This window comes from Lacrimispora sp. (assembly GCF_047605665.1).
Taxonomy (GTDB): Bacteria; Bacillota; Clostridia; order Lachnospirales; family Lachnospiraceae; genus Lacrimispora.
On the sequence record NZ_JASGFH010000004.1, the window covers coordinates 57672 to 115342 of the forward strand.

Here is a 57671-nt window from a genome sequence, read left to right on the forward strand (position 1 = left end):
TTTTACACCCTGCCATTTGCAAAGTTAGGTCTCATCCTTTTGGCAGTCACGATGATCGCTTTTTATGCTACCACCTTTGATGCGCTGGCTCTGGTAGCTGCAGCCTATTCCTACAAAGAGCTTCCGGATGATGAGGAACCCCACAAGCATGTAAAGCTGTTCTGGTCCCTGCTGCTGATGCTTTTCCCCATAGCCCTGATTTTTTCCGAAAATTCCATGACGAACCTGCAGACCGTTTCCATCATTGCAGCCTTTCCAATAGGAATTATCATCCTTCTTATCGTCTTCAGCTTCTTTAAAGATGCAAAGGAATATTTGGATAACAAATAGAAAAAAGCCTGACAGAAAGGTTAATCAAAACCTTGCTGTCAGGCTTTTTTATGAGCATTTAAGGATAAATCTTGATCTTTGTACTGGAATGAGTTGGAACCCGTTTTTCCTTGGGCGGCAGCTCTTTATAATCCCCGTAAATCCAGGTGAGAACCTCATGCCAGCCCTTAGGGGCCATCAGCTTGGTGTCTTCAAACTCCAAATCCACCGTCTCCTCGCACCATTCTTTTTTTAGCGTCACGTAGAGGTAATCCGGCTGATAATTGCTGTAGTAGCGGAGGCCGCTTTTCCCTCTCCGGTCCTTGAGAGCTGCCATATGCTGTAACTTTCTCAGCACCTTCATGGGAATTAATTTACCTGCAAAGGCCAGGATTCCCACGGCGATCTTATTGGCCAGACTGTACTTTTTAAAGTCCAGCTTATAGCGGTGTCCCATGGCTAAGCCGTAAATTACCGTATGGAGCAGCAGGGTAATTGTCGATGCCGCTTTATTTTCCGGAAGCTCATCAATGGTAAATAAGTCCACCCATAAATGATTTAATTTTCCTTCATAAAAATCCATTTCCGGAGAATCTTCATGGGTCCGGCTTTTTTTATAAATGATTCTGGCGGTGAAGTCATAAAAGGCCTTTCCGCCCCTGAAGTCTCCCGGCTCCAAAAGCTCCATTTCCGAAGGCAGCTCCCGGCGCACCACCTTTAAAAAGGCGTCATAATTAGCGCGGGTAAATGCCAAATCCGCATCGTCATCCCAGGGAATAAATCCCTTGTGTCTTACGGCTCCCAATAGGGTTCCCGCATCCAGAAGATATTTGATCTTGTATTTCCGGCAGATCCGGTCTATTTCCTTTAAAATGGTCAGATTTGCCTGATGAACCTCTCTTAAATCGTATCCTTCCATATTTCCTCTTTTCCGTCCATGCTCTTTGGACATAAAGGTATACCCGCAGGGTGCTTCCTCTTTTCCGTCCGTGCTCTTTGGACATAAAGGTATACCCGCAGGGTGCTTCCTCTTTTCTGTCCGTACTCTTTGGACATAAAGGTATGCCCGCAGAGTATTCCTCCCGTCAAATCATAATCACTGGGCGTTCAATGCATCCTTTATGGTCTTCGCCATATGGTCAATCATTTCATCGGTCATTCCCGGATAGACTCCCACCCAGAAAGTATCTTCCATGATACGGTTGGTATTGGTCAGCTCTCCTGCAATCCGGTAACCTTCGCCTGCTGCTCTCATCTGATCAAAGCAGGGATGCTTGGTCAAATTGCCTGCAAAAAGCATTCTGGTCTGAACGCCCTTTGATTCCACATATTGAACCACTTGATTCCGGTCCACACCTTCCTTGCAGGTGATCAAAAAGCCGAACCAGCTTGGTCTGGCCCCTGGACATGGCTCCGGTAAAATCAGCTTGTCCGAAACCTCTTTCAGCCCCTGATAAAGGCGGTCAAAATTATGGCGTCTCCGTTCCACAAAAGATGGAAACTTTTCAATCTGGGCACATCCAATGGCAGCCTGCATATCCGTTGCCTTTAAATTGTATCCAAAATGGGAGTAAACATATTTATGGTCATAGCCCAAAGGAAGTTCCCCATACTGGCGGTCAAAACGGTGTCCGCACAAATTGTCCACTCCGGAGGGGCAGACACAGTCTCTTCCCCAGTCACGGAAAGAACGGATGATTTTATTTAACAGGGCACTGTCAGTATAGACGGCGCCGCCCTCTCCCATGGTCATGTGGTGAGGCGGATAAAAGCTGGAAGTTCCGATATCTCCGATGGTGCCGGAAAAGCGCTCCTCTCCGTTGATCGTATACTTGGTTCCCAAGGCATCGCAGTTGTCTTCCACCAGCCACAAATTGTATTTCTCACAAAAAGCTTTCACAGCGCCCAGATCAAAAGGATTTCCCAGAGTATGGGCAATCATCACTGCTTTCGTTCTTTCTGAACGGGCGGCCTCCAGGGCATTTACATCAATGTTATACTGGGGAATGGTCACATCCACAAACACAGGCACGGCTCCGTACTGAATCATGGGAGTCACTGTCGTCGGGAATCCGGCAGCAACGGTGATCACTTCATCTCCCCGCTGAATCTGGCGTTCCTTTAACAAAGGAGAAGTCAGAGCCATAAATGCCAGTAAATTGGCGGAGGACCCGGAATTTACAAGGGCACAGTACTTGATGTTCAAATATTCAGCCAGTTTCTTTTCAAATTCATCTGTATAACGCCCGGAAGTCAGCCAGAATTCCAGGGAACTATCCACCAGATTCACCATTTCCTCATGATCATATACACGGGAAGCATAGGGAATCCGGTCACCTTCTTCAAAGGGTTTCTTCTTATTGTGATAGGTATTGCAATACTCTTTTACCAGCCCAAGGATTTCCTCACGGGCTTCTTTTTCTGTCTTATGCTCAAACATTTTTCATTTCCTCTCTTTTGCCCATGCTTTTCGGGCATAAAGGTATGCCCACAGGGCGCTTACTCTCTTCTACTCACGTTCTTGGGGCATAAAGGCATGCCCGCAGGGCGCTTACTCTCTTCTGCCCACGTTCTTTGGGTATAAAGGTATCCGCAGGGCGCTCATTCTCTTCTGCCCACGTTCTTGGGGCATAAAAGCATGCCCGCAGGGCGCCACCTCTCATACTCTTCCATTAAAAAATTCTTCTATCTGGCGGTCCATGACCTGAAGCATATCTTCTCCGTCCAAATAAGCCATGGTCCATTCCACGGTTTTTTCCACCGCTTCCTTTACTCCATATCTGGGAGTCCAGCCAAAGACTTTTTTGATTTTGGAACAATCCAGCTTTAAGAAGTTGGCCTCATGAGGGCCTCCTTCAAACCGGTTCACCCATTTCATGCCCTGGCCCCATGCTTCACAGAATAAGTCAGTCAGGTTCCCGGTGGTGATGCAGTCTTTATCGTCAGGGCCTACGTTATAGTATCCCTGAAAGCTCACATCTTCATACTGTTTCATGGCAATGGTCATGTACACGGAAAGGGGCTCCAGCACATGCTGAAAAGGCCTTGTGGAATGAGGATTTCTCAAAATAATATCCTCATGGGCCGTTGCCGCCCGGATGCAGTCAGGAATGATCCTGTCATTGGCAAAGTCGCCTCCTCCGATCACATTGCCTGCCCGTGAAGTGGAAACCGCTGTCTGCCCTTCTGAAAAAAAGGACTTGGCATAGCTGTGAGTCACCAGCTCGGAACAGGATTTGCTGTTGGAATAGGGATCATAGCCGTCAAGGGGATCGCATTCCCGGTAACCGTACTCCCATTCCTTATTTTCATAAACCTTATCTGTGGTCACATTTAAAAATGAACGGACAGAAGGGGTCAATCGGACGCATTCCAGGATGTTGACCGTTCCCATGACATTGGTTTCATAGGTGTAAACCGGGTCCTTGTAGGAATCCCGGACAATGGGCTGGGCTGCCAGATGAAATACCACTTCCGGCTGGGTCCTTAAAAATACTTCTTTTAAATGCGCAAGGTCCCTGATGTCTCCAATGACGGAATCCATGGTATCAGAAAGCCCTGCAATATAAAAAAGGCTGGGGTCTGTAGGGGGATTTAAGGAATAGCCTGTCACCTGAGCTCCCGCATTTACAAGCATGCGGCTCAGCCAGGAACCCTTAAAACCGGTGTGCCCTGTTACGAGGACCTTTTTTCCTTTATAAAACTCACAAAATTCATTCCATTTCTCGCTTGTCCAACCGGTCATATTATTTCTCCCATATTTTCCAGGGGGCCTGGCCTGACTGCCATAAATCCTCCAGCTTCTTCATCTCTCTCTGGGTGTCCATACACTGCCAGAAACCGGAGTGGTGGAAACTCATAAGCTCTCCTTCTGCTGCCAGCTTCTGCAAGGGCTCCTGTTCCAGCATCGTGGTGTCGTCCTTTAAATAAGAAAAGATTTCCGGATTCAGCACCATAAAGCCTCCATTGATCAGGCTGGCATCGGCTTCATCCTTTTCCCGGAAGGAACGGACCATATTATTCTCATTAATGTCTAAAACCCCTTTTAACTGGGTGATATTTACAGTGGTCATGGTAGCTATTTTTCCATGGCTTTGATGGAATTCTAACAAAGCGTCCAAATCCACATCACAGACTCCGTCGCCGTAGGTCAGCATAAACGGCTCGTCACCTACATAAGGCCTGATACGCTTAATACGGCCTCCTGTCATGGTATTTAACCCCGTATCCACCAGGGTCACCTTCCATGGCTCCGAATAGTTGGTGTGGACCTCCATCTTGTTATTGGCAAGATCATAGGTCACGTCTGAGGTGTGGAGGAAGTAATCCGCAAAAAACTCCTTGACCACGTACTGCTTATATCCAAGACAGATGACAAAATCGTGAAAACCGTACTGGGAGTAATATTTCATGATATGCCATAAAATCGGTTTTTCCCCAATCTCAATCATGGGCTTTGGTTTTAAATGGCTCTGTTCGCTGATTCTTGTACCAAAACCTCCTGCTAACAATACTACTTTCATCGCTTTTTCCTCCAAATGTACTCTCTGTTAAGAAGTGTATTCTTCATATGCCTTCCGGTAAAAGTGCATGATAATTCTCACAACCGGACCGGGCCATATCTTTGAAAACATGTGGGCTTCTTCCCTGGCCCGGCTGTTATCCTTAATACAGGCTTTTGTGGCAGCTCCATCGTGGACTCTGTAATACAGAACCGGTTTTTCCACACAGATAAAACGTCCCGGACGGTCAGCTAACTTAAAAAGCGCGTCCCAGTCCAGCGCAAACCGGTAAGAGGACGCAAAAAGCGGCTCCCCTAACCGTTCCTTATTATAGGCACAGGCCGGACAGCAGATAGAATTTCCAAACATCAAAACGCTTTTTTTGACCCAGGATAAATGACTCAGCCCCCGAAGACGAAGGGGAAGGCGGAGAAACCGTTTGATAAATTCCACCTTTTCAAAGAAAACCGGCTTATTTCCCTTTACAACGGCATAGCCCCCCGTAAACAGGGTCATGTCCGGATATTTCTCATACCATTCCAGAAGTGTTTTCACATAATCCTTCTGATAAATGTCGTCCTGATGGGCGATGGTGACAAAGCGGGCATCAGCCATGTGATAGGCAAAGTTCCAGTCCTCTCCTATGCCGCTGGCTCCATCCCTTACAAATAAGGGGATATCATACGTTTCTGCCAGGGTTTCAATATAAGGGCTGGGAGTTGATGTGCACAGTATGATATCTGACTTTCGGCTCTGCTTTTTTAAAGAGCGGATACATGTCTCCAGATAAGGAGAATCCTTGTATGCGCAGATTGCAAATGCATGTGGTTTCATATTTATTGATATCCTCTGGGATTCTTTCATAGTCTGGCTATGATTATACCATAAAAACCACCGAACATTCCATCATATTTATTATTTTGTTTTTACAAACTTTTAAAGATTGTGTAATATTAAAAAGCGCCGTTACTAAAACAAGCGCCTTTTCAAACAGTCTGTTTTTACCGTACTTCATCCAAAAATGAAAACGAAGTGATCATTTCATCCTTATATTGAAATTTTTCAGAATGGGAATACACGCCGAAATACTTTTGAATATTCCCGTCTGTCATTATTTCATCCGTATTCCCCGTCATATAATCCCCTTCACCCAGCAAAAAACATTGATCCGCAATGCGGAGTGCATGATTGGGATAATGGGTATTAATCATACAGGCTATGTTGTTCTCTGCCACAACGCTTTGAATCAGTTTCAACAGCCGTATCTGATTGCGAAAATCCAGATGGGATTCAGGTTCATCTAAAACAAGCAGCTTAGGAGCGTTCATAAGCGCCCGTGCAATGAATACCAATTGAAGCTGCCCTCCGCTCAGTTCATTGCAGGGCTGCTCCCGTAAATGGTAAATCCCCACCTTTTTCAACATTTCATCAGCAAGCACATAATCCTGCCTGCCCGGTGCCGCAAAACGGGAATTGTGTCCGGTCTTTCCAAATACCACCATATCCCGTACAGAATAAGAAAAGGACACCCGGTGAGCCTGGGGCACATATCCGATTTTCTTTCTCTCCACAGCAGAATATCCGCTGTCCCAACTCAAGATGCCCACAATGCATTTGATCAGGGTCGTCTTTCCGATTCCGTTTCTCCCCATCACGGCCATGATCTGACCGCCTCTGAGAGAAAAAGAAATATCCTTTAAGATAGGCTGTTTCCGGGAATAAGAAAAACAGCCCTCATGTACTTCCAAAATATTTTCCATCGTTTTACCCCTCTTTTTTCCCTTTGTTATAGATAATCGCAAAAAATGGCGCTCCGATCAGGGCGGTTAAAATCCCGATAGGAATCTCGGCTGATGTCAAATTTCTTGCCGCAGTGTCCACCAGTATCATAAAAACAGCGCCCGTCAGACATGAACTGGGAAGCAGATAGCCATGATTTACGCCTGCCAGCTTTCTGCAGATATGGGGAATAACAAGTCCGACCCAGCCAATGACTCCGGAAACCGTCACACAGCCGGCGGTTGTCAGCGTTGCAAACAAGATAACCAGCCAGCGCGTTGTATTGGGATTGATTCCCAGGGTATAACAGTCTTCATCTCCCAGGGAAAGCAGATTAATTTTCCAGCGCAGCAGATATAACCCTGTCATGCCGGATATGACCGGGACAAATGCAATCCAGATATCCTTATAAGATGCATTTGCAAAGCTCCCCATCTGCCAAAAGGTGATGGCAGGAAGGGTTTCAGAGGAATCAGCAGCGTATTTAATCAAGGAAATCAAGGCAGAAAAAATAGAAGAAACAATGATTCCCCCTAAAACGACGGACAGCGTTTCAGCATTGTTTTTAGTTCCTGCCAGAAAAAACACCAGCAGTACCCCGGCCAAACCAAAAGTCAGGGAAAGAACAGGCGTAAACAGGCCCATTCCTCCCGATAATAAAATCCCCAGGGCCGCGCCGAATCCGGCTCCGGAACAAACGCCCAGCAGGTCAGGACTTACCAGCGGATTTTGGAACGTCCCCTGTAAGGCGGAACCGGATATTGACAATCCGGCTCCCACCATGGTAGCTAATATGACTCTCGGAATGCGCACCTGATAAATCACAAATGCGGCAGTTTCAAGGGATTGGTCCAAATCCCCGTAAAATCCCGACAAAATAACAGCGGTAAACTGGGAAAAGCTGATGGCATATTGCCCCATAAGCACAGACCCTAAAGCAGTGGCAGCCAAAAGCATGCTGCTGATAAACATGACTTTGCTGTAATGTTTATTTCTCTCTTTTTTCATGATCCCGATGCCTTCCGATACCCTGAAATTGAATTGACATCATCATCCGTCAGAGTGATATCATAGTTTCTTTGATAATACTCTGAAATTTCTGTTCTCAGTTGAGAATCGCCCATCAAATCAGGATATGCCTTTGAAACCAGCCATAACGGCAGCAAGGGAGAATCCGCACAGGGAGTGATCCATGAATAAGTGGTTCTGGGCACATCGTAAACAGCCTTGTCTTTCCAGGCCTTCAGCAGTGACCAGTCCTGCCCTTCAATGGAATTATCCAGAATCTTCTGGGCAGGAACGTCATGGAACACAATAATCATATCCGGGTTCCACTGATAAATCTGCTCCATACTCACCTCTGCCGTCCCTTCGATATCAGCGGCGGCATTTTGTATTCCTGACATTTCAAAAAAGCTTTGTGCGTAGGCGTCAAAAGAATCCGTACCGCTTACGGTGATGCTGCCTGCCGCATTGGAGAAGATGCAAAGCGCAGTTTTTTCCTGATTTTGGTTCTGAAGCAGTTCAAAGATTTTCCCATTGGTCCGGTCCCACTCTCCCTGCAAGCTGCCTGAAGTATCTAAACCAAAAATTTCTCTTAACTGATTATCCCAGGCAACCGATACTGCTTCCGGACCGTTCAGCCCCTTTGAAAAAAAGTCCACACTGGGAATGTCTATATTTCCAAGCCCCTGCTTTTGAACATTTCCGTAATAGAAAATAATATCAGGATCAAGTGACAGTAAAGATTCTGTATTGACCGCGAAGCTTGCATCGATAAAAGAGGTATTAACGGATTGCCAGTTTGGAAACACCTTGTTTACAATTTCCACATTGGAAGTAGTAAACGCACGGGAATTGATTCCGGTAATCATTTCCGTATCAGGAATTGTTTTAACGGCAAATGACATGACCGGGGGACTGATCACCACAACCCTCTGAATTTCCGGGACAGCAGGTATCTCAACTTTATTTCCTCCCAAGTCGGTGATTGTCCTCTTATCTTTCGATTCAGCAGCAGGCTGATCCACAGCCTTTTGTCCGCATGCAGCCAGTGACAAACATAAACCGGCGGTTAATATGGAAACGATGATTTTATTTTTCATGTATAAATCCTCCTCATTTCATATGATAAAAAAATGCAGCACCGATAAAACAATAACATGTCTTATCAGCACTGCGTCTTGGCGTCTGGCCCTGTAATGATATTAATTTTTTGATTTTTCACTGTGATTAAAGTTTCCTGCCTGCATTTAGGGCAAAACAGGGGAAAGTTTACAAGCATGGTATCCGCTCTGATTTGCACACGGGTTTTGTGCCCGCATAAGGGGCACCCTATCCACTGCCTTTTTTCCATATCATCACCCGGCCTTTCAATCCTATGCATGGTTTTGAATCAGGCCGATGGCATGATCCAGGAATCCCTTTATGGATGCCAATTGATCGCCCGGCGTATCTGCCAGGAAGTCAAAGAGGGCCTTGTCATATTTTGCATGGTATTGTGCATGAAGCTGGTAAGCCTTTTGTCCCTTTTCCGTCAGATAAAGGAGGGACCGCTTTTTATCCTCAGAATCCTCTTTTCTTAAGATCAGTCCCCGCTCACTTAATTTCTGCAGCGTCTTATGGACAACGGGGCGGGTGATGCCGAATTTTCGCGCCAGCTCGGCGCTGTGAAGGCCGGGAAAATCACCGATCATTTTGATCATGTGGATTTCTCCCCGGTAAAAGGTCATATCTTCACTTCCAAAATCCAGAATATTTGTTTTGCTGTTGGCAATCTGCTCCGTCAGTTCAATGAAAGAAAGGATCACATCGCCGGTACATACGGGAAAATCAGCATCGCCTTTGCGGTAGACCAGTCCCTCAAATAAACTGTCCTTCATGGTATCGACTGCGCTCAGTCCGGCTTTTTGTATGGTTGCAGCAACTTCCCTGCCGCTGGGAGGAAGGGGAACTCCTTCTAAAAAGCCTGATAACCAGCCCAGCATATTGGGCGGGATATTGTAGTCCTGGTTGGAAAACTTTCCGATTACCAGAAGATAACCGCCAGTTTTCAAGGCCGCCGCCAGTTTTTGCATGAAGTCTGACAATTCACCTGTGACAAAGTTTAAAATGCCGGAAGCAATAATTAAGTCATAGGGCCCGCCCAGGGAATCTGCATTAAAGTCACCTGCTATTACATCAACACTTGATTCAGCCCCATGCTGGCGGATGATTTCCTTTGTAACGTCAGCAACTTCTAAAGCTTCAAAAACAGTTGCTTTGCTGTTTGGAAAATGGCGGGCGAACTCAATGGACAAAATCCCTGTCCCGCCGCCCAAATCCAGGATATGCAGAGGGCGTTTCCTGTCAGGATATAATTGTTCCATCTCACCGATAAATACCTGCACCCGTCCGGTATACATTTCGGGAATGGACACTTTTGCCAGCTCGGAAAAATCATAGGCTGATTTTGGGGCCGTATCTCCAGCCTTCACCTTTTCTTCCAAATGCTCCAGAGAGGTCATTTTCTCCCGAAACAGCAGGGCATCACCTAAAAACACCTGGCTGTTGCGGGATAAAAAATCCCTGGTTTCTGCTGTATTTACATAAAATGCCCCCTGCCTGCTTATAAGGCCGCAGGAAAGCAGGGACAAAAGCAGTAATTCTATCTGCTTTTCATCACATTTTAACTCATCGGCAATGGTTTTCGCTGTTACCGGCTGATCCAGAAAGGAAAAAACATTCAAACGGATTGCGGAAAAAAGCAGTTGTGTTTCCTGATAGTTATGTATCATCTTGTAATAACGGCCAGGATTGTTTTCCATGTTATACATGCCAAGCCTCCTTGTTCTGTAAAATCAACGACTCATTATGTTAGTTATACCTAACTATTTGTTAGTCTAGCATACATCTTATTCATTTGTCAAGCATACAACCATTCTAATTCACAAATTGATAAAAGGAGTCTGCCACCCCTTTATTGACGAACCGAAGATTTTAGGGTAAGCTTAACCGTAAGAATACGTTACAGAGAAAAGGAGAATTATCTGACATGAGCATCCGATTGATCGCCTCCGACATGGATGGCACACTACTCAATCCTAAGGCCCGCATCTCAGAGGCCAATATAGAAGCAATACGAAAGCTGGAGCAGACAGGCACAGAGTTTCTGATCTGCACCGGACGGGAATATCACGATGCCAAAGCCTTTATGGAAGCGGCAGGCATCACATGCGGCTACATCTGCTTAAGCGGAGCAGCCGTTTATGACAAAACGGGCCAGGCTCACAAGAAAATCCCTCTGACTCCGGAAAATGCCGCAGACGTGGAGCGGATTTTCAATTCCTATTCCATCACCATGGACATCCTCACCTCCCACGGCCGGTATTCCACCTCTTCCAGAGAGCAGAAAGCCAAAAGCGTCAGCTCCTTTCTTTCCAGGCGGACCTCCTCTGCCGCAGAGTTAGAACAGTCCATCAGACAATACCTGGATACCGTCACCTTTATTGAATCCCTGGAAAGCCTGCCTGAACATGTGACCGTGTTTAAAGTATGCGGAAATGACATCCTGTCTGAGACAGTGATGGAGATGAAAGAAGCATTTTCCCATCACCCGGAGCTGGCCGCGGCCTCTTCCTTTCCCACCAACATTGAGCTGACAAATGCAGACGCCCAAAAGGGAATCGCATTAAAGGCCTATGCGGATTTAAGGGGGATTTCCCTGGACGATGTGATGACCCTTGGAGACAGTGACAACGATTCTTCCATGTTCACCCCGGAATTCGGCTGGACTGTTGCCATGGCAAACGCCATGCCATGCATCCGGGATGCGGCCAAATACCACACCAAATCCAACGAAGAGGACGGGGTGGCCTGGGCCATCGAACAGTTCGTATTCGGTCAGAAACCGGAAAAACGCAGTTAAGAAACATTTCAAAAAGGCCGGAAAGGAACGTTTTTACCGCTCCCTTCCGGCCTTTTCAGCACAATCACACTTCTGTAAATCCAAACACCTTCCACGGCTCAATGTAATCCAGCAGCACCAGTTCATAATCCGGTATATGGCCGATCACATTTTTGCGCCCGTCATTGGGCATATCTTCTAACACCACGTGCAGCTCTCCCTTATAGCGGGAATAGCCGTCGTTTAAAATAACAACATCCCCCCGTTTCAAGTCACGGGTATTGTCCGGCAGAATTTCCCGCTCTGCAAAAGCCACTCTGGGCCAGGTGGAACGGATCATGTAGCGGCTTAAATCGCCCCGGATCACATGCTGCCCTTCGTAATAGAGAATGCTGCGCTCCGTCTCCGTCAGCTCTTTTTCCAGGCATAACCCGAACATCAGCTTTCCAGGTGTCACCGCGGCACACGCCTTTAACTCCTCCTCCGACGCATACGCATTGGCAATGATCACATCATCCACCGTGCGGGCGGCGAACAAGTGGCGCACCTGGGCGTCAATGGGCAGTCCCCGGTGCATTTCCAGGGTGCATAAGCCCTCATTGACCGGCCAGGGGCCAAAGGTGTTCTCGTTGTTGCTGGATACAAAAGCCGCAACCTTTAAGCCATGTTTTTTCATCTCCCTGTTGCAGTAATTAAAATGCTCCAGGCTGATGCCCGTATATTTCTGGGGGTAAAAATTGTGGCAGGTGATGATCTTTTCCGGCACCGGATGGTGGTTCATCACATTTGCCACGTAGCTGGGATCAGTGCTGGCGTTCAGCTCTATCTTAAGTCCTTCTTTGTTGTAGCTCATGGCCGCTTCCTTGATTCCGTCAAACCCTTCATCCAGCCGGATTCCGTCCGCTTCCATTTCCTTAAAAGGTGCCAGATTTTCATAGGAGGCCCCCAGCACTTCAAAAACAGAGGGAGCCACATCCAGGATCACCTCCAGCCCATGCTCATGAGCTGTGCGGATCATGTCCCGGAATTCCCTGATGATATCATTTCTTTCTTTATTTCCCACGCTTAACAGGCAGGTGAAAATACGCTTGAATCCGTATTTTCCGGCCAGACGGATATATTCCTTGTCCCGCTCCGGAGTGGAATGCTCCGGATACAGGGAAATGCCCAGTCGTCCCATAGTATCCTCCTCTTTGTTATGTGGTGATCTCTATGATCTTTTCCAGCGGATTGTTGAATTCCCTGATATATACAACAGGGCTTCCGCTCTTGCTCACAATGGTGCTTTCTACCATAATAATGGGAGAATTCAGCTTTATATGAAGCAGATTAATATATTTTACAGGTATTATAATAGGAAGAAACCGCTGCGTAACAGAACCTTCGTCAATGTATCCCTTTAAGTCCAAAAGCTTGTTTAAGTTGTTATAATCGTTGTCACTGATCAGACTTTGGATCAAATAGATTTCCTCAACGCTCATGGGCTTTCCATTTCTCCGGTTCACCCGGACAATCCGGATCATCCAGTCCTCCGGATCGATCTCTAAATGAGAAGCGATCTCTTCGTCGGAAAAACAGGAGCTGAAATAAATCACATTATAATCAAAGGTGTCGTCCGCAGGCTTTCCCAGCGTTTCTGCCGACGTGTTCTTCTTGATCAGCCTCTGGTCTGCCACAAAGGTTCCCTTATTTTTATCCCGGTACAAGACTCCTTCTTCCACCAGCTCATTGACGGCATTGCGCACCGTCATCCGGCTGGCCTTATACCGGACGGCCAACTCCCGTTCTGATGCAATGGGCGTATTGACAGCAGCATCCCTGATTTCTTCCATAAGCTCCTGTTTTATTTTATGATATTTGGGAGCTCCCATTGTATCACCTCTTATCACCCTCTCCTGTGTTCCTTAATAAATCCCTCCATGGATGAAAGCATCCTGGAAATCCGCTTCTTCGCACTTCTGGCATAAAGCCAGGAAACAACTTTATAATTGGTGGAACCGGAACCGTGTTTTCCTTCAAATCCTTCTGTATAGTGTACCACAATATTCCCATCCTGGCTATCTTCAATCCGGTAAAGTATTGCAGTGGTCCCCTGGGAGGAGTGAAATTCCGCTTCGTAGCAGGATGGAGAAACAAACTGTTTGATCACAACCTCCACGCCGCTTTCCTGGCCCAGCTTGTTTTTCATCTTCTTTTTATAACACAAGCCGGAATAAATCTGGCCCGGTTCCACTGTCTTTCCCTGTGCCTGGCTCACATCATAAGCCACAGAAGATGCCAGAGTATCGAAAAATTCCTTTGCCTCTACATTCAGTTTTTGATTCACTTCCATATTCCGTCTCCTGTTTCTCTCTATTCAAAGCCGTTGTGTTTCAGCAGTTCTCCGTACCAATATCCCGATTTCTTAATCGTGCGCTTCTGCGTCTCCAAGTCCAGTTCCACAAGGCCGTAGCGGTTCTTGTAGGCATTGAGCCAGGACCAGCAGTCTATGAAAGTCCAGACGTGGTATCCCACGCACCGGCTTCCTTCCTGGATTCCCTTGTGAAGCCAGGTCAAATGCTCTTTATAGAATTCGATGCGGTAGTCATCCTGTATGATGCCATCTTCTTTAAAACGCCCTTCATTCTCCACTCCCATGCCGTTTTCCGTGACCATCCATTCGATATTGCCGTAATTGTCCCGAAGGTTGATGGCAATGTCATACAGACCCCTGGGATAAATCTCCCAGCCTCTGTAAGGGTTCATCCGTTTGCCCGGCATGTCGTAAATGTCAAAATAATATTCCGGGGTAAAGGGGGCCATGGGATTGGGAACGTGAGCCTTTGCGCAGACGCGGAAGGGGTGATAATAGTTGACTCCCAGAAAATCCACCAGATTCTGCCTGATGATTTCCAAGTCCTCTGTCTCTGCCTGAGGCAGCAGCCCCTGCTCCCGGATCATCTCCACCAGCTCCGGGTCATACGTTCCCTTGACCGCCGGGTCGAGAAAGCTTTTGTTCTGGAACAGTTCTGCAATTCGGGCCGCCTTTTCATCCTCCGGATGAGAGCTTCTCGGATAAGCCGGAGTCAAATTCAGCACGATCCCGATCTTTCCTCCCTGGTTTAAGCTGTGATACTCCCGGACAGCCAGAGCGCTGGCCAGTGCCGTATGGTAAGCCACTAAAACAGCCGCCTTTGGGTCCACCTTACAGGGATAGTGATATCCGGAAAGGTATCCGCACTCCACATGGACAATGGGCTCGTTAAAGGTAAACCAATGGCTCACCAGGTCTCCAAACAGTTCAAAGCAGGTCCTTGCATACTCCTTATAATAATCCACGACCCTTCTGCTCTCCCAGCCCCCAAGCTCCTGCATGGCAACTGGCATATCGAAATGATATAAATTCACAAAAGGTTCAATCCCCTGATCCCTCAGCTCCTGAAACAGGCTGCGGTAAAAATCTGCCGCCTTTTGGTTCATCTCTCCCCTGCCCTGGGGAAATAACCGCGACCAGCTGATGGAGGTGCGGAAAGAGTTATGGCCTGTCTCTTTCATCAGCCTCACATCCTCCCGGTAGTTCTCATAAAAGGAGGAGGTGATTTCCGGACCGATGTTTCCGTGAAATTTAAAGCTCTCCTCTTCATACCACAGATCCCAGATATTTTTTCCTCTTTCATCCCCCTCAGTGCCTCCCTCGCACTGGGTCGCGCTGGTGGCGCTGCCAAAGTAAAATCCTTCCGGAAATACGACCCTCATATAATCTCCCTCCTATTTCTTCTTTCTTAACATGAGCAGCCCGATTGTCACTGCCGCCAGACCCACGATCCTGTAGAGAACAGAGGTTGGAAGCTGAGGCGACACGGCAATCAGCAGAAAGCCTATGGCAATTAAAAATACGGTCCAGCTTTTCATCTGAGTTTCTGCCCTCCCTTCTGAATGGAAAGAAGAGCCGCCAGTCAGCTCTGTCAGGACATCCCTGTGAACTGGTCTGGCAGCTCCCTTTTACAGTTATTTTATTATTCGTTTTTCATTTTATTTGCCATCAGTACGAATGGGGTCCAGATGACAAAGGATAAGAACAGATTCAGCAGTGATACGAGAGCTGCCATGAAGTTTCCGCCTGTTGCAAGGAAGGCGTAGATACCGGCAGGCATTACCCAGGGTACTGCAACGAATACCGGAGGAATCAGGCCGATGGCAGTTGCGCCGTATGCAATGGTGGCGCAGATCGGCGGAACGATGAGCCATGGAATCAAGTATACAGGGTTTAACACAATGGGCATACCGAATGTAATCGGCTCATTGATATTAAACACTCCCATGGGCCAGGACAGCTTGGCAATGGCCCTCTGATCCTCCCTCTTGGAAAACAGGAAAATGGCGATGATCAGTCCCAGTGTGATTCCCGAACCGCCCATCTGGCAGTAAGCGTCAAAGGAGCCGCGGGTCCACAGATAAGGAAGCTCGGAAACTTTCTGTCCGGAAGTAAATGCCTCTATGTTCTGATTCAGTGCGGTTAAGTAGATACCGTCCATAATCGGGGCCAGTACGTTGTGTCCGTGAAGGCCGAAGAACCATAAAAGCTGAACCAGAAATACCATAAGGATTACGCTGAAAAAGCCCTGTGACAGACTGAGAAGAGGTCTTTGAATGTAGCGGAGAACCATCTCATTAATGGTGGAGCCTGTCAGTGAGACACAAACCTGAGTTGCAATTCCTGCAAAATAAATGGCAATCACACCTGGAATAATGGCTGCAAAGGCCTTGCTGACTGCCGGAGGCACGGAATCAGGAAGTTTGATGGTGACTTTTTTCTGCATCAGCTTTATGTAGATCATCGTGCAGATAAAGCCCATGATCAAAGCTGTGAAAAGACCGCCGGAACCGGTGTATGCAGAGCCTAAATAACCCCAGCCGCCGACTCCGTTTAAAGCAACTCCCCCTCCTGAAGTGGCTGCAACATCAAGCCCCAGACCCTTTAACTGGTCAACTGCGGAGGCTGCCACGCCCGGAAGCTCATAATTGAAAACTGCGCTTTGTCCCATACAGGTGACCAGACTGGCAAATGCGATTACGCCTCCTGCAATGGCATTGACGTTGTACGTCCTTGAAAGGTTGTAACCCAGGGCAAAAACAAATGCCAGGGCGAGAATTACGATAGAACCGAAATACACGTTACCGTTGACGCTGATGATTGGGCTCATGGCCTGAACAAAACCTGTCATGCCTGCCTGATTGGGAAGATCCCTTAAAAATACGTTGAGTAAAACTGCAATGGAGCCAACCATGGTGATTGGCATAATAGCGATAAATGCATCCCTGATCGCAACCAGGTGTTTCTGAGAACCGATTCTGGCTGCAATCGGCATAAACTTTGCTTCCATAAATGAATTAAATGCTCCCATAAATCTTCTCCCTCCTTTAATATTCTTTCACATACTCATCCGTTCAGTTTGCTAAGTGCCTGCTCCAGCACCTTGGCCCCGTTCATGGTTCCATAGGCCGCCATGTCAATGACCTGCACCGGCTTTTCATTGTTCACTCTCTCGTTCATCTTCTTTTCCAGATAGCGGACCTGAGGCCCTAACAAAACAATATCTGCTTTTTTCACTTCCTCCACAGACTCTGAATCTCCCACTGCCCAGATTTCGGCCTCCACTCCCTTTTCTGACGCTGCATCCTGCATTCTCTTGACAAGCATGCTTGTGGACATTCCTGCGGAGCAAACTAATAAAATATGATACATATCGCACCCCTTTCCGTGGTCTAGACCACTACTCTTGCCACTATATTACTATATCATATGCAAAAATACAAGTATATTCTTTGAAATTAGATTTTTTTTGTCTATTTTTTTACTCTCCCTGCATTTCCATTTTTTTGCCCGGTCTATACCAGAAAAAAACCGCCGTAAAAAAGCAGCTTCTTAAGCCCTCTTTTACAGCGGTCCCATATCCCGGTATTTAGTTTTTAAAAAACTGGGGAAGATATTTTCTATGAGCCTCCAGCAGCTCATCCACCACTGCGACGGCATCGCTGTCGCTGGCGCATAAAGGGTTCATATTCAAGGCAGTCACAGCCAGGTCACGGCTTCCAGTCACGGCGGCTTCACAGACCAGCCTCTCAAAGGCCTTCATGTTCTGTATGATGCCGCTGATCTGAGGTTTTAACTCTCCCACTGCAATGGGCTTTGGCCCGCCGCTTGTGATGATGCAGGCGGCCTCTATGGCGCTGTCCGGCGAAATGCCCAGGATAGTGCCGTTGTTTCGCACATCCACATACTGAATATCCCCGGTATTGTTGTAAAGAGAACAGACCAGGTTGCAGGCGGCATCGCTGTATCTGGCTCCGCCTCTCATCTCCAACTGCTTGGGCTTCACATCCAGGTTTTCATCTTGATACAGCTCAAATAACTCATCTTCCGTCCGTTTCACCACTTCTCCCCGGACCCTTCCTTCCCTGTACTGCTCCAGCTCTTCCTCAAGCTGCTCCCTGGTAAAAAAGTAGTAGTTGTGGTAAGGGCAGGGGATGCAATGAAGCCCCCGGATGAATTCCGGTGAAAACGGAAGTGTGGAAAAATTCTTCATGGATACGGCGTCTTCTGCGCTGATGTGCTGATAGATCTCCAGCATTTCCTCCAGCCTCGACTGCCCATCCACAAAAATATCCGTTGCAAACACATGGTGGTTTAAGCCTGACAGCTCCATGGTCACCCGCTCCGGCTCCACATTCAGCAGTCTGGCAAAGCCATTGACCATGTTGATGGGCACATTGCAAAGGCCCATCACCTTTTTAAAGTCCGTATATCGAAGCACTGCCTCTGTGATCATTCCAGCCGGGTTTGTGAAGTTTATCATCCACGCCTGGGGGCATAACTCCTGCATATCCTTTACAATGTCCAAGATGACAGGTATGGTCCGAAACGCCTTAAACATGCCTGCTGCCCCGTTGGTTTCCTGCCCCATCATGCCGTGGCTTAAGGGAATCCTCTCATCCTTGATTCGGGCTTCCAATAACCCCACCCTCATCTGGGTGGTCACAAAATCAGCCCCTTTTAGAGCCTCCCGCCTGTCATAGGAGAGAATTACCTTCATGGGAACTCCCGCTTTTTTCACCATGCGCTGGGCCAGGGCCCCCACGATTTCAAGCTTTGTCCTTCCCTCTTCAATGTCCACCAGCCACAGCTCTTTCACAGGCAGCCTGTCATAACGCTTAATAAATCCTTCCACCAGCTCCGGCGTATAGGAAGAGCCGCCGCCGATGGTGACAATTTTAATCCCGTTCATGGTGCCTCCCTCTTCCTACCCCTCGATCTTGTCCTTCAGCTCCTTGATCATCCGGTAAAGATTCAAGACCTCGGCTGCCTGGTCCTTTGCCATCATAGCCATGGTGAGATGATCCTGGGCATGTACCAGAATGATGTTCACTGCCACCGGATTTCCCTGAGCTTCCTGCTGGATCATGTCAATCTGGGACTGATGGGCAGCCCGCATCTCCCCTTCTGCCTCCTTTAAGTGTTTTTCTGCCTCTTCAAAATTGAATTCTCTGGCAGCTTCCATTGCCATCATGGAAAATGACTTGGAATTTCCTGCGTTCATAATGAGCTGAAATGCAACTGTATAATTCTCATCCATGATATTCCCTCCCCTTTATTAAATTTTGCCTATATACTAGCACAGGCATTTTTCTTTTGCAATAGCCAGAATCTTTAAAATGCTGTATACTCTTAACCATGAGGAGGCAATATGCTTCCGCAAGAGCTCATATTTTTTTACAAAAACAGATGGAGGAAAGCGATATGCTGGCTGATTATCATATCCACACCTATTTCAGCGATGATTCGGAATGCGTCATGGAGGACGTGATTTTACAGGCCCTTTCTCTGGGGCTTGATGAAATCGCATTTACGGAGCACGTGGATTATGGGGTGAAAACGGATTTAAACTGCGATTACAAAGCGTATTTTAAAGAAGTGAGAACCATGCAGGAAAAATACAGGGGAAAGCTGACCATAAAGGCGGGAATGGAATTTGGAGTCCAGGCCCACACCATCCCCTTCTTTCAGAAGGATTTTGAGGAGTACCCCTTTGACTTTATTATTTTAAGCAACCATCAGGTCGACAACAGGGAATTCTGGAATTATGAGTTTCAGGAGGGAAGGAGTCAGGAGGAGTTTCAGAAAGCCTACTATGAGGCCATTTATGATGTGGTTCAGAAGTACAAAAACTATTCGGTTCTGGGCCATTTAGACATGATCAAGCGGTACGACACCTATGGCGATTATCCCGACGAAAAGATCATGGATACTGTAGAAAAAATACTTCGTCAGGTCATTGCCGACAAAAAGGGGATTGAAATCAATACCTCCTGTTTCCGGTACGGTTTAAAGGACTTGACCCCTTCCAGGGAAATTTTAAAAAAATACCTTGAATTGGGCGGGCGCATCATCACAATCGGTTCCGATTCCCATAAGCTGGACCATTTGGGAAACCGCATCGGGGAAGTGAAAGCCATATTAAAGGACATGGGCTTTCAGCAGTTTTGCACCTTTGAAAATATGGTGCCCCATTATCACGACTTATAAAAAAGAGAGCCGCTGCGGCGATTCTGTGCAGCGGCTCTCCATAACAAATTACACTTCGAAAATCAAATCTCCGTAGCTTGGCATCGGCCATAAATCCTTATCTACAATCATTTCCAGCTTATCCACCGGAGTCCGCAGAGCGTTCATGGCAGGGACTACCTGGTCGCGGCAGGCAATTGCCTGATCCTTGCCGGATTCCATTGCCGCACACCCTTCAGCCGCATCGAGGAGGGCTGCTAAAGCCACCTTGGCATCGGAAAGGTATTCGCTGACCTCCACCAAAAGCTCTTCCTGTACGCTGGTATCGGCTGCGGCACAGGCGCTCTTTACCTTGCTCAAAGAATCAGCCAGCACGGAAACGTACCGGATTACTGCCGGAATGATCTGCTTTCCAGCCATATCGATCATGATTCTGGCCTCGATATTGATAGCCTTGCTGTAAGCCTCATATTCGATCTCAACCCTGGATTCCAGCTCTGCTCTTGTGAATACCTTAAATTCCTCAAACATCTTGATGGAAGCGTCTGTGATAAGGGCCGGGATGGCATCCACCATTGTCTTAAGGTGAGGAAGGCCTCTTCTTTCTGCCTCTTCCACCCATGCTTCGGAGTAGCCGTTGCCGTTGAATATAATTCTTCTGTGTGCGATTAAGTTTTCCTTGATCATATCATGGACTGCTGCGTCAAAATCCTCAGCCTTTTCCAGAATATCAGCAGCTTCCTTAAACGCTTCGGCTGCAATGGTGTTCAAAATAACGTTAGGCGAAGAAATGGAATCAGAAGAGCCTACCATACGGAACTCAAATTTATTTCCTGTAAACGCAAACGGTGAGGTTCTGTTTCTGTCTGTCGCATCCTTGAATAAATCAGGAAGGGTTCTGACACCGGTCTTTAAGGTGCCTCCTGACTTGGAATGGGTAGCCTCTCCTGTGCTGCAAAGCTGATCCACCACATCCTCTAACTGCTCACCGATGAATATGGAGATGATGGCAGGCGGAGCCTCATTGGCACCTAATCTGTGGTCATTCCCCACGTCAGCAGCCGATTCACGAAGCAGATCGGCATGGAGGTCTACTGCCTTTAAGATACAGGAAAGCACCAGCAGGAACTGGATGTTCTCATGAGGAGTCTCGCCTGGGTTTAACAAGTTGATTCCGTCGTCAGAGGTCAGGGACCAGTTGTTGTGCTTTCCGGAACCGTTGACGCCTGCGAAAGGCTTTTCGTGAAGCAGACAGTTCAGTCCGTGACGTCCTGCCACCTTCTTTAGGGTTTCCATAACGAGCTGGTTATGGTCAACCGCGATATTGGCCTGCTCGTAAATGGGAGCCAGCTCATGCTGTGCAGGAGCGACCTCGTTATGCTGGGTCTTTGCAGGAACGCCCAGCTTCCAGAGCTCTTCATTCACTTCCTTCATGTATGCCGCAACCCGTTCACGGATGGCGCCGAAGTAATGATCCTCCATCTCCTGTCCCTTAGGCGGTGCTGCACCGAATAAGGTCCGTCCGGCATAGATCAAATCTTTTCTCTGTAAGTATTTCTCATGGTCTACCAGGAAGTATTCCTGTTCCGGTCCTACGGAAGGGGTCACTCTCTTTGCGGTAGCATTTCCGAATAATCTTAAAATTCGCAGCGCCTGCTCATCCACAGCCTCCATGGACCGTAACAGAGGAGTCTTTTTATCCAGGGCTTCGCCTGTATAAGAACAGAAAGCGGTGGGAATACAAAGAGTCACGCCAATGGCATCCTCTCTTAAGAACGCCGGTGAGGTGCAGTCCCAGGCAGTATAGCCTCTGGCTTCAAAGGTTGCCCGCAGGCCTCCTGATGGAAAAGAAGAAGCGTCAGGCTCTCCCTTTACCAGCTCTTTTCCGGAGAATTCCATGATCACCTTTCCCTCTGAAGTGGGGGAAGAAATAAAGGAATCGTGCTTTTCAGCGGTGATGCCGGTAAGGGGCTGGAACCAGTGGGTATAGTGGGTGGCTCCCCGCTCAATGGCCCACTCCTTCATGGCATGTGCAACCGCATCAGCGATAGAAGGGTCCAGCTCTGCTCCATCTTCAATGGTCTTTTTTAATTTTTTAAAAACAGTCTTTGGCAGGTGCTGTCTCATGACGGTCTCGTTAAATACATTTTTGCCGAATAATTCAGCTACGTTTACAGCTTCGCTCATAAATTTTTCATCCTCTCCTACTGATTTCCTTGTGCTTTCTTCTAGTATCTTCAATATCTGAATATGCGCATAAATCAGAAAAGGCGTCCTCCCCGATAAGGAGAACGCCATCGTTCTTAATTAAAATAAATCATTTTTCCGAAAAAATCAAGTCTTTTTTTCGAAACTTTTATAAGCGGTGCTATTAAGCCTTTCCAACGGAACCAAATAATTCCATCTTCTCACGGACAGTTCCCTTAATTGCCTCGGTTCCCGGAGCTAAAAGCTTACGGGGATCAAAGCCCTTGCCTTCCAAGTCCTTGCCTGCTTCAATGTACTTACGGGTAGCCGCTGCAAAAGTGAGCTGGCACTCTGTGTTTACATTGATCTTTGCAACGCCAAGGCTGATGGCCTTCTTGATCTGGTCCTCAGGAATGCCTGTGCCGCCGTGAAGAACGAGAGGCATGTCGCCTGTCTTGTCCTTGATTGCAGCCAGGGTATCAAAGCTTAAACCAGCCCAGTTTGCCGGATATTTTCCATGGATGTTGCCGATTCCGGCAGCCAGCATGGTCACGCCTAAATCAGCGATCTGCTTGCACTCATCAGGGTCTGCACATTCGCCCATACCCACAACGCCGTCTTCCTCGCCGCCGATGGAACCTACTTCCGCTTCAATGGAAATTCCCTTTTCTGCACAGACTTTTACAAGCTCTGTAGTCTTTTCCACGTTCTCAGTGATAGGATAATGGGAACCGTCAAACATGATGGAAGAAAATCCTGCTTCAATGCACTTGTAGCAGCCGTCATAGGAACCGTGGTCCAAATGAAGAGCTACGGGAACTGTGATGTTCAGCTCCTCAATCATGGCCTCTACCATAGCTGATACGGTCTTATAGCCTGTCATGTATTTGCCTGCGCCTTCGGAAACGCCCAGAATTACCGGGGATTTCAATTCTTCTGCTGTCAGTAAAACTGCTTTCGTCCACTCAAGGTTGTTGATGTTGAACTGTCCAACTGCGTACTGTCCGTCTCTTGCCTTTTCAAGCATGTCCTTTGCCGAAACTAACATATCACAAACCTCCATCTCTTTTTTTATCTTACTTCTTTTCATTATATACCATTTTGTCCTATTTGGAAAGAATAATTTTTCCAGATTGTTTAATTTATAACAAAGTTACATTTTGCTTTCATCCAAACTTTGTACTATAATGGAGGAAAGTTCTCAAATATGCAATGGGAGATGGATTATGAATATCAAGATGCTAAAAGACAAGCTTTCAGGTGAAAAGCCTGAAACGGACAAAAAACGAAAAAGACAGGAAAAACCTGATATGTTCTCAGCCAAAGACTTACAGCGGCTCATCTTTCCTCTGGTCATTGAACAGATTCTGGCGGTTTTCATGGGAATGGCCGATACCATCATGGTATCCTCCAGCGGGGAGGCGGCTGTATCCGGCATCTCCATTGTAGACACCATCAGTCTTCTTTTGATCGGCTTGTTCGGAGCCATGGCGGCAGGCGGTTCCATCGTCGCTGCCCAGTACATCGGACGCCAGGAAAAGGACAACGTAGCCAGGGCCTCCGGTCAGCTTTTCCTGGCAATCGGAGGGCTTTCCATAGCGCTGATGATCATATCCCTCCTCTTTAACCAGTTCATCTTAAGACTCATATACGGAAATATTGACCAGGAGGTTATGAGCAACGCAAAGATATATTTCTACTTGTCAGCGGTATCCTACCCCTTCCTGGCCTTTTACAACAGCTCGGCAGCTCTGTTCCGGTCCGTTGGAAATTCCAGGGTATCCATGAATATTTCCCTGTTTGCCAACTTATTTCACATCGCTTTAAATGCGCTGCTGATCTATGTCCTTCATATGGGAGTGACCGGTGCGGGAATTTCCACCCTGGTTTCCAGGGCCTTATCCGCTGTCATCATCCTCTATCTTCTGAAGAGACAGAACCAGATTCCTGTTCAGTTCAGCTTAAAACCGGATAAAATCATGCTCCAGCGCATCCTTTATATCGGCATACCTAACGGCCTGGAAAACAGCATCTTCCAGCTTGGAAAGCTGTTACTCTCCAGTTTGACCGCCAGCTTCGGAACTACGGCCATCGCCGCAAACGCCGTCGCCAGCACCGTTGCCAACATGGAAACCTTACCCGCCACTGCCATCGGAATCGCCATGGTGACAGTGGTAGGCCAGTGTGTGGGGGCCAGAGAACTGCATCAGGCCCGCCGCTATATGTGGAGGATGTTAAAAACAGCTTATATCTGGCTGTTTGTTATCAACCTCATCCTCATCCCTCTTTTAAACCCAATCAGCGGCCTGTTCCGCCTGTCCGGAGAAACCAGCGCTCTGGCCGTGAAGCTGATGCTCTACCACAGCATCTGCTGTATGATCATTCACCCCATGGCCTTCTGCCTGGCTAACGGCTTAAGAGCTGCCAATGACGTCCGTTTCACCATGACGGTTTCCGTCTGCTCCATGTGGATCTGCCGGATCGTGCTTGCTTACATCTTAAGCCTTTACGCAGGCCTTGGCCTTATGGGAATCTGGATCGCCATGACCATCGACTGGCTGGTGCGGGCCATCTTCTTCGTCACCAGAGTCTTAAATGGAAAATGGTGCCGCTACGCCCACCGCAACCTCGGTTAGCCTAAAAATTTTTCCACGGTTTCCTTCATCTGATCCGCAGAGCATTCTGTATTGTGACATACAGGGGCTGTGCGGATTTCTTCTACTGCCTGGGGAATGGCCACGCCGCAGATGACCGCCAGACGGTCGATGACCTGGAATTCATCGCAGATTTCTTTCTTCCCTTCAATGGCCTCCAGAACATTTCTGGAAAACTTATAGGGGCTGGCGGTGGAGGCGATGACATTCTTTGCCTCGTCCTTTGTCTCTGCTTTGTACTGCTCATAGACCGCGGCTGCCACTCCTGTATGAGTGTCAATTAAATATCCTGTATCCTCAAAGACCTTTTTAATCACTGCCATGGTGGACTCTTCCGAGCTGTAGCCTCCCTTAAAATCTTCCATGAATTTCTTCATTTCACCGGTCACCTGATAGCTGCCCTTTTCACCCAGTGACTTCATAAGATCTGCATTGGCCTCTCCGTCGGAACCGGCGCTTAAGTAAATCAGACGCTCTAAGTTGCTGGAAATCAGGATGTCCATGGAAGGAGAGCTGGTGAGGATGAAATCCCGGTTCCTGTCATAGACGCCTGTCTGGAAGAAGTCATAAAGGACCTTGTTTTCATTGGAAGCACATATTAAGTTCTTAATGGGAAGGCCCATCTGCTTTGCCAGGTAAGCGGCCAGGATGTTGCCGAAATTTCCGGTGGGCACGGTTACGTTGATCTCTTCTCCTTCGGAAATCTCCCCGTTTTCAAGAAGCTTTGCATAGGCATAAACGTAGTAGACTACCTGAGGCACCAGCCTTCCGATGTTGATGGAATTGGCTGAGGACAACTGAAAGCCCTTTTCATCCAGCTTTTTTGCAAATTCCTTATCCCCGAAAATCTTTTTCACCCCTGTCTGGGCGTCATCAAAGTTTCCGTAAATGGCGGCCACATGGGTGTTATCTCCCTTCTGAGTCACCATCTGGAGCTCCTGGACCCGGCTCACGCCATCCTTTGGATAGAATACGATGATCTCCGTGCCCTCCACATCGGCAAAGCCTGCCATGGCGGCCTTTCCCGTGTCTCCGGAGGTTGCGGTTAAAATGACGATCTTGTTCTTTACGTGATTTTTCTTTGCAGCCGTTGTCATCAGATGAGGAAGAATGGAAAGAGCCATATCTTTAAATGCAATGGTGCTTCCGTGGTACAGCTCTAAATAATAAGAGCCGTCAGCCTTTGATAAGGGAGCGATCTCTTCCGTATCAAACTTGGCGTCATAAGCCCGTTCAATGCAGCTTTTCAGCTCTTCTTCGGTGTAATCCGTAAGGAACAGCTTCATAACCTCATAGGCTGTTTCCTGATATGTCATCTCTGAAAGCTCTTTTAGAGTCTTGTCAAGCTTTGGAATAAAGACAGGCATGAACAGTCCCCCATCCTCTGCCAAACCCTTTAAAATTGCCTGGGAAGCCGTCACTCCGGCCTCTCCTCCCCTTGTGCTCTGATAGGATATTTCCATGGTATATGATTCCTCTCTTCTTATTCAATGGTCAAAAACCTTGCCAGAATTGTAGCACACTTTATCAGATGGCGCAAGAAAAAAGAGGAAAAAGTTTTCATACAGCGCACATATGTTTTTATATCAAAGACATTTCATTTAAAAAAAGTGTTGTTTTCTGCCGCCCGCGGACAAACTGATCCTTGACTTTCCTGCAAAAATCATTTATGATTTCTCATATATAAATGGGAATGAAGTTCTCCCATGGCTTAAGCCGAAATGCAAGGAAAGCTGATGACTTCTACAAATTCGTAGAGAAGGTGTCGGCTTTTTTATATTGGAAAATTTAACAAGGAGATGTTAATTATGACCAGATTTAAAAATTTATCCATATTTCTGTTACTGACAATGGCTTTGGGCGTTTTCATGGGTACGGCCTCAGCCGGGTTTTTAAAGCTGCTGGAGCTGATGACTGATACAAGGGAGCACCACCTTATTTTTATCGCATTTCTCCCTGCTGCCGGAATGCTGACGGCGGCGGTGTATCACAAGCTTGGAAAGAACTCCCAGAGGGGAAATAATTTAATCATTGACAGCGTGCACAAACAGGCTGAAGTTCCTTTCCGCATGGCTGTCCTGACTTTTTTATTCACTGCTCTGTCCCACCTCACCGGGGCATCCGTCGGCAGGGAAGGAACTGCGGTGCAGATCGGCGGAACCTTTGCAAACCGTCTAAGCAGGCTCTTTAAACTGGATAAAAAAAGCCATATGATTCTCGTCATGTCCGGAATCAGTGCCGGGTTCGGTTCCGTATTCGGTACTCCCTTAGCAGGGGCCTTCTTTGGCATGGAAATGTGCTTCGTGGGAAAATTGAGCTATGAGGCCATACTCCCCTGCTTTTTGGCTTCATTTACAGCCAATTATATGACACAGGCTTTAGGAGTTTCTCATTCTGTATATGAAATAAAAACAATTCCTTCTTTAAGCCCTTATGTCCTTGTGATTGTGATTGCCGCTTCCTGCGCCTTCGGCTTTGTGGGGAAGCTTTTTGCAAAATCTGTGCACAAGTTAAAGCAATTGTATGCAAAGAAAATCAAAAGGCCCATTTTGCGGGCAGCAGCAGGAAGCCTGATTGTATTAGCTGCCATGTTCATTTTTCAGGGAATTAAATACGATGGATTGAGCACCTGGATGATAGGCGCAGGGTTTGAAGGAAATGTCACTCTCCTTGACCCTGTTTTAAAATTCATCATGACAGTCTTATCCCTGGGCGCAGGGTTTCAGGGCGGAGAAGCAACGCCGCTGTTTGACATCGGAGCCTCTTTAGGAGGCTTGATCGGACGGGCTTCCCATGTGGAACCCTCCCTTCTGGCCGCCCTGGGCTATATTGCCGTATTTGGCTGTGCCGCCAATGCCCCCATCACCACAGTCATGCTTGGAATTGAATTATTCGGCACCAATGCAATGCCTTATTATGTGATTGCAGCCCTCATCAGCTACTATGCTTCGGGGCACAGCGGAATCTATGCCGCCCAGATCATTGCTGTCAGCAAGTATGCCTCTCTCCAGGATCAGGTTGGACAGTCCTTAGAAAACATCGGAAATAAGAATTCAGACTCCAGAGTGCTAAAATAGTGAAGAATGTGATGACTGTCTGCATAGACCCGGCTCCTTTCAATATTGAATTATTGTTTCGTATGGTGTAAAATGCGTTTAATATCAAAAATAGAAATTCGCTCAGTCTTTTTCATTGAGGTATCGCTTGTGGCGAAGGGAAAGGAATATAAATCAAGATGAATCACTTATCTTTGCAAGAAAGATTTGCACTCATTGCCTTAAATGGCTTCGAATCATCCAGGAAAACCTCTAATGCACACTTAGCGGACCGCTGCTTACTGATAAGCCAGTTATTTGATTTTATATTGAATGAAAAAATGATACTTACAGAAACAGGGTATCATTTTATAACGAGCGGGTTCCCCTGTGATAAAACGAGTGAAAAAACTGCATTTGAAATTTTAAAAGTAAAGGAAGACAACAGGAGCTTGGCTGGGTGGGTGAGTGCTATAGAAAATTTGCCCCAAAAGGTTATTGGTCAATATGCAGAGGAGCTGATTGATGAAATGATAAATACCTCTTTGATCAGTGAGATACCGTCGTTATTAGAATGTGATTTCACTTTTCGGTCAGAAAACATAAAATCCAGAGAATACAGGTCATCCTATACGCAATATCATGCTGAAATCGAATCAATAAGAGCAGAGATACTCGGTGGAAGTGTTATATCTGATGCCGCATTTTACTTAGTGTGGCTGTTAAAGCAAAACGGTGATTTAATCAAATTGTTTACCCAGAATGAGATGGTTCATCTATTGAATTACATACCAGAAATATCCAAAGAAAATCAACTGGTTCATGACTTATTTGAAATCAATATAAAAGGTGATATAATACGCGGCTGGAAGTCTTTTTTGACCTTTAAACAGAGTTCAGGCCAAACCCAGACAGGCGTGGGGGTTGTATCAAAAATACCCATTTTCCAGAAAAAAGAGTCTATTTTTATAGAAACTGATAAGATGTTTCCTAACGATGAGGAACGTGTGAAAGATGTAAAAAACCTTTTAGAGTCTAATGGCCATATTTGTGAAGTAAAGTCAGTTGGTGCCGTTTCACTGATGGAAATAGATAATGTATTGTATGAGTTAGTACCGGATGCTATCAGAAATTATGTAATAAATATTCATGGGGTTCGTCTTAGACGTTATGTGATTTAACAGGCAAATCCCAAGGTATGGTAAATGAGAATTCAGCCATTAAGCCCATCTTTTGAGGGTCAGATAAAAGCAGACATAAGATATACCCAGAAAGGATTACAAAAACCATGGAATACCAGAACATGCTAAAAGGAACCTTTTTAAGCCGTCCTAACCGGTTTATTGCCCATATACGGATAATACCAGAAAACGGCAGAGAAGAAACGGTTGTCTGCCACGTAAAAAATACGGGACGATGCCGGGAGCTTCTTCTTCCGGGAGTCTCGGTATTGGTGCAGTTTCATCCGGAAGCCAGGGTTCTTGGAAGGAAGACGGAGTACTCTTTGATCGGCGTGTGGAAGGAACGGGAACACGGACAGTCTCCCCTTCTCATCAACATGGATTCCCAGGCTCCAAACCAGGCAGCCTATGAATGGCTGAAATCCATGGAGGAAAATATGGCCCTTCCCTTTCACCCTATAGCAGGCAGAGAAATATCAAAAACCCCTGTTCTGGATTGCCTCCGCCGGGAAGTCACTTACGACCAGTCCCGGTTTGACTTATCCTTCCAGCTCACATTCTCAGGGGAAGAAGGCCGGGAGCCTGAACGAATTCCCGCATTTATGGAAGTAAAGGGAGTCACTCTGGAAGAAAACGGACTTGCCATGTTCCCCGATGCGCCTACGGAACGGGGCATCAAGCACATGACTGAGCTGATCCATGCACATGAGGAAGGATATGAAGCTTATATATTATTCGTCATCCAGATGAAGGAAATGGAAGCCTTCACCCCTAACATAAAAACGCATCCCCAATTCGGAGATGCGCTTCAAGCTGCGGCTAAGGCAGGGGTTCATATTCTGGCTTATGACTGCATTGTGACGGAAAACTCTCTTTCCATCCACCAGCCAATCCCTGTTTTCTTATAAGTCATATCAATTCTCCCGGCAAAGGAGAATAACCGGTCACAAAGGCTTCTCTGTTCACAGCCCACTGACCCTCCTCCTTTGCCGATTTACACATTCTTTCCCGTCAAAGCCGTGGAACACGCCATCATATAGTAGTTATTTTGATTGAACTGAAAGCTTCCCAAGGTGGACAGGGGAACCTTTTTTGTATGTGCTGCATAGGAACGCTGGTTAATATGGTTGACAAATGTGACCATAATGGGATACCGTTCTTTCATACTGGCTAATGAAGCATAAAACACCTGCTCAAACAATCCTGTGCCTCTGACAGACTTATCAATGCAGACCGGCCCGTACTGATAAGAATTTTCCCTGGTCAATATCTGACCCTCAAATGAAAATTCAGGCAGCTTTTCAATCATGTTGGCAAAGAAAGGCCACTCCTCCCAAAACTCCCAGGAAGCCGCCATGGCAAAAGAGAGAACCTTTCCATCTTCCTTTGCAATGGTGACGCCGCGTTCCTTCATAATCAGCGCTTCAAGCTGTGCCTCTGTAAAATTAGTTGTCACAAAACCGTCCGGCTTATCCTCTTCACTGATATAACTGATGTGATTGGCTTTGAGTAAAGAAAGGATTCCCTCAACATCCTCCATGGTTGCCTGTGCAATAATCATAATCTTATTCTCCTCTGTTTTCAAATTTCATATCCCGATCAAAACTTCCGGCCACCGCCTCCCATGGTCCTGCCTGAGGAAGAATGGGTCGTGCTCCGCCCGCCTGAGGAAAATCCACCGCCTCCCCGGCCTCCGCCTCCGCCGTTGTTTCTCGGTATAGGCATATGGGTCACCCGTTTGTTAAGCAGATGATCGGCATTGTTCTGATACTGGAACTGGGAGCTGGCCCGGTAGGCCATAAGAGAGCTTCTGGCCCTGCCCCTCTCCTTTTTCATGGAATACTGGCTGACCACGCCGCTGCAGGTAACCCCTGCTGCAAACAAGGCCACAAGAAGGGCCAGACCGGCTTCATACCACTTGATGCTGCGGTAAACGCTTATTTTCCCCGTGTCCCTGTCATAATTATACTGTCCTCCGGGAATTCCGGCCTTATAATACTTGGCAACACCGTCTAAAAAACTTCTGGCACAGGCTTCATATTCCAGATTGACGATCTGATCATAAGCATCATCTAAAATGGCATTCCACCGTTTATCCGTCAAAAACCGGTTCATGGCTCCTACCGGAAGAATGTACAGTTCCCGGTTATCCATATCCATGAGAAACAGCACACCGTTGTAGTCCTTTCCCACACCATACAGGCCGTCAATGTAAAAGTCCTCCGCATACTGTTCCGCAGACTTCCCGCCTGCATCATCCGTGGTCACAAGCACCACATCCATGTTCATCTCTTTGATCAGGGCCTGTATCCGTGTCTCCAAGGACTTTGTCTCTCCCTCAGAAAACAGCCCCGCCCCATCAAATACCCGCTGCTCGTCAGAACTGTTTCCCGACTTCTGGTTTCCGGCAAAGGACTGTACGTTCCAGCAAAAAACTGACAGAAGGAGAAAAAACACAGCCAGAAAAGCGGTTCCCGGCAAAAATCCCCTGCACAACCGTTTTATCTTCATCATATCAGATACCCCACAATCAGCAAGACAATCAATATGGGAACAAATATTTCCGCAAACAGAAGGGACAGCTTGCCTTTATCCACCGGCAGCTTGCCGCAGACTTTTCCCGTCTGCCCGTTTATGGTGAAGTAATACATCTCATCCCTGCCTTCATCCCGATAAGTAAGAGCCCAGACCGGCAAAAGAGCGTACTCCCAGGCTTCATCCTCCAGACGGATATCATTGCTTTCAATCCTTACGGAGTCATAGGAAGTGATGCTGTTTCTTAAGGAATCCTGGGCAAAGGACCGCACTTCCGCCTTTACCTCTTCGTTAAACTCCTGCTCTCCCATATCCCTGCGCTCTGCCAGGAATCCGGAAAGGTATGGCATGGAAAACTTCTTCATCTTTTCCGTTTCATAAGGCAGAACCCCTTCCACCAGTTCCCTGTTCGCCTTTTTTAAAGCATTTCGGGGCACGAATTTCACTGGCATGGAGCCCTCCCTGCGGACTTCAAAGGTCTGAGTCTCCGTATACCGCTGGTTTCCGCTGACCCACACCCGCACCCGGTCCGCACTGGCATTTAAACGCCCTTCTGCCCGGCAGCTATAGAGCATGTAGGGAAAATAGACGCCGGAAATCTTTTCAATCTGATCCTGGCTGTAAAAACTCTTTGGCACAAACCGTTTCTTTTTCATCCACATGCGGAAGATGTCCTCCGCCTTTTCCTTTTCAATGGCAAAGGGAACCACATAATCCGGATTGTATTCTCCGGAAAGCCGGCCTGACAAAATGACCGGGTTGTGGCAGTAATAGCAAAATGTGGCCGCAGTGGTCCCGTCTGTGACGATTTCCGCGCCGCAGCTTGAACAGTTGTAAAGAAATGGCTCGCCGCCCCCTTTTTCTGCCTTTGGCGCCTCTTTCTCCCCTGAAGCCACTTCTTCCTGGGTGAACTGGGACAAACAGTATTCACAGGCATACTTCTGCTTTTCCGGATCAAACTTGAGGGGGCCTCCGCAGTTTGAACATTTATAAGTTAAAACATCACTCATACTCTTGGCTTTCCGCATTCAGCACAGAATTTCCCCTTGTTTTCAGCTCCGCATTGGCAGGTCCAGGTATCAGAGGGCTTGGGATTTCCGCATTCTGAGCAGAATTTCCCCTTGTTTGCGCTTCCGCAGCCGCAGGTCCAGGTCCCCTCTCCTGATCCAGCCGGATTTGCCTGTACAGCCCCTGGCTGGGAATTCATCTGCCCTGCCTGGTTTCTCTGCATCTGCTGCTGGTTGGCGCTTGAAGCTGCTCCCATAAATCCGCCGCCTGTATTCATCCCCATGTTCATTCCCATAAATCCTGCCATAGAACCGCCCGTATTGCTTCCCGCGGCCTCTAATCCTCTGGCAATGGCGCCCTGGACATAACCTTCCCGGACACCGGGATCGCCCAGCATGGCGCCCTGGTTTCTCATGTTGATAAGCTGCTTGGATTCGTCATCATAGGAAATGCTGGCAATTCCTACGGACTGGATTTCCATTCCTCTTCCAGATTTCCACTGCTCATCCAGCACATTGGCCATATACTGTCCCAGCTCTCTTCCCTTGGAAGACACATGGGAAATCCGTATGCCGTCGGCGGACATCTGGTTCACGGAAGACTGAAGAGCTTCCAGGAACTCGGATAAATACTGGGCATTGATATCATCCACTTCCACTTTGGAAGCATTTTTAGGAATCACTTCCCCATAGAATAAAAGCGGATCAGTCACCTTGATGGAATACGTTCCGTGAGCCCGCAAAAACAGCTCCGCATTGTAAAACTGGTCAAAATAGTTAATGGGATTGGGAGTCCCGAACTTGATTCCCTTAATTTCCTGAAGATTGATAAAATATACCTTCTGGGATGTGGGAGTCTGTCCGCCGTAGCGTATGCGGTCAAAGGATTCCCTTAACGCCTCTTCAAACTGGCCGTTAAAAAGGGAAGGCATGGAAGAATTCTTCACTGTAAAATATCCCGGCTCTCCCGTATAATCAATGACCCTTCCTCCATCCACCAGAATCATGAACTGATTGGGGTAAACATGGATGACGGAGCCGTCTGACACCGTATTGTCGGTTCCCTTTACATTAGACCCCTTGCGAATCTTCACCCCGCTGGTGAACACCGTCTGATCTCCCATATTTCCGGCTTCTATAACCTCTAACCACTGGTCCGCCAGTGAACCGCCTACGGCACTGGTAATCGCTTTTATAATTCCCATGTTATTTCCTCCTCCATCAATTTTAATTTTCTTTATTATACTATATAATAATGCCCTTGACTATACTGTCCCCCGGAAGGATTTTTCGAAACAGCTTTATTTTTCTTTCCCCGAAGACGATATAATTTATAATAGATAAATTTTTATCAAAGGGGGAATTGATATGAGTGAGTATTTTTCAGGCAATGTGGAAGAAGGCATACGCCTTGTATGGATGCAGTTTGACAAAGAAAAGGCTCTGGAGGGCAGACGGCTGCTTTTAGAAGCGGCAAAGGAAGGGGACAAAGATGCATACTGTTTTCTGGCCCGCACTTATTTTGGCGTCAACGGACTGGAAGAAGACAGGGATACCGCCTTTGAGCTTCTTCAAAAAAGCCGGGAGCTTGGCAGCGCCTGCGGCCTGCTGACCATGCTTCAGTTTGAAAAGCTGGCAAAAAAGACCTTTAAGATCGCCGGTCGGGAGGCGTGTATGCAGGCAGCCAAAGAAGTCCGGGAAAAGGCGGAGGGCGGCCACGTCTTCTGCCAGTACATCATGGGACTGTGTTACTTCTGGGGCGGGTATCTGCTGACAGAATCATTTCAGGATCCGGATGATGCTTTGGATGAACGAATTCCCGGAGCCCTGTTTTGGCTGGAAAAGGCGCTGAAAGGCGGCCTGACCCTGGCTCTGGTCAACTTATCTGACTTATACAGCTCTTTGGGAGAGGAAAAGAAGCTGGAAGAAGCTATGAAGCTCGCTGCTGAAAAGGGCGACCCCTTTTGGCAGGAGCTGCTTGCAGACCGGCTTTTCGAGGAAGAACGGTATAAGGAGGCCTTTCGCTGGTATGAACGTCTGGCAGAAGCCGGAGACATCAAGGCCCTGTATGATATGGGCTTTCAGTATGAGCATGGGATGGGCATAGAAGCAAGCCCGGAAAAAGCCCTGGCCGCCTATGAAGTGGGGGCAAAACAGGGAATGCAGGCCTGCCAGCTCCGTCTGGGAAAACTGAATTTATGGGGTAAGTTTGTTCCAAAGGATGAAGCCCAGGCGTATCACTGGTTTTCCCAGGCGGCAGAAGAGGAAGAGGACGGCGGGGATGAAACAAACCCCATCTGCGAACTCGCAAAGATGTGGAAGGGACATTGCCTGCTCTACGGCCTTGGCGTAAAAAAGGACGAAGACGGGGGAACGGACCTGTTATACGCTGCTCTCGATTACAACTTCCCCGGAAAGGGAGAAGATCAGGAGATGCTGGAAGAATCCCAATTCGACTGGAAAGAAGATGTGCTGCAGCTTTTCTGGGATTTAGGAGATGCTTATGAAAACGGTCTGGGCGTGCCTGTGAAAGAACACAATGCCGGATATTATTTCAGCATCCTGGCAGAAGAAGGCTGGCCGGAGGCCATTGAAAAGATGAAGCACTACAGGCAGGGCGGCCTGCTTAAGCGCTGGAAGCGCATCAAATAATAAATCACAGAGGTGTAATTATGTCCCTTACAACAACTATATTAAAAGGCCAGGCAAACCTGGCTTTTCGCCTTCTCTGGCGCCGCCTTTTGCTGGCAGCCATTGTCCTTCCCCCAGGGTTCATAGCCATAACCGGAGGGTTAAATTCCTCTCTCCCAGGGGAGCACGGTCTCATCCGGCTGGTGAACCTGCTGCTTGTGACCATCACAAAGAAATATCCTGCTGCGCAGAAATGGCTTCCCCTCTCCTTTGCCGCCATCTTTTTCATCATAGGAGCACTCTGTCTGTTTCAGGCAGCCAAAAGCGCATGGCAGATGATGCCCAGGCACACCCTCCTGGGAATCTCCATTGTTTCGCAGGCCAGAGACTGGGAAAGCTTTTCCGATATACTCCGTTCCATTGACACAGATATGGATCGGGGCCACCACTCTTTTGGCGGAATCTTCATTGGAAGAGAGTGGATTCTCGGATCGGAGGCCATGCGCCTTTCCCGCATCAGGGGTATGTTTTCCTTTGATGAGGATAAAAAGGATAACATCCTGGTCTGCATTGACGATGCCGGAAATGACTGGTCAGTTACCCTCCCTCGAAGAGAAGACAGGGACAAGGCGGAAGAATATTTAAAAAAGATCCTGTCCAACATTGTAACAGGTGGTATACTGGCTTTTACGGCCTTTCTCATGGATGGGCTTAACAGAGCGGACATGATGGCTCTTTCTCCTGACACAGTCTTTTCTCTCATAAAGCCAGATGGAATTCCAACCTCTAATTTTACATACGAGGATGCCAGAGCAGCCCTTGACTCCCTCTCCCCCTCCCAAACCCTCGCATTGAGACCTTTGAATGGGGGGAAAACAGGAACAGAGGAGATTTCCTTTCTATGCAAAGAAGGCAGACAATGGGAAATTACCGTCATATGCCAGGAAGAAGACATCCAATGGCCTATGATAAAGCTTGCAGATGAGCAGGAAGCCATCAGAATTTTAGAAAGCCTGATGAAAGAAAAAAGCTTCCGCACCTTTTCACACGGAACAGGCGGAAGCTGACGCAGCATCATGAACCTTTTTATAGGCCTTCCCTCATCATGGCAATCTCCCTGGCGTATCCGTCCAGTTCATTGGGAGTTTCCAGATAAAAGGGAAGGTCTTTTAATGCAGGATGGGACACCACCCGCTTTAAAGCTTCAAAGCCAATAAACCCTTCTCCGATTTTTGCATGGCGGTCCTTGTGGGCTCCTAAGGGGTTCTGGCTGTCATTTAAATGAATGGCTTTTAACCGGGAAAGGCCGATCACCCGGTCAAACCGGTTTAATACGCCGTCCAAATCCCCGGCAATATCATATCCCCCGTCCCACACGTGGCAGGTATCCAAACAGACTCCCATCTGGTCGCTTCTCTCCACCCGGTCAAGAATCTCTCTCAGCTCTTCAAACTCCCGCCCCACCTCACTGCCCTTTCCCGACATGGTTTCCAGCAGCACTGTGGTATGAAGCTCCGGTGTCAGAACCTGATTGAGCATATCCGCAATATAGCCGATTCCCATCTCAGCTCCCTGACCCACATGGCTTCCGGGGTGGAAATTATAGCAGTTTCCGGGCGTGTATTCCAAACGCTCCAGATCATCTCTCATGGTCTCTGCAGCCAGTTCTCTTAAGTGTTCATCGGCAGAGCAGCCGTTTAAGGTATAGGGGGCATGGGCCAGAATCCGGCTGATTCCATGGTCCTTTGCAAATTCCAGATAGCGTTTCACATCCTCCGGATTCATTGCCTTAGCCCTGGTTCCTCTGGGGTTTCTGGTAAAAAACTGAAATGTATTGGCATCGATCTTCACAGCCTCTTTGCCCATAGCCAGATAGCCCTTTGCCGAAGACAGATGACAGCCGATTGTAAGCATAAAAATCTCCCTTGTTATTTTATTTTCCGTATTCCTTTTCCTGGGCTGATGGCCCTTATTGCTGCAAAAAGGAAGATGGCGGCCAGCAGAAGCTGGATGAAGATGCTGAGCACCACCCAGTTGTCCAGCACAAAGCTTTCCGGATGGGGCCCGAATACGTTGTTTAAGCTTTTGAGCACCTGGTTATCCCCTGTCTGCCTGTTTATCATCACATAAAAGGTGGCCACAGGATTGATGAGAAGCAGGTATAAAAAGCCGCCTGTATTAGCCTGATCAGCCATTCCGCTGGCAGATAAGGCGTAGGTATTGGTCATGTTCATTCTGGCTATGGACAGTGCAAACACATTGACCGCATAGGTGCCTGCCGCAATGATGATCAGCACTCCATAGCTCACCACCGTGGCAATGGTGGACCGCTTAAACAGGGAAGAAAAACAGATTCCCATGCTGCCGCACAAAAGAGCCACGGCCAGATAGCATAAAAGCAGAAGGAAGACGTCATAAACCATCACGCCTCCGTATACAAAGGATACGGCCAGCAGAGGAAAGCTGGAGAGGATGAGTAAAAACATGGTGGCAAAGGAAGAGGTCAGCTTTCCCCAGATGATTTCCCAGGGCTTCATAACCGTTGTGAGGAGAAGGTCTAACGTCTGGCGCTCCCGTTCCCCGCTGATGCTTGCAGAGGTCAGGGCAGGCATGATGAACATCAGCATGACGAATTCCACCACTGCCACAAATACATATAAATTGGTAAAAGAAGAGTACTGGATTTCAGCAGTTAGCTTCACCCGCTCTAAAACCGAGTACATATTCAGCATGACCACCAGAGCCAGAACTCCGTTAAAAAGCATGAGAATCAGGGCCAGGCGGAAGCTTCTGGCGCTGACCGTTGTTTCCCGTTTATAAACCGGATTCATTTTCATGAACAAGCACCGCCTTTTCTTTATCGTGATCCGTAATCTGCATGAACAGGGATTCCAGATTTCCCGGCTCCCTGTAAAACCGGTGCACAGGCACTTCTGCATCCACCAGACCCTGCAGGAGAAGGGCTTCCTCCTGTTCATCGCCGATGAAGTTCACCCGGATATCTCCTTCCTTCACCGCAATGGTCTGGACACAGGGCCTGCTCTTTAAAATGGTCAGAGCCCGCTCCTTATTTCCCAAAACGGAAATGATCAGGGGGTTGGAAGCGTTGACCCGGCGCAGGATGTCGTCCATGCTTCCGCTTAAGACCATCTTTCCCTGGTCAATGATTCCGATGTCCGTACACATCTCAGACAGCTCCGACAGAACGTGGGAACTGATAAAAATGGTTTTCCCCTGCTCCCGCAGCTCCTTTAAAATCTCCTTGAATTCAAACCTGGTTCTGGGGTCTAAGCCGGAAGCCGGTTCATCTAAAACCAGAAGGAGTGGGTCGTGAATGAGGGCTCTCGCCAGACAGAGGCGCTGCTTCATTCCTCTGGAAAGACTGTCCACATAAAAATTCACCTTATCTTCCAGCCCCACCTGCTCCAAAAGGGTCATGTACCGGGTTCTGGCCTTTAAGCCGCTGATCCCGTAGCAGGAGGCAAAAAACTCCATGTATTCATAGACCTTTAAATTGTCATAAACTCCGAAAAAGTCCGGCACATAGCCGATTTTAAGCTTTAATTCATGGGAACCGTCAGACACATCCGTCCCGTCAATGACCACCTTTCCTCCGTCTGCAACTAAAAGTCCGGTCATGATCTTGATGGTAGTCGTCTTCCCCGCCCCATTGGGCCCTACAAAACCGTAGAGGGCCCCCTGGGGAATATGGATATCCAGGCCGTTTAAGGCGTGGAATTTGCCAAAGCTCTTTCTTAAATCCTTAATTTCCAGCATTATTTATCCCTTCCTGTGACACTCAGCATGGGCAGAGTTACATACCAGTTGTTTTCCGACGTGCTGTCACAGACGTATTTGACTGTCAGCGTGTTGCCGGGAGACAAGTATGGCGTCAGCTCACTTCCATGGTAAACCTTCTTATCCGGGCTCATCACATCGTAGTTTCCGGTGTCGTGGTTATAGAAATGAATGCTTCCTTTAAAAATATTGGTAAAATACAGGCCTTCGCTGTTTAAGAATTCCTCAGAAGGCTCTTCAAAGAACAGCTCTTCCACCTCTAAATCATTTCCAAGGGAATACTCTAAGGACACCGGATCAATTCCGTAAATGGAGTTGGAATCCGCATAATACTGCCCGTTCACCGCCGTCGGAGGCTTCATGAGAGCAGAGCGGGAAACCTTTCCACCCTTTGTGGTCTTCACGTCAATGGTGGAGGTGAACATGGACATGCCGTAGGTTTCATACTCTCCTCCGGCGAGAAAACGGTTTTCCGTCTTATCCCTGCCAAACGCCACGACCCTGGCCTCCTGATTATAAAAGGAGGAAAAACGGTCCAGATAAAAGCTCAGTATATTGGTTCTGGAAAGGGCCAGCATATAGGCCGGGTCTTCAATATCCGCCTTGGGATACTGATAGCTTCCCGTCACCCTGGCAGATACCAAAAACGGGCTGTTAACCGGGTAATTGACAACGGGAATCCCCTCCAGTTTCATGGTCTCTCCCGGCTCCAGTTCATCGATGGCAACCAGCTTTCCGTACATGAGGATTCCCACCCTCTCCACCGGAAACGGGTATTCATTTGTTACGGTTCCGTACACTTTTCCCTCAAATAAGGTAATATCCCCGTCCAGCCCCTTCTTATCTTTGTTGGGGGTCCGTTTTCTCAAGGAATAATACTTTGGATCAAAGGCAGAGGCATTCTGAACCGAGATTTTGGTCTCATCCTCTCCGTAGAAGACCCTGACCTTGTAATCCTCATTTCCCGTAAACTTAGGCACCGGAGTCCCTTCGTAGGTGTTGCTTCTGGTAATGGGCAAAAGGTCATAGGAGGGGTCTAAGGAAATGGTGTAAGCCTTATTATAAGGCGTTCTTATATTGATGGAGGTATACTCATCCACATAGTCTTCTGTCGTATCCAGAATGGTGGCATAGTTAAAAAAGGTATCCTTAAACCTGGTTTTCGCTCCCATCAAATACACCACCGCGGTAAAGGTCAGGGACACTCCCACCACTGCCATCCGGTAAAAGGTTCTCTGCTCCCGCCTCTTTAAAAAGAGGTAAAGACCGGGCCCTGCGACAGCTAAATAGCCCAGGATCACCACCGCATAGATGGGCAGGTCGGGCAGCTTTTCCGTATCCCCTGTATTGAGGATGTTCTGGACCGACCAGTACTGGCTGGAATTGCCGCTGTAGAGGTAAGATGAAAGGTTATTCAACCGGTTCTCTCCTAAAAATGCGGTGAAAAGTTTATCCACATAAGAACGCTGAACCCGGCAGAACTCTGCGATATCGATGAAGTCATAAGCAGCCACTCCCACACTTCCCTTTCCTTTTACCACAGAGGTGAGGACGGGAAACTCGTCATTGGACAGCACTTCCGTGCCTCCGCTTAAGGTCACATTGGTGCATATGAGATTCATAAAGGAATCGCCGGGGCCGTTGACCGCATACTCCACTCCCATGTCCACCGCTTTTTGTGCAGGCGGGGCGTAAGGCTCCTCAAGAAGAGAGGAACGGAAGGCAAAAAGGGTATCGTCAGCCCTGGCTCCGGTTCCGATCAGCAGGGTTCCTCCCCCCTTCACCCATTCCCAGACAGAGGAAACCTGATCCCCTGACAGCCTTCTGGTGTCGTAGTCCGTAATGACCAGCACATCCAGAAGGTCCAGCCCGATGGCGTTATCCGGCATCTTCTCTGTGTCCATCTCAAAGGTCTTGATCCGGACGGAGCTGTAATTGACTCCAACGCCTTCCATATAATCGAGCTCCTGGGGATTGTCAGAAAGAATGCCCACAAACAGCTCTGCCGTATCCAGGCTCACATTCATCTTTAAGCGCTTGCGAAGCAGCTCCCTGTTCTGGGAGTCCAAAAGCTTCACATAAAGAACATCAGCCCGGCCTACGGGAATGTCCAAGGACTCTTCTAAGGAGCCGGAAGGGGCCAGGGAAAGGGGATAATCGTATTCATAAATATCGTAATCCGATTCCATCGCCGTAATCCGCAGCGTTCCTGAAAAAGGTTCCTCTGACTGGCTGTTTAAGGTCACGCTCACCGGCACATAGCGGCCGCTTTTGGCATTTTCCTCATAGCCGTAGGAAACCTCCATGGAGACCGGAGAGCTGCCCTCTCCCTGGTACTGTTCTGTATAGAAACTCCCTGTCTCTGTTTCATTAGGCCCTGCCATCCCGTAAGCAGGCAGTACTGCGCTGCTTGTGAGAGCCAGGACTGCGGCCCAGACCAGGGATATCTGTCTGAATCTCATCCTCTGTCACCCTATCTTTCCAAAGTTCTCTTTGTTCACATCAAAATTAACCTGCAGTTTTACCGTAAAAACAGTTCCGGATAAGTCACTGGTCACATCAATGGTTCCGCCGTGCATATCCACAATGTTTTTGGCAATGGCAAGGCCAAGCCCTGTTCCGCCCGTGTTGGTGGAACGGGACTGCTCTACCCGGTAAAATTTATTAAATATCAGAGGAAGCTCCTCTTCCGGAATCACGTAGCCGTAATTGACGACCTGGAAAGTCACCAGCTCTTCGCCTCCGTGAATCCGCACCAGAATCCGCTTTCCGTCCGCCCCGTACTTGATGGCATTGTTGATCAGGTTGTCAAACAGGCGGGCCAGCAAATTCCCGTCGGCTGTGATGACCTGGACCGGAACATTGCTCTGGAGCTCATACGATAAGTTCTTATCCACAAAGCTGGGGTAAAATTCCTCTAAGAGCTGGCTTAAAAGCTTTACCACATCCACCCTGGACACGTTCATGGAAATCTTTCCGTAGTTCAACTTGGTGAATCCGAATAAGTCTTCAATCAGCTTTTCCAGACGCTTCGTCTTCACATAGGCAATGCCGGTATATTTTTTCCGCATCTCACTGTCTAAGTGGCTGTCTCCGGACAAGAGCTCCAGATAGCCGATGATAGAGGTGAGGGGAGTTCTTAAATCGTGGGCAATGTTGGTGATCAGCTCATTTTTCGTCCGCTCTGCCTCCCGCTCCTTATCCATCAGCTCTCTTAAGTCTCCCACCATCTTGTTTAAGCTGGCAGCCATGACCGAGAACTCATCATCTCCCTCAATGTCCACAGTGACATTTAAATCCCCTTCGGAAATGCTCTGCATGGCATTGGAAATCCTTGCTATGTACTTCATGGACTTTTCCTGAAGGATGAGAAAGGTGACCGTGAACATGCCGATGCCCAGGAGAACGTAAATCAGGATGACCACCACATCAAAGGAGGTGAGCATCTCTAAAAATACATTGTCTCTCTGGGTATTTCTCATGTAGGAAGCGATCAGGGAAACATTGGTGACCAGAAATATTTCAATTAAAACCGTAACAACTGCGCTGTAAAAAATATTGGCAATGACACGGGTATGGAAACGGCGGTTCATATCACTTCTCAATTTTGTAACCTACCCCCCAGACAGTGGTGATGATTTTGTTCTGTCTGGTATCTTCCTTCATCTTGCCCCTTAAACGCCTGATATGTACCATGACGGTGTTGTTGGCCTCGTATACTTTTTCATTCCAGACCTTTTCGAAAATTTCGTCTGTGCTGAAAACTCTGCCTGGGTTGGAGGCTAAGAGGTAGAGAATGTCAAACTCAATGGGAGTCAGTTTGATCTCTTCGTTGTAAACCGTCACTTTGTGATTGTCTTTGTTGATGGTGAGTCCCCTGATGGAGATTTCATTTTTTGCCATCTCATTGGAGGCGCTGTTGGGGTTTAGCTGGGTGTAACGGCGAAGCTGGGATTTCACCCTTGCCGTCAGTTCCAGGGGGTTAAAGGGCTTTGTGACGTAGTCGTCGGCACCGGTGCCCAGGCCTAAAATTTTGTCTAAGTCAGTGGACTTGGCGCTGAGCATGATGATGGGGATGTTGTTGGTTTCGCGTATCTTTTTGCACATTTGCAGTCCGTCCATGCCGGGCATCATGATGTCTAAAAGAACTAAGTGAATGGAATTTTTTTCCAGGATATCCAGGCCCTCCTGGGCGTTGTTGGCTTTATGTACTTTATATCCGTCGCTGACTAAGTAGATTTCTACCAGGTCTGCTATTTCTTTTTCATCATCCACGACCAGTATGTTTATTGTTTCGGACATGAAAAATACCTCCCTTGTCGTATTGTGTGTGAGGTTCCGGCGGTGCATTCATAATTTGGCTGCGCCAAATTATGAATGACGGGCGTTCCGCCCTATAGAAATATTTACCCATTTGGTGCTTAGTGAGCGAGCTCACACGCTCCAACCGGGCAAATATTTCTGCACCGCCTAGACTCTTATCCATTTTACCACAAGAAAAGTATCTTTGCCTTACTATTTTCTTACAAAAAAGCTATATTTTAGGAGGATGTTTCAGCCTCTACAGGGTAGAATACCCGGTTGCTTAAAGGGTCCAAGCGGCCCAGTTCTTTCTTCACCATGGAAACGGCTTCCCGGCAGAAGTATTCCTGGCTGTTGACCAGGGCTTTTCCTCTTTTATCCGGCTTTTCATACGTTCCGTCAGGCTGCAGGATGTGGGCTTTTACGTTGTCTTCCAACTGAATCTCCAGAATTTCCCTGACCCGTTCCTTCAGCTCCTCATCCTCTACCGGAAACATGATTTCCACACGTTTATCCAGGTTTCTTGGCATCCAGTCGGCGCTTCCCATGTAGAGCTCCGGGGCTCCGTCATTTTTAAAGTAAAAGATGCGGGCGTGTTCCAGGAAGTTTCCAATGATGGAATGAACCTCGATGTTTTCGCTAAGGCCCGGTATGCCGGCTTTTAAGCTGCATATGCCGCGGACCAAAAGCTGAATCTTCACCCCTGCGCAGGAGGCTTCATAAAGGGCTGCTATGATCTCCTTGTCACATAAGGAGTTCATCTTTGCCATGATGCCCGCAGGCTTTCCGGCCAGGGCATTTTTCGCCTCCCTGCGGATCATCTTTAGGAATCTGGCCCGCAGCCAGATAGGAGCCACCACCAGCTTGTTCCAGTGAAGGGGCTCGGAATAGCCGGACAGCATGTTAAACACAGCGGTGGCATCCTCTCCGATGAGAGGATTGCAGGTCATAATCCCCAAGTCTGTATAAAGCTTTGCCGTGGAATCGTTGTAATTTCCTGTTCCCAGGTGGACGTAGCGGCGGATGCCGTCTTCTTCCCTGCGCACCACCAGGGTGATCTTGCTGTGGGTTTTTAGGCCCAGCAGGCCATAGATGACGTGACAGCCCGCTTTTTCCAATTGTTTTGCCCAGTTGATGTTATTTTCCTCGTCAAACCGCGCTTTTAATTCCACCAGAACTGAAACCTGCTTTCCGTTGTCGGCTGCCTCTGCCAGAGCCGCAACGATGGGGGAATTTCCGCTGACCCGGTAAAGGGTCTGCTTGATGGCGAGGACCTCAGGGTCACTGGCTGCCGACCGGACAAAATTCACCACCGGATCAAAGGTTTCGTAAGGGTGATGGAGCAGGATGTCCCCGTTTTGGATGTTGGAAAAGATGTCCTCGTCATTCATTAAGGCGCAGACCGGCTGGGGAATGTGAGGCGCTTCCTTTAGGTGGTCAAAGCCCTGCACTGCGTACATCTTCATGAGGAACGTCAAATCGAGGGGGCCCGGAATCTCAAAGATATCGCCGGAACCGATGCGCATCTCCTTCTTTAATATCTTTAAGAGCTGCTTATCCATCTTTTCCTCTATTTCCAGACGGATGGCCTCTCCCCACTGGCGTTTTTTAAGCTGCTTCTGGATTTCCTCCAAAAGGTCCACTGCTTCCTCTTCGTCAATGGTCAAGTCCGCATTTCTCATGATGCGGAACGGATGGGCGGTGATCACGTTGTAATTTAAAAACAGGCTTCCGATGTTCCGTTCTATGATCTGCTCCAGCAGGATGACGGCCCGTTCCCCGTCAGCTCCCTGAGGCAGTTCCACGATTCTGGAAAGGACGCTTGGCACCTGGACCATGGCAAATTCCAGTTCCTCTTCCCCGCTCTTTTTCTGGAGGAGGGCCGCAATGTTTAAAGACTTGTTGCGGATGAGGGGAAAGGGCCTGGAGGAATCCACGGCCATGGGGGTTAAAACCGGATATACATTCTGTTCGAAATACCGGTCCGCATAGGCTGCTTCCTCTTCATTTAAGTCCTCATGGTAAGAGACCACCTTTAAGCCGTTCTGCTTAAGAGCGGGAATCAGGGACCGGTTATAGGTGGAATACTGGAGAGCCGCCAGCTCATGAGTGCGCTCACCGATCCGTTCAAGCTGCTCAGAAGGCTTTAAGCCTGCGATGTCGGGCCTGGTGTATTTTGCATGGACTAAGTCCTTTAAGGAGGCCACACGGACCATGTAGAATTCATCTAAGTTGGAGGCGGTGATGCTTAAAAATTTCAGGCGTTCAAAAAGGGGAATGGCCTTATCCCTGGCTTCCCCAAGGACCCGGTAATTAAATTCCAGCCAGCTCAGCTCCCGGTTTACGTAATTTTCAGGATTGTAAAAGCGCTCATTGATTTCTGCCATCAGGATAACCTCCTTTTCTGCCTCAGAACCGGTCTGATTCCAAATATTTCTTCAAAGAAATCCGATTTCTGTTCAAACGTCACGATCTCCAGGGTCATATCCCCTTCATAAGACGCGGTCACCACAAGCTGCCCGTCCTTGACATTGATCCGGCAGTCTGACAGCTTTCCCTTGTGGCTTCTGTCCAGGGCATCGGCCAGGCGCAGGATAGCGGTCAGCTTTGCCGTCAGAATGGTGATGCCCTCGCGGGATATGGTGCTCCTGGTGCCGTGGAGGAGGCCTTTGTTTAAATTGAGCCTGGTGTAGTCAAATTCCGACTCATTGTACCGGACCACATTGGCAACCAGCTCCCGTTCCATGTGGGATAAGCCGATGATCTCCGTTGACATGATGATGTGATAGGCCGATTCGCTTGGCTCCTTCATGCTGACAAACTTGCCGCAGCCGTGAAGAAGGGCAGCGATATGGAGCAGAAGCCTTTCCCGCTTTCCCATGCCGTGATATTTTTTCATGGTATCGAAAATTTCAAGGACATACTTTTCCATCATGGCCGTATGGCCTCCATGGCATTTGTACCGCTTTGCCATGTTCCGGGAGGCCGCCAGTATGTCCTGGGAAAAGTCATGGCCGAACTTCACGGCCTTGATTTCCTCCGCATATTCGGCTGCCATGCTGTCACAGAGACGGACTTCCGGAATCCAGAACATCTCCGCTCCTGTCAGCTCCAGTATCCGCTTAAAGATGATGGCAGTGGGAAGCAGAAGGGAGGCGTATTCGGCATTGAGGTCAAACCGGTCTTCTAACTGGTCTAAGGGCAGGGTTTCTATGGTGCCGTAGAATTTTATGAATTCTTCCGCAGTGATCTTCTCCGCAGGCATTCCCCCATGGGTGGCCTGGGAAAGATAGAGAAGGCTTTCTCCGATTCCGATGAGGTTCTTAATTTCCCTGTCCTTTAAATACAGCTTCCGGAAGGTATGGAGCTCATTGTCCACCATCTCTTCAATCAGGGTCTTTTGCATCCGAAGATCGGCCTGGACGGTCCCTAAAAGCTCCTTGACCCTCAGCACCCCAAGCATGAGATTCTGGGTGGAGACCAGGGCATCTTTATCAAACAGGGACATCTGCATGCTTCCAAAGCCTGCATCCACAATGGCCGTCCCTTTTTCTATGATTCTGTTAAACTCTCCTGCCTTTGATGCAATGGCTTTGTAGCTGATAAAGCGCAGTTCCGAGTTGCTCATGATCTGGACTTCAATTCCTGTCCTGACCCGGATCTGGTCCAGTATGATCTGGTTATTCTTCGCCTCTCTTAAAGCGCTGGTGGCATAGGCACGGCACTCTTCCACTCCGTATGTCTTCATGATATCAGAAAATTCTTTGATGACACTGCACAGCTCGTCCACCAGACGGTAGCTGATCTTTCCGTTATTATAGGTATCTCTTCCAAGGGCAATGACATGACGCAAATGGTCTATTTTTTTTATTCCGAATTTGGCAGAAACCTCATAAATTCCAAGCTCCACCTCCAAAGATCCCACATCAATGGCTGCAAATAATTTTATGGCCATAACCGTCCTCCTTTGTACCCAGCGGGGGCAGACTTTTTTATTATTTTACCACATTCTTCCAGCCTTTGTGTCAATTCCCTGTAAAATTTTACCCGTTTTTTTCGGCTTCTTTTCCCAGGAGATGGGTGATGAACTGGCTGGCCGTTCTGCCTGATAATCCCCCGTGGTGCAGCTCCCATATATTGGCCCTGGCATACAGCTCCTCTAAAGGAATTTCCAGCTTATAGCGCTCTGCAAGGCCCTTTACAATTTCCCTGAATTCCGCCCTGTCAGGAGAGCCGTAATAGATGGTCACACCGAAACGGGCCACAAGAGAGAGCTTTTCCTGGACTGTGTCATTATTATGTAAATCATCATCCAGTTCTCTCTTGTCGCTGAATTTCTCCCGTATGAGGTGGCGCCGGTTGGAGGTGGCATAGATCAGCACATTGCCCGGCTTGATGCCCAGTCCCCCTTCGATGATGGCCTTTAAATACTTGTATTCCAGCTCCGAATCCTCAAAGGATAAGTCATCCATGTAAATGATAAATTTATATTTCCGGTCCTTGATCTGCTCCTGAATCTTTGATAAGGACTTAAACTGGTGCTTATAGACCTCAATGATCCGTAAGCCTCTGTCATAGTACTCGTTGAGAACGGCCTTGATGCTGGAGGACTTTCCTGTTCCGCTGTCTCCAAACAGCAGGACATTATTGGCCGGCTGTCCATTTAAAAAGGCTTCCGTATTTTCAATCAGCTTCTGCTTTTGGAGGCGGTATCCGATGATATCGTCCAGATGGGTGTCTTCGATGTTGGGAATGGGCAGGATGCGGGGTTCATGTCCCTCTTCTTCGATGCGAAAGGCTTTGTTTAAGCCGAATTTTCCCACGCCCAGCCTGCGGTAAAACTCTGTCACCTCTGCTGCAAATTCTTTTTCGTCTGCGGCTTTTTCCAGTGAAGAGGCCAGAGCCAGAATCTGATCCCTGACGTGCTTGTTATAGACCTTGCTGCCGCCGTTTGCAGCCTGATAGCAGGATAAGGCAGACCAGATTCCCGGTCCCCGGTCCAAGTCATCCAGAGCGCAGATATCATAGTCAAACAGCTCCTTCATGATCTTAAAATCATGGGCAGCCAGTTCATTGAGCGTGCCGTGGGAAGCCCCTGTGATCTCACAGGAGGTGCTGTAGGCGTTCTCATCACCTGCCAGGCACAGAGCCAGAAAGCAGTGCCATAGGTTGCCCTCAAAGCCGTAATAGGAAGCCAGCTCAATCAGCTCTCCGGCGCAGGCCCGCAGGACGTGGGCCGCTTCTGCTGCATCTGCCTGCTCCAGGCTCAAGAGGCATGCCACCTTGTCAAACAATTCCTTGTGCTTCATATTTCTGTATAAAATCAGTTCCTGAGACTTCATCTTATCTCTCCCTTGTATAAATTGGGGCCCGGCTTTAACCTTAAGCCGGACCCTGAAGCATTCTTAATAATTTCCCAGCACCCTCATGTTAAGGCCCTCTTCCGATATGCCCTTTAAAGCATTCTGAACGGCGCAGTCGCTTAGGTTTCCTTCAATATCCACGAAGAAACGGTATTCCCAGTTCCTTCCCGGTATGGGCCTGGATTCGATCATCCTCATATTGACCCCATTGTAAATGAAATTGCTCAGCATATTATATAACGTACCGCTTTTATGAGGCAGCTCAAAGCTTATGCTGACCTTCTGCGCGTCTTCCCTGTATACCGGTTTCCTGGACAGGATGATGAACCGGGTGGTGTTGTTCTTATTGTGGTTAATAGAGGATTTTAAGACGTTTAAGCCGTAAAGCTTTCCTGCGATCTCGCTGGCAACGGCTGCCTGGGATAAATCCCCTTCCTCCACCACCTTTTTGGCCGCCACAGCGGTATTTTCCAGACTGATCTGCTTCCACTGCCTGTTGGAATTTAAATACTCAGAGCACTGCATAAGAGCCTGGGGATGGGAAAATACGGTCCTGATATCCTGGGTGGAAGCTCCGGGAAGGCCCAGCAGAGCGTGATTCACTGTGAGAAAAGTCTCTGCCACTATATAATTCTGGTATTTGATCAAAAGGTCGTAATTGTCGATGACCGCTCCTGCCGAGGAGTTTTCAATGGGAAGAACCCCGTAATCGGCTTCTCCCTCTGCCACAGCCTTCATGACATCCTCCCAGGACTGAACGTGGTATATTTCTCCGTCCGTTCCAAAGTACTGGAGGGTAGCTTCATGGGTATAGGCCCCTTCCACTCCCTGATATACCACCCGCACCTGCTCCATGGGCAGGCTTTTCACCGGCTGGAAATCATTTTTCACGGTGAGGCCGTGTTCTGCCAAAAGCCTGTACTGCTGGCGGCGGCTGATGGTCATCATCTGGGTGAACAGCTCTCTGACCGCCTGCTTGCGGAATTCATCCTCCACCATTCCGGTCACGTCTTCAATCTTTTGCTGTTCCCTTTCCCCGTCATAAACCTGCTTGCCTGTGGTGATCTTAAATTCAGCCACATCGCCTACTACCTTCATGCGCTCTTCAAACAGGGACACGATCTCCCTGTCAATCCGGTCAAGCTTTTCTCTTATTTCCTGCAAATCCAATGTTTTCATAGGTCTTTGTATTCCTTTGTCTTATCTGTTTGTATATGAGCTTCTTTGAGAGGAAGCTTTCCCTGGGAAACCAGTTCCTCCCTCAAAAGGGCCTTGATCTGCTCTTCCACATAGGCCCCCGGAAACTTCTTATGTTCCGGCGCCAGTTCCTTAATGAGAAATGGCCTGCCGAATTCAATGGTCACGTGAGAAGGTCTGATAAAGGGCAGGTGCTTTTCAAAAACCTCGGCTGTTCCTGTAATCGCCACAGGCACCACCGGGCAGCCCCCTTTTTCCGCAATCTTTAAGCTGCCTTCCTTAAAGGGAAGGAGGTCCAGGAGGTTTTCCTGTTCATTGCGGGTCCCTTCCGGGAAAATCCAGACGGATATCCCTTTTTTCACCTGGTCAATGCCTTCCAGTATGGTCTTTAAGCCTTCTTTTATATTATGCCTGTCCAGAAACAGGCAGTTTACATAACTCATCCAATTGGAAAGGAGGGGAATCTGTTCCATTTCCTTTTTTGCCACAAAGCCCGTAAGGCCGGGAACCGTCACATATCCCACCAGAATATCAAAATAGCTTCTGTGGTTTCCCACATATAAAACGGCACTGTCCGACGGAATGTTCTCCCGCCCTTTTACCGTGAGTTTCACCCCTGAAAGCCAGAGACAGAGCCGGAACAATGCCTGAACCACTTTCAAACTCTGCACATCCCGCAGCCTCCGGTTGCGCCTTCCTATCAGCCATTCCACCAGGAGAAGAGGAATGCTGAGCACTAAAAAGCCAATTACTGTTGTTGCTACAAGAATAAAACGTATCATTTGTCTAGTCCTCCATCCTATCTATTATATAGAATGAAATCTGTAATTACAATACTACCCGCCTTTCTTTTTTGTAATTTGTTCAAACAACAGTCCTGTGGCAAACCACAAAGGTGCAAAGTCCAGACGGATCAGTCCGTCGATGTTCGTATTACGCCCTGAGTAATCCCAGGGGCACATTCCCTGTCCTCTTAAAAGGGTTCCCGCAAGGTATTCCGCCACAAAGATCAGGACCATGTAAAGGAACCCGTGGCGGATAGCCGTGTCCGCCCGTTTTACCGCCAGTCCGGGGCCGGGATTGACCCACTGGTCGATGAGATTTCCGATGGGGCCTAAGAGAGCGCCGCAGCCGTAAATAGGGAACATGAGAAGGGAAGTATGGCCCATCAGCCGCCAGTCCTGGCGCAGAATGGAGTCGGTGGAGGTGAAAATAACCTCCAGACACCAGCCTGTGATTCCGCATTTGCAGAAATCGAGGGGAAGTTGTTTTAAGTTTTGTGTTAATGTCTTCATAACCTTCATTATGCGCCGGTTATGGGGATATTATGTTATGCTGTAAAAGAATTCTACAGGAGCGGAGACAGCAGTCTGCTTCCCTGTTCCTTAAGCCGGATCAAAAGGCTGCGCTCTCCGTATTTCTCAGGAGTGATCTCCTTGCATGACTTTAAGTCCTCCAAAAACAGCTCCTCCAGCTTCCTGGTGGTCTCCTCGTCATAGATCACAGCATTCACCTCAAAATTCAGTTCAAAGCTTCGGATATCCATGTTGGCAGTGCCGTAGGAGCTGACCTTTCCGTCGGTCATAACGCCTTTAGAATGAAGGAATCCGTTTTCATAGGTATAGCATCTGGCTCCTGCGAACAGCAAATCTCCCACATAGGAGTAGGTCGCCCAGTAGACAAAGGGGTGGTCCGGCTTGCATGGAATCATAAGCCTCACATCCACACCGGACCGGGCCGCGATCTTTAAGGTGGACAGCACCGCATCGTCAGGTACGAAATAAGGGGTCTGGATGTAGATGTGGTCCCTCGCCTTGGAAAAAAGCCTGATGTAGTTGTCTCTGATCTGGCGGCTCCTGGCATCAGGGCCGCTGGCAATGATCTGGATACCAAGCCGTTTCTCCGCCTCCCAGCTTTCGTCGATTCCATAGCATTCCAGACAGCTTCCATCCTCTTCTTCGCAGAAATACTTCATATTCTTAAACAGGTTTTCCCCTGTGGCATAATTCCAGTCCAGGGCAAAGCGGATCTGCAGGCTCAGCACCGAGCCTCCCTGTATCTTTAAATGGGTATCCCGCCAGTAGCCGAATTTAGGGTCCTTGGAAATGTACTCTTTGCCGATATTAAAGCCGCCCACATATCCGATCTGATTGTCAATGACCACGATCTTTCTGTGGTTGCGGTAATTGACCCGAAGCTGGAGCCTGCCTAAGATGGGTGGGAAGAAGATTCCCACCTTTACGCCGTTTGATTTCAGCCTTCTCCATTTTTCCTTCGCCATAAAGCGTCCGCCCATACCGTCACAGAGGATTCGCACCTCAACCCCGGCGTTGGCCCGTTCAATTAAAATAGGGATGATGGAGTCAAACACCTCGTCATCCTTGATGATATAATACTGCATATGAATGAAATGGACTGCCTTGGAAAGCTCTGTCCGCAAATCCCGGAATTTTTCTTCTCCATCGGTAAATATCTCAATGCTGTTATCAACGGTCAGCACAGAGCCTGACGTCTCTAAATTATAGACCACCAGGTCCTCGTAATCGCGGGATAAGGTGGACATGAGCCTGATGTCATTCTTTTTTAAAAATTCCTCCTGGCTCTTTATGGAGTAACGCATCCGGTCTTCCACTTCCTTGACCCGGAACAGCCTATCCTTTCTCATATCCTGGCCAAAGAGCAGATAAACCAAAATTCCGAACACGGGAACGAAATAAAGGGCCAGAAGCCAGGTCCAGACCGTCTTAGGGTCCCGCCTCTGGAAAAACACGATGATAACCGAAAGAACCAGATTAATGTAAATCAAATGATCCATGGACCAGTTCCACATATCTGCCGCCTGTCTCCAAATTGTCTCTATCATAAACTCCTCCTGTTTAAGCGATAGTTCTCCGGGTCCTATTTCAAAAAGGCCACCGCTTCAGCGACGACCCTCTAAGTTTTTTCATATAAACTGATTTCTCTCTCTGTTATAGTAATAATCAATGGCTTCCAGGGCATGGGACAATTCCCCGGCCTCAATTCCAAGGCTTAAGCAGCATTCTTCCAGAGAGGGGTAATAGTCTCTTAACTGAGTGTTGATATAGCTCAGCAATATCGCAGGGTCTTTTGGTATATTGAACATTTTTTGATTCTCCTATTCCGGTATAAAAGCTATTCTATCACAAAATTTCCCCATTGTGAATCTTTTAAAGCCAGAATTTAACTTCTTAAATCCCCCTTTTTTAACAGCTTTTCCTTTTCCTTTTTATCAATATATTTTTATCAATAATTACAGGATTCCCCTATACGGATAAAAGAATCAGTGCTACAATCATATATTAATGTCCCTCAGGAGGTAATATCACAGATGAAAAAAATATTGATGCTGGGAACAGGAGGCACCATCGCCTGTAAAAGAAGCGACCAGGGCTTAAAGCCCCTTCTCACCTCGGATGAAATCCTTTCTTACGTCCCGGAAACAGCCAGCTTCTGCCAGGCGGACAGCCTGCAGATACTGAATATAGACAGCACCAACATGCAGCCTGATCACTGGCTTGCCATGGCAGAGGCCATTGAAACCCATTATAACGATTACGACGGCTTTGTCATCTGCCACGGCACCGATACCATGGCTTATACGGCTTCTGCACTTTCCTATCTGATTCAGAATTCACGAAAGCCCATCGTGATCACCGGAGCCCAAAGGCCCATTGACATGGAAAATACCGATGCCCGCACCAATTTATCAGACAGCCTCCGGTTTGCAAGCCAGGAAAAGGCCCATGGGGTCACCATCGTTTTTGACGGCAAGGTCATTGCAGGCACACGGGGCAAAAAGGAGAGGAGCAAAAGCTACAACGCTTTTTCCAGCATCAACTTTCCTTATATTGCCACGGTTCAGGATGGGCAGGTGCTGTTTTACTTAGACGATAAAGCAGCCTGCTCCAGACAGGTGCAGTTTTTCAGGACCTTAAATCCCCGTGTGGCTTTGATGAAGCTGATTCCTTCCATGGGATCAGATGTTCTGGATTATCTGGCGGAACATTACGATGCGGTGATCATAGAATCCTTTGGGGTGGGCGGACTGCCTTCCTATGATACCGGGGACTTTTACAAGTCCGTTGAAGCATGGATTTCTCACGGAAAAACAGTGGTCATGGCCACTCAGGTGACCAATGAGGGCAGCAATATGTCCGTCTATGAGGTGGGTCACTCCATCAAAAAAGAGCTGGGACTTTTGGAAGCCTATGACATGACCCTGGAGGCCACAGTGACGAAACTGATGTGGATTCTGGGACAGACCCAGGATAGAGAAGAAATACGGGAGCTGTTTTACCGCACCATTAACAGGGATATTCTCTGGCAGGTATGAGAAAAGGGTGTGGCAGGGCTAAAAATCCTCTTGTACAATTATTATGCTTTTTGCCTTTTTACAGTAAATTTTCTGGTATAAATCACAAGAAAAGGGATTGTAATCTGAGGTCATTCATGATATTATGTCTTTGCAAGAGAGACGTTAAAAGGGGGAATGTCTTTTACAGGAAGACATTTTACGTCTCACAAAGACATGTAAAATAATGAGAAAGGTGGAGGTTACAATGAAAGAAAATATGATGTATGCGATTGTAAAGGAACAGGCGGGGAAGGGTCTGGCGCTCAGAGAAGTCCCCATTCCCGTGACAGGAGAAAATGATGTGAAGATCAAGATTCACTACACATCAATCTGCGGTACGGATCTGCATATCTATAACTGGGATAAGTGGTCCCAGGAAACCATAAAACCGCCCATGACCATCGGACACGAATTCGTCGGTGAAATCGTGGAAGCCGGCAGCCTGGTGAAGGAATTTAACATCGGCGATATCGTATCAGGAGAGGGCCATATCGTATGCGGCCATTGCCGCAACTGCAAAGCAGGAAAACGTCATCTCTGTAAAAATACTGTGGGCGTAGGAGTGAACCGGGATGGGGCATACGCACAGTATCTGGTGATTCCCCAGACCAATGTCATTATCTGTGAGCCGGGAATTTCTGAGGAATTATGCTCTTCCTTTGATCCTCTGGGCAATGCGGTGCATACAGCTTTATCCTATAATCTGGTTGGGGAAGATGTGCTGATCACAGGAGCCGGCCCTATCGGCATTATGGCTGCGGCGATCTGCCGTCATGTGGGAGCCAAACATGTGGTGATTACAGACGTCAATGATTACCGGCTGAATCTGGCCAGGGAAATATGCAATGTCCACACGGTCAATGTAGCCAGGGAGAGCTTAGATGACAAGATGCGGGAGCTTCATATCGAAGAAGGCTTTGATATCGGGCTTGAGATGTCCGGCAACGGTCAGGCATTTACTTCCATGATTGACCACATGTACAACGGCGGCAAGATCGCGGTGCTGGGACTTCAGGGAAGCGATACCGTGGTGCCTTGGAATAAGATCGTGCTCAACTGTCTGCAGATAAAGGGAATCTACGGAAGGGAAATGTTTGAAACCTGGTACAAGATGATGGCCATGTTAAACAGCGGTCTTGAGATAGAGAAGATTATCACACACAAATTTGATTTCCGGGATTTCCAGAAGGGCTTTGACGTAATGAACAGCGGGCAGTGCGGAAAGGTAGTTCTGGACTGGACGAAGATCTGACAGAGTAATGAAAGAACGTGATGACAGTAAAAATCATCGGAGCGGACATGGAAAATGAACGAGAGGAGAGAAGTGATATTATGAAAAAAGCGTTAAACTATTTTAAAGAAGCGGTGGAGCAGGCCAAAGGAGACGGCACTTACAAGGAAGAGCGCATTATTACAACGCCTCAGAGGAGCAGAATCAACACGACGAAGACAGAAAATGTCATCAATATGTGTGCCAACAACTATCTTGGGCTTTCTGACAACCAGGAGATTATAGCGGCGGCCAAAGCCACTTATGATACATGGGGTTACGGCCTCTCTTCCGTGCGTTTCATCTGCGGAACCCAGGGGATACACAAGGAGCTGGAAGCAAAAATTTCTTCTTTCCTGGGTATGGATGATACGATTTTGTATTCCTCCTGCTTCGATGCAAACGGAGGCCTGTTTGAGACGCTCTTGACAGAGGAAGATGCGGTGATCAGCGACGCCTTAAATCATGCCAGCATCATTGACGGCGTTCGTTTATGCAAGGCAAAGCGCTTCCGTTATTCCAATAATAATATGGAAGAGCTGGAACAGTGCTTAAAGGATTCCCAGGATGCCAGGATACGTCTGATTGCCACGGACGGCGTCTTTTCCATGGACGGTATTGTTGCTGATTTGAAAGCGATCTGCGATCTGGCTGACAAGTATGACGCGCTGGTGATGGTGGATGACAGCCATGCAGTAGGATTTATGGGAAAGCTTGGCAAAGGCACACCGGAACACTGCGGCGTCATGGACCGGGTGGATATCATCACCGGCACGCTGGGCAAGGCGCTTGGCGGAGCCAGCGGCGGATATACCAGCGCCAGGCAGGAAATCGTGGATTTACTCCGCCAAAAGAGCAGACCTTATCTGTTTTCCAATACCGTAGCTCCTGCAATTGCCGGAGGGGCCATAAAGACCTTAGAAATCCTTGAGCGGAGCACCGAGTACAGGGACCGGGTTCATGAAAATACCCGTTATTTCAGGGAGAAGATCAAAGAGGTGGGATTTGATATCATAGAGAGTGATCATCCCATTGTGGCGATTATGCTGTATGATGCAAAGACGGCCGTGGAATTTGCGGCAAGGATGCTGGAACGGGGTGTGTACGTCATCGGCTTCTGCTATCCTGTCGTGCCAAAAGACAGGGCCAGAATCCGCACTCAGATATCCGCCGCCCATACAAAAGAGGATTTGGATTTTGCAGTGGAATGCTTTAAATGTGTGAAGGAAGATATGGGGATTTAATTTCATATTAAAATTAAAAGAGGGCGGCGCAAAAACACTGTCAATAACAAAACTCATTGACAGTGTCTTGCGCCGCCCTTGTCAATCCGTCACTTTTTGGCAGTGAGGATATAAGAGAGAGGAAATCCCTTTTTATCGTATGCGTCAGACAGCCCGATATCGTAATCGTACTCATTCAGCCTGATCACATGCATCTGTGCAGAGCTCACTCCATTGATGAGATCGGACATTGTATGGGAGAAACTGGTGAAGGTCTTTGAGGAATACTGTTCTGACATATAGCTCATGCCTTCATTTTCAATCCAGGGCTCTTTTCTGAAATAGGAATATGCAATTTTATTTAACTGCTTCTCATCAAATTCCGGTTCACCGGGCATGGGCAGCATATTCATGATCGGATGGAAGTCATGTATGAGCAGCACACCGCCGGGCTTTAAACAATCGGATACTTTCTGAAAGAGGGCTTTTATATCTTTAAACCATGTAATTGCTCCGACTGTAAACATGATGAAATCAAAGCAGTTATGGTATTCTTCCGGAATCTCCAATATATTGCACGAAACAAACCGGCAATTAGTGATGCCTGCTTTTTCTGCAGTATCCCTGGCCTGCATAATGATGTTTTCGGCAATGTCAAAACCCACACCGGATTTTGCGCCCAATTGCATCAAGGATAAAATTTCCCGCCCGTTATTGCAGCAGAACTGGGCAATGTCTTTTCCCGCAAGATTCATCTTTTCTAATTCTTTAACCATATCATTGCAAATGAAGGGCAGTATTTCCTTCTGTAACCGGATATAATTTTCCTCACCCCAATTGGGATGTCGGTGATCAAACGCTTCTTCCCAAGCCGCTTTATTGCCGTCAATATAGCT

At 47.9% G+C, this 57671-nt stretch carries 53 protein-coding genes and 1 riboswitch (2 of these 54 cut by a window edge); of the genes, 12 read left to right on the top strand and 41 right to left on the bottom strand.

Features of this window, described 5'->3' with window-relative positions; genetic code table 11:
* Positions 1-330, top strand: partial view of a BCCT family transporter gene (locus QM657_RS04110; RefSeq protein WP_415065276.1) — the final stretch only. It extends 1194 nt beyond the left edge of the window; 330 of the gene's 1524 nt are visible here — the last part of the coding sequence; the start codon falls outside the window, past its left edge; the stop codon is at positions 328-330.
* A gap of 58 nt (positions 331-388) precedes the next feature.
* Here the strand turns inward: QM657_RS04110 and QM657_RS04115 are convergent, their stop codons facing one another.
* The 10 genes from QM657_RS04115 to QM657_RS04160 form a co-directional block, all read right to left on the bottom strand.
* Positions 389-1228 carry a LicD family protein gene (locus QM657_RS04115; RefSeq protein WP_415065434.1) on the bottom strand — a complete coding sequence of 280 codons (840 nt, stop codon included), beginning with the start codon at positions 1226-1228 and terminating at the stop codon, positions 389-391.
* A 177-nt stretch (positions 1229-1405) separates the two neighbouring features.
* The gene (rfbH, locus tag QM657_RS04120) at positions 1406-2749 is read right to left on the bottom strand and encodes a lipopolysaccharide biosynthesis protein RfbH (protein ID WP_415065278.1); all 1344 of its coding nucleotides are present in this window, start codon (positions 2747-2749) and stop codon (positions 1406-1408) included.
* 219 nt (positions 2750-2968) lie between these two features.
* Positions 2969-4054, bottom strand: a complete 1086-nt coding sequence (rfbG, locus tag QM657_RS04125) for a CDP-glucose 4,6-dehydratase (RefSeq protein ID WP_415065279.1) — start codon at positions 4052-4054, stop codon at positions 2969-2971.
* A gap of 1 nt (position 4055) precedes the next feature.
* Positions 4056-4832, bottom strand: coding sequence for a glucose-1-phosphate cytidylyltransferase (rfbF, locus tag QM657_RS04130; RefSeq protein ID WP_415065280.1), 777 nt, complete (start codon positions 4830-4832; stop codon positions 4056-4058).
* 27 nt (positions 4833-4859) lie between these two features.
* A complete protein-coding gene (locus QM657_RS04135; protein WP_415065281.1) occupies positions 4860-5645 on the bottom strand; it encodes a glycosyltransferase family 2 protein in 786 nt (261 codons plus the stop codon).
* Positions 5646-5812: 167 nt separating this feature from the next.
* A complete protein-coding gene (locus tag QM657_RS04140; protein WP_415065282.1) occupies positions 5813-6571 on the bottom strand; it encodes an ABC transporter ATP-binding protein in 759 nt (252 codons plus the stop codon).
* Between the two features lie 4 nt (positions 6572-6575).
* Positions 6576-7598, bottom strand: coding sequence for a FecCD family ABC transporter permease (locus QM657_RS04145; RefSeq protein ID WP_415065283.1), 1023 nt, complete (start codon positions 7596-7598; stop codon positions 6576-6578).
* On the bottom strand, positions 7595-8695 hold the full coding sequence (locus QM657_RS04150; RefSeq protein ID WP_415065285.1) for an ABC transporter substrate-binding protein: 1101 nt from the start codon (positions 8693-8695) through the stop codon (positions 7595-7597). Before QM657_RS04150 ends, QM657_RS04145 begins: the two co-directional genes overlap by 4 nt.
* Positions 8696-8760: 65 nt before the next feature.
* The gene (locus QM657_RS04155) at positions 8761-8946 is read right to left on the bottom strand and encodes a cysteine-rich KTR domain-containing protein (RefSeq protein WP_415065286.1); all 186 of its coding nucleotides are present in this window, start codon (positions 8944-8946) and stop codon (positions 8761-8763) included.
* A gap of 22 nt (positions 8947-8968) precedes the next feature.
* The gene (locus QM657_RS04160; protein ID WP_415065287.1) at positions 8969-10405 is read right to left on the bottom strand and encodes a methyltransferase; all 1437 of its coding nucleotides are present in this window, start codon (positions 10403-10405) and stop codon (positions 8969-8971) included.
* A gap of 218 nt (positions 10406-10623) precedes the next feature.
* On the opposite strand from QM657_RS04160, the gene QM657_RS04165 reads away from it, so the two are divergent.
* Entirely contained in the window at positions 10624-11496 is an 873-nt protein-coding gene (locus QM657_RS04165) for a Cof-type HAD-IIB family hydrolase (RefSeq protein WP_415065288.1), read from the top strand.
* A gap of 64 nt (positions 11497-11560) precedes the next feature.
* On the opposite strand, the gene QM657_RS04170 is transcribed toward QM657_RS04165, so the two are convergent.
* The 9 genes from QM657_RS04170 to QM657_RS04210 all read right to left on the bottom strand — a co-directional run bounded on the left by QM657_RS04170 (position 11561) and on the right by QM657_RS04210 (position 19088).
* On the bottom strand, positions 11561-12655 hold the full coding sequence (locus tag QM657_RS04170) for a DUF871 domain-containing protein (protein ID WP_415065289.1): 1095 nt from the start codon (positions 12653-12655) through the stop codon (positions 11561-11563).
* 16 nt (positions 12656-12671) lie between these two features.
* Entirely contained in the window at positions 12672-13346 is a 675-nt protein-coding gene (locus QM657_RS04175; protein ID WP_415065290.1) for a GntR family transcriptional regulator, read from the bottom strand.
* Positions 13347-13360: 14 nt separating this feature from the next.
* Positions 13361-13807 (bottom strand): DUF3284 domain-containing protein, encoded by a 447-nt coding sequence (locus QM657_RS04180; protein ID WP_415065291.1) that lies wholly within the window; start codon positions 13805-13807, stop codon positions 13361-13363.
* Between the two features lie 20 nt (positions 13808-13827).
* Complete coding sequence (locus tag QM657_RS04185) at positions 13828-15210, bottom strand: glycoside hydrolase family 1 protein (protein ID WP_415065293.1); 1383 nt, start codon at positions 15208-15210, stop codon at positions 13828-13830.
* A 12-nt stretch (positions 15211-15222) separates the two neighbouring features.
* Positions 15223-15366 (bottom strand): hypothetical protein, encoded by a 144-nt coding sequence (locus QM657_RS04190; protein ID WP_415065294.1) that lies wholly within the window; start codon positions 15364-15366, stop codon positions 15223-15225.
* Between the two features lie 104 nt (positions 15367-15470).
* Positions 15471-16859, bottom strand: a complete 1389-nt coding sequence (locus QM657_RS04195) for a PTS sugar transporter subunit IIC (protein ID WP_415065295.1) — start codon at positions 16857-16859, stop codon at positions 15471-15473.
* Between the two features lie 35 nt (positions 16860-16894).
* Positions 16895-17200: a PTS sugar transporter subunit IIB gene (locus tag QM657_RS04200; protein WP_415065296.1), complete on the bottom strand. Its 306-nt coding sequence runs from the start codon at positions 17198-17200 to the stop codon at positions 16895-16897.
* Positions 17201-17417: 217 nt separating this feature from the next.
* Complete coding sequence (locus QM657_RS04205) at positions 17418-18740, bottom strand: 6-phospho-beta-glucosidase (RefSeq protein WP_415065297.1); 1323 nt, start codon at positions 18738-18740, stop codon at positions 17418-17420.
* 15 nt (positions 18741-18755) lie between these two features.
* Entirely contained in the window at positions 18756-19088 is a 333-nt protein-coding gene (locus tag QM657_RS04210) for a PTS lactose/cellobiose transporter subunit IIA (protein WP_415065298.1), read from the bottom strand.
* Positions 19089-19252: 164 nt separating this feature from the next.
* Between QM657_RS04210 and QM657_RS04215 the strand changes: the two genes are divergently transcribed.
* Positions 19253-20038, top strand: coding sequence for a histidinol-phosphatase HisJ family protein (locus tag QM657_RS04215; RefSeq protein ID WP_415065299.1), 786 nt, complete (start codon positions 19253-19255; stop codon positions 20036-20038).
* Between the two features lie 48 nt (positions 20039-20086).
* On the opposite strand, the gene QM657_RS04220 is transcribed toward QM657_RS04215, so the two are convergent.
* Complete coding sequence (locus QM657_RS04220; protein WP_415065300.1) at positions 20087-22204, bottom strand: glutamine synthetase III; 2118 nt, start codon at positions 22202-22204, stop codon at positions 20087-20089.
* Positions 22205-22388: 184 nt separating this feature from the next.
* A complete protein-coding gene (gene fba, locus QM657_RS04225) occupies positions 22389-23252 on the bottom strand; it encodes a class II fructose-1,6-bisphosphate aldolase (RefSeq protein ID WP_415065301.1) in 864 nt (287 codons plus the stop codon).
* Positions 23253-23430: 178 nt separating this feature from the next.
* Between fba and QM657_RS04230 the strand changes: the two genes are divergently transcribed.
* On the top strand, positions 23431-24840 hold the full coding sequence (locus tag QM657_RS04230) for an MATE family efflux transporter (protein WP_415065302.1): 1410 nt from the start codon (positions 23431-23433) through the stop codon (positions 24838-24840).
* Here the strand turns inward: QM657_RS04230 and thrC are convergent.
* Positions 24837-26321 (bottom strand): threonine synthase, encoded by a 1485-nt coding sequence (thrC, locus tag QM657_RS04235; protein WP_415065303.1) that lies wholly within the window; start codon positions 26319-26321, stop codon positions 24837-24839. The two genes, QM657_RS04230 and thrC, sit on opposite strands and share 4 nt — an antisense overlap.
* Positions 26322-26538: 217 nt before the next feature.
* Positions 26539-26611: riboswitch (Fluoride riboswitch) on the top strand.
* A 55-nt stretch (positions 26612-26666) separates the two neighbouring features.
* On the opposite strand from thrC, the gene QM657_RS04240 reads away from it, so the two are divergent.
* The 3 genes from QM657_RS04240 to sfsA all read left to right on the top strand — a co-directional run bounded on the left by QM657_RS04240 (position 26667) and on the right by sfsA (position 29982).
* Positions 26667-27935, top strand: a complete 1269-nt coding sequence (locus tag QM657_RS04240; protein ID WP_415065304.1) for a chloride channel protein — start codon at positions 26667-26669, stop codon at positions 27933-27935.
* Between the two features lie 158 nt (positions 27936-28093).
* Positions 28094-29074 (top strand): hypothetical protein, encoded by a 981-nt coding sequence (locus QM657_RS04245; RefSeq protein WP_415065305.1) that lies wholly within the window; start codon positions 28094-28096, stop codon positions 29072-29074.
* Between the two features lie 107 nt (positions 29075-29181).
* Positions 29182-29982 (top strand): DNA/RNA nuclease SfsA, encoded by an 801-nt coding sequence (gene sfsA / locus QM657_RS04250; protein WP_415065306.1) that lies wholly within the window; start codon positions 29182-29184, stop codon positions 29980-29982.
* A gap of 86 nt (positions 29983-30068) precedes the next feature.
* Here sfsA and QM657_RS04255 read toward each other — a convergent pair whose 3' ends face one another.
* The 4 genes from QM657_RS04255 to QM657_RS04270 are packed head-to-tail and all read right to left on the bottom strand — an operon-like array spanning position 30069 to position 33821.
* Positions 30069-30635, bottom strand: a complete 567-nt coding sequence (locus tag QM657_RS04255; protein WP_415065307.1) for a hypothetical protein — start codon at positions 30633-30635, stop codon at positions 30069-30071.
* Positions 30636-30673: 38 nt separating this feature from the next.
* Positions 30674-31588, bottom strand: a complete 915-nt coding sequence (locus QM657_RS04260; protein ID WP_415065308.1) for a TPM domain-containing protein — start codon at positions 31586-31588, stop codon at positions 30674-30676.
* A complete protein-coding gene (locus QM657_RS04265; RefSeq protein WP_415065309.1) occupies positions 31585-32619 on the bottom strand; it encodes a TFIIB-type zinc ribbon-containing protein in 1035 nt (344 codons plus the stop codon). The genes QM657_RS04260 and QM657_RS04265 overlap by 4 nt, the downstream gene beginning before the upstream one ends.
* Complete coding sequence (locus QM657_RS04270; RefSeq protein ID WP_415065310.1) at positions 32616-33821, bottom strand: SPFH domain-containing protein; 1206 nt, start codon at positions 33819-33821, stop codon at positions 32616-32618. The genes QM657_RS04265 and QM657_RS04270 overlap by 4 nt, the downstream gene beginning before the upstream one ends.
* Positions 33822-33984: 163 nt before the next feature.
* Between QM657_RS04270 and QM657_RS04275 the strand changes: the two genes are divergently transcribed.
* Complete coding sequence (locus tag QM657_RS04275; protein WP_415065311.1) at positions 33985-35268, top strand: hypothetical protein; 1284 nt, start codon at positions 33985-33987, stop codon at positions 35266-35268.
* Between the two features lie 20 nt (positions 35269-35288).
* Positions 35289-36314: a hypothetical protein gene (locus QM657_RS04280; RefSeq protein WP_415065312.1), complete on the top strand. Its 1026-nt coding sequence runs from the start codon at positions 35289-35291 to the stop codon at positions 36312-36314.
* Between the two features lie 19 nt (positions 36315-36333).
* Here QM657_RS04280 and QM657_RS04285 read toward each other — a convergent pair whose 3' ends face one another.
* From QM657_RS04285 to QM657_RS04350, 14 genes are all read right to left on the bottom strand, one after another.
* On the bottom strand, positions 36334-37161 hold the full coding sequence (locus QM657_RS04285; protein ID WP_415065313.1) for a deoxyribonuclease IV: 828 nt from the start codon (positions 37159-37161) through the stop codon (positions 36334-36336).
* A 14-nt stretch (positions 37162-37175) separates the two neighbouring features.
* Positions 37176-38084, bottom strand: a complete 909-nt coding sequence (locus tag QM657_RS04290; RefSeq protein ID WP_415065314.1) for an ABC transporter permease — start codon at positions 38082-38084, stop codon at positions 37176-37178.
* Positions 38062-39024 carry an ABC transporter ATP-binding protein gene (locus QM657_RS04295; protein WP_415065315.1) on the bottom strand — a complete coding sequence of 321 codons (963 nt, stop codon included), beginning with the start codon at positions 39022-39024 and terminating at the stop codon, positions 38062-38064. The genes QM657_RS04290 and QM657_RS04295 overlap by 23 nt, the downstream gene beginning before the upstream one ends.
* Positions 39024-41507, bottom strand: coding sequence for a hypothetical protein (locus QM657_RS04300; protein ID WP_415065316.1), 2484 nt, complete (start codon positions 41505-41507; stop codon positions 39024-39026). The genes QM657_RS04295 and QM657_RS04300 overlap by 1 nt, the downstream gene beginning before the upstream one ends.
* Positions 41508-41513: 6 nt before the next feature.
* The gene (locus QM657_RS04305; protein WP_415065317.1) at positions 41514-42650 is read right to left on the bottom strand and encodes a sensor histidine kinase; all 1137 of its coding nucleotides are present in this window, start codon (positions 42648-42650) and stop codon (positions 41514-41516) included.
* A complete protein-coding gene (locus QM657_RS04310) occupies positions 42640-43347 on the bottom strand; it encodes a response regulator transcription factor (protein WP_415065318.1) in 708 nt (235 codons plus the stop codon). Before QM657_RS04310 ends, QM657_RS04305 begins: the two co-directional genes overlap by 11 nt.
* Positions 43348-43586: 239 nt before the next feature.
* On the bottom strand, positions 43587-45734 hold the full coding sequence (locus QM657_RS04315) for an RNA degradosome polyphosphate kinase (RefSeq protein WP_415065319.1): 2148 nt from the start codon (positions 45732-45734) through the stop codon (positions 43587-43589).
* Positions 45734-47302 (bottom strand): exopolyphosphatase, encoded by a 1569-nt coding sequence (locus tag QM657_RS04320; protein ID WP_415065320.1) that lies wholly within the window; start codon positions 47300-47302, stop codon positions 45734-45736. The genes QM657_RS04315 and QM657_RS04320 overlap by 1 nt, the downstream gene beginning before the upstream one ends.
* An 88-nt stretch (positions 47303-47390) precedes the next feature.
* On the bottom strand, positions 47391-48689 hold the full coding sequence (locus QM657_RS04325) for an ATP-binding protein (RefSeq protein WP_415065321.1): 1299 nt from the start codon (positions 48687-48689) through the stop codon (positions 47391-47393).
* Between the two features lie 63 nt (positions 48690-48752).
* On the bottom strand, positions 48753-49889 hold the full coding sequence (gene pheA, locus QM657_RS04330; RefSeq protein WP_415065322.1) for a prephenate dehydratase: 1137 nt from the start codon (positions 49887-49889) through the stop codon (positions 48753-48755).
* On the bottom strand, positions 49886-50689 hold the full coding sequence (locus QM657_RS04335) for a lysophospholipid acyltransferase family protein (protein ID WP_415065323.1): 804 nt from the start codon (positions 50687-50689) through the stop codon (positions 49886-49888). The genes pheA and QM657_RS04335 overlap by 4 nt, the downstream gene beginning before the upstream one ends.
* A gap of 54 nt (positions 50690-50743) precedes the next feature.
* Positions 50744-51211: a putative ABC transporter permease gene (locus QM657_RS04340; RefSeq protein WP_415065324.1), complete on the bottom strand. Its 468-nt coding sequence runs from the start codon at positions 51209-51211 to the stop codon at positions 50744-50746.
* A gap of 44 nt (positions 51212-51255) precedes the next feature.
* A complete protein-coding gene (cls, locus tag QM657_RS04345) occupies positions 51256-52770 on the bottom strand; it encodes a cardiolipin synthase (protein WP_415065325.1) in 1515 nt (504 codons plus the stop codon).
* Positions 52771-52851: 81 nt separating this feature from the next.
* A complete protein-coding gene (locus QM657_RS04350) occupies positions 52852-53031 on the bottom strand; it encodes a DUF4250 domain-containing protein (protein ID WP_415065326.1) in 180 nt (59 codons plus the stop codon).
* A gap of 225 nt (positions 53032-53256) precedes the next feature.
* Here QM657_RS04350 and QM657_RS04355 point away from each other — a divergent pair, with 225 nt between their 5' ends.
* From QM657_RS04355 to QM657_RS04365, 3 genes are all read left to right on the top strand, one after another.
* On the top strand, positions 53257-54261 hold the full coding sequence (locus QM657_RS04355) for an asparaginase (protein WP_415065327.1): 1005 nt from the start codon (positions 53257-53259) through the stop codon (positions 54259-54261).
* A 241-nt stretch (positions 54262-54502) separates the two neighbouring features.
* Positions 54503-55534 (top strand): L-threonine 3-dehydrogenase, encoded by a 1032-nt coding sequence (tdh, locus tag QM657_RS04360; RefSeq protein ID WP_415065436.1) that lies wholly within the window; start codon positions 54503-54505, stop codon positions 55532-55534.
* An 80-nt stretch (positions 55535-55614) separates the two neighbouring features.
* The gene (locus QM657_RS04365; protein WP_415065437.1) at positions 55615-56796 is read left to right on the top strand and encodes a glycine C-acetyltransferase; all 1182 of its coding nucleotides are present in this window, start codon (positions 55615-55617) and stop codon (positions 56794-56796) included.
* An 89-nt stretch (positions 56797-56885) separates the two neighbouring features.
* Here the strand turns inward: QM657_RS04365 and QM657_RS04370 are convergent, their stop codons facing one another.
* Positions 56886-57671, bottom strand: the 3' portion of a protein-coding gene (locus QM657_RS04370; RefSeq protein ID WP_415065328.1) for a class I SAM-dependent methyltransferase. The gene runs 3 nt beyond the window's last position; the window shows 786 of its 789 coding nt (coding positions 4-789); its start codon lies off the right edge, out of view; it ends in the stop codon at positions 56886-56888.

Coding starts and splice junctions, on each gene's coding strand:
- QM657_RS04160 (WP_415065287.1), bottom strand. CDS start 10,405: ATGTATAACATGGAAAACAATCCTGGCCGTTATTACAAGATGATACAT.
- tdh (WP_415065436.1), top strand. CDS start 54,503: ATGTATGCGATTGTAAAGGAACAGGCGGGGAAGGGTCTGGCGCTCAGA.
- QM657_RS04170 (WP_415065289.1), bottom strand. CDS start 12,655: ATGGGACGACTGGGCATTTCCCTGTATCCGGAGCATTCCACTCCGGAG.
- QM657_RS04315 (WP_415065319.1), bottom strand. CDS start 45,734: ATGGCAGAAATCAATGAGCGCTTTTACAATCCTGAAAATTACGTAAAC.
- QM657_RS04260 (WP_415065308.1), bottom strand. CDS start 31,588: ATGATGAAGATAAAACGGTTGTGCAGGGGATTTTTGCCGGGAACCGCT.
- QM657_RS04275 (WP_415065311.1), top strand. CDS start 33,985: ATGAGTGAGTATTTTTCAGGCAATGTGGAAGAAGGCATACGCCTTGTA.
- QM657_RS04215 (WP_415065299.1), top strand. CDS start 19,253: ATGCTGGCTGATTATCATATCCACACCTATTTCAGCGATGATTCGGAA.
- rfbF (WP_415065280.1), bottom strand. CDS start 4,832: ATGAAAGTAGTATTGTTAGCAGGAGGTTTTGGTACAAGAATCAGCGAA.
- QM657_RS04220 (WP_415065300.1), bottom strand. CDS start 22,204: ATGAGCGAAGCTGTAAACGTAGCTGAATTATTCGGCAAAAATGTATTT.
- QM657_RS04325 (WP_415065321.1), bottom strand. CDS start 48,689: ATGAAGTCTCAGGAACTGATTTTATACAGAAATATGAAGCACAAGGAA.
- QM657_RS04175 (WP_415065290.1), bottom strand. CDS start 13,346: ATGGGAGCTCCCAAATATCATAAAATAAAACAGGAGCTTATGGAAGAA.
- QM657_RS04230 (WP_415065302.1), top strand. CDS start 23,431: ATGAATATCAAGATGCTAAAAGACAAGCTTTCAGGTGAAAAGCCTGAA.
- QM657_RS04180 (WP_415065291.1), bottom strand. CDS start 13,807: ATGGAAGTGAATCAAAAACTGAATGTAGAGGCAAAGGAATTTTTCGAT.
- QM657_RS04355 (WP_415065327.1), top strand. CDS start 53,257: ATGAAAAAAATATTGATGCTGGGAACAGGAGGCACCATCGCCTGTAAA.
- QM657_RS04185 (WP_415065293.1), bottom strand. CDS start 15,210: ATGAGGGTCGTATTTCCGGAAGGATTTTACTTTGGCAGCGCCACCAGC.
- QM657_RS04150 (WP_415065285.1), bottom strand. CDS start 8,695: ATGAAAAATAAAATCATCGTTTCCATATTAACCGCCGGTTTATGTTTG.
- QM657_RS04165 (WP_415065288.1), top strand. CDS start 10,624: ATGAGCATCCGATTGATCGCCTCCGACATGGATGGCACACTACTCAAT.
- QM657_RS04155 (WP_415065286.1), bottom strand. CDS start 8,946: ATGGAAAAAAGGCAGTGGATAGGGTGCCCCTTATGCGGGCACAAAACC.
- rfbH (WP_415065278.1), bottom strand. CDS start 2,749: ATGTTTGAGCATAAGACAGAAAAAGAAGCCCGTGAGGAAATCCTTGGG.
- QM657_RS04365 (WP_415065437.1), top strand. CDS start 55,615: ATGAAAAAAGCGTTAAACTATTTTAAAGAAGCGGTGGAGCAGGCCAAA.
- QM657_RS04210 (WP_415065298.1), bottom strand. CDS start 19,088: ATGGATGAGAATTATACAGTTGCATTTCAGCTCATTATGAACGCAGGA.
- QM657_RS04200 (WP_415065296.1), bottom strand. CDS start 17,200: ATGTATCATATTTTATTAGTTTGCTCCGCAGGAATGTCCACAAGCATG.
- QM657_RS04195 (WP_415065295.1), bottom strand. CDS start 16,859: ATGGGAGCATTTAATTCATTTATGGAAGCAAAGTTTATGCCGATTGCA.
- QM657_RS04290 (WP_415065314.1), bottom strand. CDS start 38,084: ATGAAAATGAATCCGGTTTATAAACGGGAAACAACGGTCAGCGCCAGA.
- QM657_RS04295 (WP_415065315.1), bottom strand. CDS start 39,024: ATGCTGGAAATTAAGGATTTAAGAAAGAGCTTTGGCAAATTCCACGCC.
- QM657_RS04310 (WP_415065318.1), bottom strand. CDS start 43,347: ATGTCCGAAACAATAAACATACTGGTCGTGGATGATGAAAAAGAAATA.
- QM657_RS04205 (WP_415065297.1), bottom strand. CDS start 18,740: ATGAACGGGATTAAAATTGTCACCATCGGCGGCGGCTCTTCCTATACG.
- sfsA (WP_415065306.1), top strand. CDS start 29,182: ATGGAATACCAGAACATGCTAAAAGGAACCTTTTTAAGCCGTCCTAAC.
- QM657_RS04140 (WP_415065282.1), bottom strand. CDS start 6,571: ATGGAAAATATTTTGGAAGTACATGAGGGCTGTTTTTCTTATTCCCGG.
- QM657_RS04240 (WP_415065304.1), top strand. CDS start 26,667: ATGACCAGATTTAAAAATTTATCCATATTTCTGTTACTGACAATGGCT.
- QM657_RS04115 (WP_415065434.1), bottom strand. CDS start 1,228: ATGGAAGGATACGATTTAAGAGAGGTTCATCAGGCAAATCTGACCATT.
- QM657_RS04135 (WP_415065281.1), bottom strand. CDS start 5,645: ATGAAACCACATGCATTTGCAATCTGCGCATACAAGGATTCTCCTTAT.
- QM657_RS04350 (WP_415065326.1), bottom strand. CDS start 53,031: ATGTTCAATATACCAAAAGACCCTGCGATATTGCTGAGCTATATCAAC.
- QM657_RS04280 (WP_415065312.1), top strand. CDS start 35,289: ATGTCCCTTACAACAACTATATTAAAAGGCCAGGCAAACCTGGCTTTT.
- thrC (WP_415065303.1), bottom strand. CDS start 26,321: ATGGAAATATCCTATCAGAGCACAAGGGGAGGAGAGGCCGGAGTGACG.
- rfbG (WP_415065279.1), bottom strand. CDS start 4,054: ATGACCGGTTGGACAAGCGAGAAATGGAATGAATTTTGTGAGTTTTAT.
- QM657_RS04320 (WP_415065320.1), bottom strand. CDS start 47,302: ATGGCCATAAAATTATTTGCAGCCATTGATGTGGGATCTTTGGAGGTG.
- QM657_RS04245 (WP_415065305.1), top strand. CDS start 28,094: ATGAATCACTTATCTTTGCAAGAAAGATTTGCACTCATTGCCTTAAAT.
- QM657_RS04270 (WP_415065310.1), bottom strand. CDS start 33,821: ATGGGAATTATAAAAGCGATTACCAGTGCCGTAGGCGGTTCACTGGCG.
- QM657_RS04340 (WP_415065324.1), bottom strand. CDS start 51,211: ATGAAGGTTATGAAGACATTAACACAAAACTTAAAACAACTTCCCCTC.
- fba (WP_415065301.1), bottom strand. CDS start 23,252: ATGTTAGTTTCGGCAAAGGACATGCTTGAAAAGGCAAGAGACGGACAG.
- QM657_RS04190 (WP_415065294.1), bottom strand. CDS start 15,366: ATGAAAAGCTGGACCGTATTTTTAATTGCCATAGGCTTTCTGCTGATT.
- QM657_RS04300 (WP_415065316.1), bottom strand. CDS start 41,507: ATGAGATTCAGACAGATATCCCTGGTCTGGGCCGCAGTCCTGGCTCTC.
- cls (WP_415065325.1), bottom strand. CDS start 52,770: ATGATAGAGACAATTTGGAGACAGGCGGCAGATATGTGGAACTGGTCC.
- QM657_RS04285 (WP_415065313.1), bottom strand. CDS start 37,161: ATGCTTACAATCGGCTGTCATCTGTCTTCGGCAAAGGGCTATCTGGCT.
- pheA (WP_415065322.1), bottom strand. CDS start 49,889: ATGAAAACATTGGATTTGCAGGAAATAAGAGAAAAGCTTGACCGGATT.
- QM657_RS04335 (WP_415065323.1), bottom strand. CDS start 50,689: ATGATACGTTTTATTCTTGTAGCAACAACAGTAATTGGCTTTTTAGTG.
- QM657_RS04145 (WP_415065283.1), bottom strand. CDS start 7,598: ATGAAAAAAGAGAGAAATAAACATTACAGCAAAGTCATGTTTATCAGC.
- QM657_RS04265 (WP_415065309.1), bottom strand. CDS start 32,619: ATGAGTGATGTTTTAACTTATAAATGTTCAAACTGCGGAGGCCCCCTC.
- QM657_RS04255 (WP_415065307.1), bottom strand. CDS start 30,635: ATGATTATTGCACAGGCAACCATGGAGGATGTTGAGGGAATCCTTTCT.